Here is a 57,671-nt window from a genome sequence, read left to right on the forward strand (position 1 = left end):
ATCGCCGTTCTTCGCGGCGCCGTTGTGTTCATGGGCGACCTCATGCGCGCTATCGATTGCCCGCTTGCCATCGATTTTATGGCCGTGTCGAGCTATGGCGACGGCGCTAAGTCGTCGGGCATCGTTCGCATCGTCAAAGACCTCGATATCGATATCAAGGGTCGTGACGTGCTGATCGTCGAGGATATTCTCGACTCCGGTATCACCCTTAAGTATCTGATCAAGAATCTGTCGAGCCGCCAGCCCGCCTCCATCGAGGTCGCTACCTTCCTTTGGAAGGATATCGAGGGCAAGCAGGCTGCTATCAATCCCAAGTATGTGTGCACGCACTGCCCGGACGATTTTGTGGTGGGTTACGGCCTGGACTATGCTCAGCGCTACCGCAACCTTCCCTACGTAGGCGTGCTCAAACCGGAGGTCTACTCGTAATATGAGCCTTTCTTATCCCGATACCGAGGCAGCTCCTTCGCTGCTTCAAGACCAAGCACCTCAAGAGCCCAAGCGCCCGCAAGATGACGAACGCCAGGCTCTGCGCGATGAATATAAGCGCTTGATGGGTCAGGATGGCAACGGCGGCCCCGGCGGACGCAGGCCGTCCGGCCGTGCAAGCTGGCTGTACTTTCTGATCGTTTGCGCTTTGCTTGCCTATCTCTTTATGAATTTGGGCGGCGTTTTTGATGCCGGTAAGAAGTCCACCGAGCTTGCCACCAGCAACTTTGTAACCGCAGTCAAGCAAGATCGCGTCAAGACGGCAACGTATACCGTGGCCGATGGTTCGGTTGAGGGACAGTACTGGAAAAAGAAGTCCGAGATTGGCAAAGAATCCAAACTCGTGACGTTTACCACGCATTATGTTGGTTCCGATTCGCTGGCCGAGCTCATGGCCAAGCATCCGAAAACCACGTATATCGTGAACACCAACAATCCCGACTTTTGGTCGGATATGTTGATCAACGCCCTGCCGAGCGTGATGCTCATCATTATCGTCATTTACTTTATGCGGCAGATGATGGGTGTCAACAACAAGAACATGCAGTTTGGCAAGACCAACGCAAAGACCAACGAGTCCACGCGTCCCAAGGTTAAGTTCTCCGATGTCGCCGGCATCGACGAGGCGGTTGAGGAGCTCGAGGAGATTCGCGACTTCCTGGTTGAGCCCGAGCGCTATCGCAAGCTTGGCGCAAAGATTCCGCGTGGCGTTTTGCTGGTTGGCCCTCCGGGCACCGGTAAGACGTTGCTCGCCAAGGCTGTTGCTGGCGAGGCCGGCGTGCCGTTCTTTAGCATTTCCGGCTCCGACTTTGTTGAGATGTTTGTCGGCGTGGGCGCATCGCGCGTGCGCGACCTCTTTAAAGAGGCCAAGGTGCAGGCTCCTTCCATCATTTTTATCGACGAGATCGATGCCGTGGGACGTCAGCGCGGCGCTGGTCTGGGCGGCGGCCATGACGAGCGTGAGCAGACGCTCAATCAGCTGCTGGTCGAGATGGATGGCTTTGAAGAGAGCGAGAGCGTGATTCTTCTTGCCGCGACCAACCGCCCCGACATCTTGGACCCCGCCCTGCTGCGTCCCGGTCGTTTTGATCGTCAGATCACGGTTGACCGTCCGGATGTCAAGGGTCGCGAGCATATTTTGGGCGTTCATTCCAAGAACAAGCCTCTGGCTTCCGATGTGCGCCTTGATAAGCTTGCGCAGCTGACCGTTGGCTTTACCGGTGCAGACCTGGCAAACCTCCTTAACGAATCTGCCTTGCTTACTGCTCGTCGTCGCAAGAAGCAGATTGGCATGGACGAAATCGAAGAGTCCATGGAGCGTGTCATTGCCGGTCCGCAGCGCAAGGGCCGTGTGATGACCGATGTTGAGCGCACCACGATCGCCTATCACGAGAGCGGACACGCGCTTGTCGGGCACATTCTGGAGCACTCTGACCCCGTGCACAAGATTTCAATCATCGCGCGAGGCCAGGCGCTTGGTTATACCATGCAGCTGCCCACCGAGGATCACTTCCTTAAGACCAAAAACGAGATGCTCGACGAGCTTGCCGTATTCCTGGGCGGTCGCGTTGCTGAGGAGCTCATGTGCGACGACATCACCTCGGGCGCATCGAACGACCTCGAGCGCGCAACGAAGATGGCCCGCGAGATGGTTACGCGTTTGGGTATGAGCAAGGAGCTGGGCACTCAGGTGTTTGGCGAGGCTCAGCATCAGGTGTTCTTGGGCCGTGACTATGCCGACCACCAGGATTATTCCGAGGAGACGGCTCGCCGCATTGACACCGAGGTCCAGCGCATCATGCGTGAGGCCCATGAGCGTGCAGAGCGCATCCTGGGTGAGCGCCGCGAGCAGCTTGATCTTATGGCCAAGGTGCTTCTTGAGCGTGAGACGGTCGAAGGCGATGCTGTCGATGCTCTGCTCGACAACAAGTGGGACGAGTACCTTGCCGGCAAAGAGCAGGAGGGGTCTTCTGCAGAGGCGACGTCTTCCTCGACGACGCACCGCCGCGCTCCTCGCATGAGCGAGGAGGAGCTTGCCGCGGACGCTGCTGCATATGCTCAGGCAGCTGTGGAGGCAGAGGCGGCTACCAACGATTCGCAAAACGATGGCGCGTCCGATGAAGAAGCGACGCCAAAAGATTCGGCGGATTGCTAATAGCCCTATCCAGCGTTTGATATGTGCCCACCGGCAGATTGGCGGTGGGCATTTTTATATCTTGATAAATAAGAGTGCTTTACCTTGTTAAAGCGCGTACAATTGCCGCATATAAAACGGCGATGCTTTGCGCATTGCTTGAAAGGGGATCATATGATTAACGAAACCATGTATGCGCGTGGAGCCGAGAGCTCAATTATCCGCGAGATTTTTTCCTATGGACTGGAACGCAAGGCGCAGATCGGTGCCGAGAACGTGTTTGATTTCTCGCTGGGTAATCCGAGCGTTCCTGCGCCCGCCGCAGTCAACGATTCGATTAAAAGGTCCCTTGAGCTGCCAAGTGAGCAGGTCCATGGCTATACGCCCGCTCCTGGCTTGCCTGCCTGTCGCGCTGCGGTGGCAGAATCCTTGAATCGTCGCTTTAGCACGTCGTACGAGGGCAAGGACGTGTTCATGACGGTTGGTGCTGCAGCTTCGCTCACGTGCACACTTACCGCTATCACCAATCCCGGCGATGAGGTTGTTGTCATCGCTCCGTATTTTCCTGAGTATCGCGTATGGATCGAGAAGGCCGGTTGTACCTGTGTCGAAGCGCTTGCAAACGAGGAAACCTTCCAGATAAACGTCGACAACGTCCAGCGCGCCATTACCAATAAGACTGCCGCCATCATTATCGATTCTCCCAACAATCCCACCGGTGCGGTTTACACGCAAGATGCGCTCGAACGCTTGGCGGATATCCTGCGCGAGGAGAACAAGAAGCGCGATCCCCAAAACCCGATCTATCTCATCTCGGACGAACCGTATCGCGAGATTGTCTATGGTGCCGAGGTGCCCTGGGTGCCTGCGCTCTATGAGCACACGATCGTTTGCTATTCGTACTCCAAGTCGCTTTCGCTTCCTGGCGAGCGCGTGGGTTGGGTGCTTGTCCCCAATACTATGCCCCGGGCGGAGCGCGTGATGCCTGCCGTCGCGGGCGCGGCACGCACCCTTGGTTTTGTGTGTGCTCCCGCGCTTTTTCAGCGTGTCGTGATGGATTGCATCGACGAGCCGAGCGATGTGGACGCCTATGCGCGCAATCGCGAGGCTCTTGCCGGTGCTCTAGGCGAGTACGGTTACACCTATGTTGAGCCGGATGGCGCCTTTTACCTGTGGGTCAAGGCTCTCGAGCCGGATGCCGAAGCGTTTTGCGAGCGTGCGAAAAAGTATGAACTGCTGGCCGTTCCCTCCAATAGCTTTGGCGTACCCGGCTGGTTCCGTTTGGGCTATTGCGTGAGCTACGAGACGATTCAAAACTCCCTGCCTGCTTGGCGCGCTCTTGCCGAGGAATACCTTGCGGTGAAGTGATCTCGGCGGCTCTAAACTGCCTGATAAGAGCGACGGAAGAGCGGGACGCGTCGCCTTACAATGGATGCGAAGTCGAGCGAACGGGAGCATTGCATGACATATTCCATCAAGGGAGATATCCATACCCACACGCTGTTTTCACGCCATGCGTATTCAACGATTACCGAGAACGTTGCGGCAGCGCGCGAGCGTGGCCTTGAGGTGCTGGGGTCTGCCGATCACTTTGCGAGCATGATTTCGCCCACGGTTCATATTCGCGACTACCAGTTCTTTATCAATCAGAGCGTCTGGCCGCGCATGTGGGATGGCGTGATGGTGCTGCGCGGTGCCGAGGCCGACATCCTTACGCTTGATGGTGGACTTTTTGGCCAAGACATCGTATGTCCGGAAAACATCGTGGGACGGGTGCTCAAGGGCGAGCAGACTCTCTTTGAGTGCACGACAAAAAACCTCGACTATTTGGTGGCGAGCATTCATTACGACGAGTTTGCGAAGAACGCAACGCTTGCGCAGGCTACTCAGATGTATCTGAACGTTTTGGATAACCCCAAGGTGTTCGTGCTGGGACATACCGGCAGGTCTGGGGTTCCCTATGATATCGATGAAGTAGTTCTTGCTGCTAAGGAAAAGCATAAGCTTATCGAGATCAACGAGCATAGCTTTGCCGGAGGTCCTCACGGTTCGTGCGTCGACACGTGCCGCAAAATCGCCGAGCGTTGCGCGGAGCTGGGGTGCGGTATCACCGTTTCCACCGATGCCCATATTTCGCTCGATATCGGTGTGTTCCCTCGCACGATCTCGCTTCTTGAGGAAATCCATTTCCCTGAGGAGCTCATCATGAATCGTGATCGTAAGACCCTCGTAGGCGAAATGGCAGCGGCTGGCGTCTGTGATTTGACGAGTTATCTTGAGGAGTAGCTTTCGTGCGCCAACGCGTTTAAACACATTTTGCAAATGAAATTGCCCCGGCAGTCCAAGGTCTGCCGGGGCAATTTTTAGCGCGTTAAGACCGCTACTGTCTCAACGGTATCTTCGTCAACCCGAGAATTATTCTCGGAGACATATTCTGTCGTTTCCAAGCGGTTGAACTCCTTGATGCCTAGTGCATCATAAGCCTCTTCGGGCAACGTAGGATAAAAGGATACGGGGCACCTGAAGCGCACGCGTGTCACAATCGTGTCACCCTTCTTCGGGTTTGCATCAGGATTTATCTCAACACTATCCACTACCTGCCGCAGAATCTCCTTCTTACGCACAGGGCCATACTCGTCGAAATGTTCACGAAACTCGTCAAGCATCTCGTATATGCGAGCAGTCGTCACTTGCTTCTCCTTGGCACTCTCCAGCTTCGACTCTGCGTTGCCGAACGCTGCCTCGATGTCTGCGCACTCATCATAGAGCTTATCGAGTCGTGCCTGCATATCCTCGTACTTCCGCTCATAGCTACGGTCGGAGACGTCCAAAGAATCGAGCTTGCGGGACAGCATGCGCCTTGCAGCCTTGTTGTTGTCCAGTGCCTTGCCTATGCGTTCCACGTCCGCTTCCAGCTTTTCAATATCCACAGCGGCATCAAGCTCGTCGCGCACACGCTCTTCGAATATGTCGGAGTAGGCGGCACGTGCTATGACCTCGATTACTTCTCTGTCGATGTACTCTTGCTTGAACTGGCGGGTAAACGTGCAGCTTGGCCCGAACTGTTTCTTGCTGTACTTGCAGGCGTACGCGTAGGTGGACTTGCCTACGGTCCCGTCCTTCTTTCGCTTTCCGTGTGAGACGTTGGCAATCATCTTGCGCCCGCATACCGGGCAGATGAGCATTCCCGTGAGAAGATGCACGTGCTCGCCAGTCTTTGCTTCTGGGAACGGATGGGACTCCTCGGCCATGCGCTCCTGCGCTGCGTTCCATATGGCCTCGTCAATGATGGCCTCGTGCTCTCCATCGTACACGTCATAATCGGACTGCTTAATCATGCGGTATTCGTTGCGCTTGCCCTTGACGGGTGTCGTCCTGCGACGTCCGTAAGCGATTTTTCCAACATATACGGGGTTGCACAGTACGTTCTTTAGAAACGTCGGGACAAAGTGCTCGTACTTGCCGTTTCCACGGACATTCTTACGGTATCCCTGCGCATTAAGCCAAGATGCGAGCGCCATAACGCCCTTGCCCTTCTTGGTGTACTCGTGGAATATTATGCGAACGATTTCCGCCTCGTCTTCGTCGATTTCCAGATGCCCCTTGCCCTTTTCGTCTTTGACGAGCTTATAGCCATAGGGGGCTTGTCCGCCATTCCACTTTCCCTCGCGGGCCTTCTGCTCGCGCCCAGCCATCGTCTGAACAAGGATGTTTTCACGCTCCATTTCTGCGAACGCCGACATGAACGCAATCATCATCTTGCCCATCTGGGCTTCGCTGTTGATGCCATCCTTGACGCAGACGAGGTTTGTTCCGTAATCCTGCATAAGCTGAAGCGACGAAAGTGCGTCTGCTGCGTTACGCCCGAAACGGCTCAGCTTGAACACAAGAACATAGTTCACGCGAACACCGGATTTTATCTCTTCCATCATCTCTTGGAAGTGGGGACGCCCGGTGATGTTCTTACCTGAATATCCATCGTCAATATATTCGTGCAAGATGCGCAGGTTATTTCGCTTTGCATAGTCGCGCAGGTCGTACAGCTGCGCCTCGATTGATTCCCCATTCTCCACCTGCATCTTCGTGGAGACGCGAACATACAGGAAGCAGGTTTTTGCCTTGTCGGCCACCCCCTCGCGTAATTCTTTATTTGTACTCATGAAAATCCACCTCGGTTATTACTGTGTATTTGCCTGAGATTTAATAAGTGCTTTCAGCTCATCGTTTTGACGGTCGAGCGTGTCGATGCACTCTTGCAAGTATTTATTCTCCTGTTCGAGGTCGTACACCTTGCGAATAAGGAAAACCAGAAATGGAGCCGGCTTGCGGTCTCCAATCTCCCAATGTTGCAGCGAGCGTAGAGGGATTCCAAAATGCTCGCAGAACTCGGAGCGCTTCATACCGTACAGCTCGCGCATGTGTTTAAGCTCCTCGGCTGGAGTCATGCTGTCTGTGTTCTCATCCATTGAAATCACCCCCATTTATGTAGACATTATGCGCCCAAACGTGTATTTTATCAATAACCTGGTGGTGTATATAGGCAATAATAGCGACCTATGGGCGCACGAAAAAAGCCCGGCACCTATTCGTACCGGGCTTTCACAAGTCGAGGCCGTGAATCAATTCAATCACCCACGTGCTTGTCCAGTGAAACCTTGAGAGCTTCGAGCGTATCAATAATCACATAGAGCTGTTCCGTCGTGCATGAATCAAGCAGATTCTGTATGTGTTCCGACGCAACCGTCTTGGAAAATCGTGGGGTGTCGTAAAGCAGAGCATCCGTCTGCACCGAAAGAGCCTCCGCAATGCTTACGAGAACCGGAAGGCTCAGCTTGGTGTTCCCGGTCTCGATGTGGCTCATGTGCGTTACGGAGATACCCACCTCCTCCGCAAGAGCCTCCTGAGACAGCCCACATGCCTTGCGATAATGGCGTATGCGCTGTCCTATCTCGTAGTATCTCATCCGTTCACCGCCCATACAATTCATCTTTTATTGAATTGTATGGAGATTGTGTGTATAGTAGAATATACTGTATGGGCTAAATTCTGCTCATATACTTCATGTTTTCCCATCCCGCGCGTATCATAGTGCCCGTCTGTAGAGCGCATCCTGACCGATGCGTCGAGAGGGAAGACGACTATTTGCGACATGGAGGTATCAATATGAAAAGAAGGGCGTTTTTCACCGCTGCGGCGGCATGCCTGCTCGCCGTCTCAATTTCGGGCTGCGGCAGCACAAATGGAAATGACAACGCAGGAGATTCCGCACGGTCTGAACCAGAAACGAATGAAGCCACACCGGCATCAACCGCTTTTGGACAAAAAAGCGTTTGGATGCAGTACGGCGACGACCAAATCAGCAAAGACACGAGTGTCGAGCGCATACTTGTCTTCGACGGTAAGGGGAATGTTACCGTATACGACACGCGCGGCATTTGGATGAATGGCGGAACGTCCTATGAAGCCGTCAGATTCGGCGACCTCGACGGTTTGTCAGACGATGAAATCATCGACCTTGCAAAGGAAAAAGACCGCGAGCGGTTTGACGCCACAAAGCAGTCAGCCATCGACGAAACGAATGAAGACATAGAAAGCTCCGCCGGTATGCCCGACTATATCAAAAACGAAGAAGAGGGGCAGAAGGTCAATGAGGCGGCTGAGTACCAAGAGCCGAAGGCAGTGCCGTTTACGCTTAAACTTGAAACGGACGGCACGGGAAATAGCGCCGCATCAGAAACGCTCAGCTTCGAGCACCAGTCTCTGAACAGCTCGCATTTCTACTCAGGCTCACATATCGGCAGTCATCCCGACAGATACGCGGACGAGGCGCTTTACGAGACCGAGCAAGTGGACATCAAGCTTTTTTCTCCAACATACTCTACCACCTCGATAGTTTACGACACGACATTCGGCGGTTACTCCGGCCTCGCCACCGTCGTGAACGTGGGGCACGCGGGCTTCACGTGGGACACCCCCGATACCGAAGGGATAGAGGTGGACTAGGCAATCGATACGCACGGATATAGCCCGATTGCAGCTCGGGCTATATCCGTGAAATAGAAAGGAGCAAACATGGAGGAACAGGCAAGTTTGTTGCCAGGCGTTGCCACGGCGCACGATTTGATGCATAGGGTGGTTGCCCTTCAGCAGCGCATCAACCAGCTCACCACTCAGTTTGCCGCCAAGACGGAAAAGAAGACCAAAAGGCACCCCGTCCTCTACGCAATCGGTGGGTTCCTCATCGCGTTCACGCTTATCACGAGCACGCCACTTAAGGTAATAACGTTTCTCCCTGCCCTTCCGTTCTTCTCGATGGGAGGCACGGAGCTTCAATTGGCGGTCTGGAATATCGTGAACCTCATCGTCTCAGCTATCATCGGTGCGATTCTATACAAGGTCATAGCGAAGACGGCGGACAAAAGCCGCTCCCAGAGAAATGCCGCGATTGACCAAAGCAACCAACAAGTTGAAGCCAACAACCAGGCCCTGGCCCAGAGCATCGAGCAAACCAAGCAGGAGATTTTCGCCGTACAGCAGCAATGGGCTTCGCAGGTCGCCCCGTGGTACCCCATGGATTACGACAGCATCGAAGCCGTGGATTTCTTCCTTGCTGCCGTGCGCAACCATCGTGCCACCACCGTGCAGGAGATGGTCAACCTCTACGAGACCGAGATGCACCAGCGCCGCATGGAAGCGGGCCAGCAGCAGATTCTCAACCAGCAGCGCATCGGCAACATGCTGCAAATAGGCAACCTGTTCATGCAGGGGCAGATTCTCAATCAGGCTCAGCAGATTAACGCGAACACCGCCAGTGCGAGCGGCAACCTCGACTGGATGGCTCGCGCGATGGGAAAGCGCTAAGCAATGGCGCGGTTGACATAACGAGGCAACTCGAAACCACCATGAAAGAAAAGGGGATGGATAATGAACGGATTATCCCAGTGGGCGCGCTCGCATAAGCCCCAAGTCGCAGCGATAGCCGCTGCGATTGTTGTTGCGATCGTTGTTGCGATAGCCGTGGCAAGTGGGGCGTTCGCAACGTCCGAGCAACAACCAGAGCAGCAGGAGTCAAGAACTGTCGATGTGACCCTCAACGTCACGGCCGACCACGGTTGGGACGAGAACTCCACGCCCGCCATAGCCCATATCGAGGGCGAGGACGTGGACTTCTACCACGCGGTGACCCCCGATGCCGAAGGCAACAAGGGCACTTCCACGGTCGAACTCGCCGAGGGCGACTACACCGTGAGCTTCGTCAGCCCCGTCAACTCCGACGGCTCCGCCTTCGACATCTACGACACGGGCGCTCCCGTCGACATCACCGTCGACGCCGACGCGAAGACCGCACCTGCCGTCAACTGCCCTATGGCGCAGATTCCCGCCGACAAGGTCACCGACGAGATGCTCGCGGACATCGTCGACAAGACCAAGGACGCCATCAAGAAGGGTGACGAGACCCTGAAGGGCGACGCCGGCACGGGCATCCTCGACAAGCTCGACGGCAACGTCGCCAAGAACCCGAACGCGAGCGACAAGACCAAGCAGGAGGCCACTGACGCCGACAAGGACGTCGATGTCAACGACAAGCCCGCACAGACGACCCCGTCTGCCAAGAACGACGGCGATAAGGCCGACAACGGCAACGCCGGTTCCCAGTCTTCCGGCAACGGCTCTTCGAACTCTGGCTCTGCCAACGCCGGCAACTCCGGTTCTGCTTCCAGCCAGCCTTCCAAGCCCGCCCATACGCACAATTGGGTGAACCATACGGCCACCCGCAACGTCTGGGTGAGCAACTGGGTCGACGTGCCCGACTACGGCACTCAGCAGGTCGCTGTCGGCACCAAGTACATCTTCGCTTACGACGGCTACACCACTACTGATAGCAATGACGCCAAATGGCACAGCGTGGCGCTCATCAAGCAGGGTGTGCCTGACAACTACCGTACCGAGACTATCTACGAGACTCAGCAGGTTCAGACTGGTTCCCACAAGGAGGACCACGGTTCCTACACGACCGAATCTTACGTGGACTACGTGTATTGCAGTTCGTGTGGTGCTCGTCAGTAACGGGTGGCATGACCATCAATAACGACGAGACCATCACGGCACGTACTGTGTTCGGACATAGTCCTCACAGACCCGCGCGCTCTCTCCGGTCGCGTGCAGGTGTCCGTTTCCCGAACAAGGGGAGCATCCGTTATACGGATGCTCCCCTTCATTTTTTTTACGCGAAGGGCAATAACGCGCCGCGGCGCTGCCGCGGACCATCAAGGGAATCACAAACGAGGCTTGCTATCATAAACACGACTCAACGAACGCAAGCCGACGGTTCCCAAACGACCTGAGAGGAGATTTAAGACCCCGAAATAAACGTGTTGGCATCCTTGTGCCAACAACCAAATCAAATCGCTTCTAGGCATAAATAAAAGCCTCTGCCCCATGTAACCGACTCCCGTCGGCGAGAGCCGAAAACGCAAAACCGTATAACGAAAGGGGAGAACCTGACATATGCGCTACTTCACATCCGACCTGCACCTGGCCCACCCGTTCGTCGCCGCGACGCGCGGTTTCTGGAAAACGGGACAGCGTCCCAACCGAGACGTCATCGAGGAGCCTGACGGCCTAAATCAACTACGACGCGAGCTGTCGGAATACCGATTCAACGAGATGGTCGACACGGAGGCCCATGACAAGCTCGTTATCAGACGCATCAACGCGGTATGCGGCAAGAACGACGAAACAACCACGGCACGTGCTGTGTTCGGGCATAGCCCTCACAGACCCGCACGCTCCCTCCGGTCGCGTGCAGATGTCCGTTTCCCGAGCAAGGGGAGCATCCGCATAACGGGTGCTCCCCTTGTTTTTTGCCCAGATGCTCCGGGATACCGCGAAGTAGGACCAGCAACAGCGCACCGACCTTTGAAGGGCTTTTCGAGGTCTTTCGGTGGGCCGTGCTGAGCCCATTTCACGCCCCTGCCCGAACAGAGCCCCTGCGGAGGTCTTTCGGAGGTCTTTCGCTGGGCTTTGGGTGGGCATGCGTGAAAGACGCCTGCGGCGTCGGGTGCCTCTGAAACGAAGATAAGGAGGTACACGATGGACAAGGAGCGTCTTGAACCCAACAGCCCCCAGGAGGAGGCCATGTGGAGGGCGCAGGTGCTCAGGCGCACCGCCCGCATCTGCTCGGCGAAGGCCAAGGAGCTTGAGCGCATGGCGAAGGTGGACGGCAACGCCCCCATGCGCGACAGCGGCACCCTGAAGGACGTGCTCAAGCGCATCGACAACGTGATGGATTGGCGGTTCGTGAACGCTCTGGGCGAGGTCGTGCTCGACGGGGACATCCTCGCGGAGAGCATCGACTGCGAGGCCCTGCGCACCATGCGCTACTGCGTGGCGGAATACCTCAAGCGAATCGAGGAGCGGGAAGCGGAGGAGGGCGATGAGTGACTACGGCATCAAGACCTACGCCGACCTCGCCGAGACGTGCGGCGGGATGGTGCTCGCGAACGAGATGGCCAGCCGCCCGCTCGAACCCGTGAGCGGGGACTGGGCACCGTGGAACGAGATTTTCCAGTGGTACATCGTGCAGGACCCGTCGTTTATCATGGAGCACACCGACGAGCCGGTGTTCCACGACGAGGAGCTTGACCTGTACGTGTGGGGAATCACGCACTTCGGGACCAGCTGGGACTACGTGCCGGCACCTGAAATCCATTGAAAAAGGGAGCAGCTTGACGCTGCTCCCTTATCTTTTCGGTTACTCGCCGAACTGCTTGCCCTTGTCCGCCGACCTCGGCGTGCTTGGGCTGACACTTCGCGCCCTGGCATAGCGCGCCCGCATGGTCTCGGCATGCGCCTTGGACTCGCGCTCGTCCTCGTTGGACAGCGCCTTCTCCGCCGCCTTGAGGCGCTTCTCGGCATCCCACATGCTCTTGCGGGACTCGTAGACGCGCCTCTCCGCCTCCTCGCGCTGCCTGCGGCGCTCCTCCGCGAGCACCTGCTGAATCATCATGTGCAGCATCATGGCGGTCATGTCGGCCATCATGCGGGACACGGGGTCACGGGCGTTGCACCCCGCCTTGGCGAACACGTGCATGCCGGCCAGAAGCCCCGGGCACGGGCTTTGCAGGGTGTCGAGCGCCTCCTTGGAGGCATGGAACTCGCGCCTTGCGGCGTCCACGTCCTCGCGCAGCTTCGCCAGCTGCTCGTCCGGGTGGTTGCGCGCCTCCACGAGCGCCTCGTATCGCTCGTCCATGAAGGGCTTGTCCTCCTCGCGTGAGCGGTGGATGTGCGCCTTCTGAAGGTCGGACGCCATCTCCGACACGTACGCCCGGTCGAGGTCGTACACGTCGGGAGCAAAATCCTTAGAGGGCTGTTCTGCCGGTTCGGCTGCCTCGGGCACGTCGGGAAGGACCTCCGGTGCCGGGGCGTCCTGCTCTTGCACCTCAAGCCCGCGCTGCTTCGCCTCGAAGTACGCCTCGATGCCCTCGCGGGTCAGGTCGTCGGCAAGGTTGGAGGCACGGCGCTTGCGGGTGCGGCGCTTCGGTCCCCACTCATCCACAGCCTTGTAGGACCATCCTGTCGTGACCTCGCCGGTCTTCCCGTCGGTCTTCGTGGTCTCCTTCAGCGTCACGCCGTTCAACTCAAGATTGCGCCTGAACTCGTCCAGCGTGCCGGAGCTGTCGCGGGCATCCGCCACCTTGTCGCCGAGCCTTCTGTCGAAGGAATCCGGCTGGAACGTCTCGCGCTTCTGCTCCCAGAGGGACATCTCCTTGTCCGCCCCGAGCACCGAGAAACCATTCTCACGGCTCTGCTCATCATTGACCGCCTTCACACGCGGAGCGTAGAGGCTCGTGTCACCCTTGTTGATGACCTGACCGGTACGGGCGTCGTGGTTCGCAATGGTCGCGTGCGCGTGCACGCAGCCTCCCTCGCCGTCCACGTGCATGGTGACCCAGCACATGGAGTCGGGGGCAAGCTCGTGGCACAGCGTGTACGCGTACTCCATGCCGCGCTGGATGTCGTCGGCCCTGCTCGGGTCAAGCTCGTCGGTCGCCCATGAGATGCGCAGCTCGTAGCCCTCGTTGACCGCGTTCGGGTGGCGATGCTTCTGCCCCTCGCAGTAGACAATGAAGTCCCCTCTTGAGGCGGCGTCACCCATCTGCGCGGCGATGCGGTCCGTGCCGTTTTCCAGATGAGCGCGTCTGCGCTTTCCCTCGCCGAACTCGGTGTACGACATGCGCCCGCGCACGTTCGGAAGCGACTGTACATGCGTCGTCGACATCAGACATCACCTCCCGTCTCCACGTACGCCTGCAAGTCCGCACGCAGTCCCTCGAATTGCGCCCGGAGCCTGTCCACCGAATCGCGGAGGTCGCGGAACGCTTCCGCCTCGTCGGCCGTCCTCATTTCCTCACGCGCCGCGTCGAGCATTCCCATGCCGCTCAAGCGCCGGTTGCGCGCGCGGGCAATCTGATTCATGTTGACGCCGATGCGGTTCAGCTCGACACGGACACGGTCCAGGGCCGGGACGTCCAGAACCGCCTCGCGGCTGGGCGGCGCGTACCGACTCGCGTACAGCTCGCCGCGAAGGAAATTGGAACGCGAGCGCGTCCCGCGCCGCTCGTCCAGTAGGGAAAGCTCCGCGTCGTTCATACGCACCTGAACCACCTTGTCACGGCGGTCTTTCACGTACTTCTGGCGCGTCGCCTTCCCGCTTCTTTTTTCATACGTTTCCGCCATGCGGAACACCTCCTTTGCTGCTATCCGAAACGCCCGCCTGCGGCGGACAATCCGAAATGCCGTTTTCGGCTAATCTCACAACGTCTTTGCGCAAAGGGGAAAAGAGCAAGCATTGACTTCGTACGTACAAATTGCGATTCTCGCAATTTGCCCTACTCCGTCAGCTTGCGAGGGGGCGGCTGCGCCGTCCCCTTCGAACCCCCGCCTTTTGTCCACCGAGCCTCGCCCGTCCGTGTCGGACACGGGAACGACTTCCCCTGTCCGACATGGAACCCGAATCCCTCGGTGGAACCCGGCACGGCTACCCTCGGTAGGCCGCACCGGAAAAACCGCCGTGCGCTTCCGACGACTCTCCAGCTTCTACGGTCGGAACATGAACGGAATCCGCAGCGCCAGCGGCGCGCGCATCCGGCGTTCCGTGTCCGGTGCTCGGCTTCAGTCCCTTGACGAAGTCAAGGACCTCTTCCGCCGAACCCATGTCCTTCACTTCAGGGAAAACCGCCACGAGCGCGTCGGCGTAAGCCTTCGTCCTCGCGGCCTGCGCCTCGCGGCGCAGCTTCTTCGCCTGAGCCTCTAACGCACGTGCCTTCTCGGCCGCGTCATCAAACCTCTTCGTTGCCATAATCTATTCCTCCTTGTTCGTTGAATCGTCTATGTCATAACCGCCGTCGAAGAAGGCGGTCGAGATACGCACGTATCCGCGGTAGCTGTCCTTGAGTTCCGGCATGCATCGGCGGTCGTTATCGGACCCGCGATAGGATTTGTTCATCCATTCCGTCACGTCATATTCGAGAATCAGCGGCTCGGAGAAATCCATACGCCCGTCCACACGGATGCGTTCCTGCAACTGCCAACCCTGTTCCTCGGCAAGGCCCTCGATTGATTCATAGAAAGCGTTTCGGCCGAGCATGCGACCGGAGGGCTGATTGCGCTGGAACCAATGGCGGTACAGGTCGTACAGGAACTTGCAGGGGAGCAGATGCCAAGACGCCGCGGGGAAAATCTCGTCGGCGAACTGGCGCAGGGGGTCGTTCGCCACGCGGAAATCATCCAGAAGCGCCGAGCAGGCATCCGGCTCATCCAACTCGTAATAGTCGGTCTCAGCGAGCACGCGGTAGAGCACGTACTCAAGAACGTCCTGACGGTTCAGGTAGTCGTCCTTGATGTACTTTCGCTCGCACCCCTGGAATCGCTTGTCGAACGGAATCACCAGCAGGCGGCGGTACATGGATTCGGACTTATCGCGGAGCTTCGGCAGCTCGTTGACGCACTGAATCATGAACCCGCGAAACAGCACGTTGCGGGGAGCCTTGAACTTGCGATTCAGCTGGAAGGGGTCGCCCGTGATGACGCTCTTGAGCGCCGCCGCGTCGTCCACGAACGTCCCCGTGTCGTTCTCGTCGGTGATGACGGCGGACACGCGGGTCAGAGGCTCCAACATGAACGGCTCGGAGAAGTTCTTCAGGGGAATGGATGCCCAAGCCCCCGAGCCGCATAGGTTGCGCAGCAGGACGCACAGCGTGCCCTTGCCGTTGTTGCCCAGCGTCGAATAGAACCATGCGCTCTTGTTCCAGCTCACGTTCGGGCGGATGGTCGCTCCGATGATTTGCCATAGGAGCTTGACGATTTCCGGGTCGTCGGAAAGCTCGTTCATCCAAGAGACGACGTCCCAGTCCGTGCCGTCATCGCCGTTGTGGATGACGGGATTCGGCGCATGGTCGACAAAATCAATATGGGATTTCGCCAGAAAGACCAGCTCGGGGTCAAAACTCATCAGAATCTTGTTGCCGTAGTCATAGATGCCATTGTTCACGGCAACGAGGTCTTTGTCCGTGCACGCCCTCTTCTTCTCGCAGATGTCGCGAAGGGTGGCGACCGTCTCGGTGACGCCCTTCGTGGTGATTGCCATGTTGTAGCTGCGAATCAGGCGCGTCAGGACCTCTTCGGTCGTGTCATAGCACCCCTTGTTCGGACCGCTCTCCTGATAGACGCCTATATCGAAATTGCCGTCATCGTCAGCCCTGTTGCAGGGTATCCCGATAGCGTGATGCAGCTCGCGCAGGACAATGGCAATCTGCAAGAAATGGAGACCCGACAGGCGCTTGTAACGCTCAGCGCCCTGCTTCTCGTCAGGATAGGCATCCTTATGCTTCGCTCCGGGTGCCGCGTTCGGGTCGCGTTTACCTAAGTTGTACGCGTCGATGCAGCGGTTCGTCAGCGTCAGAAGCTCGAACTTGAGCGTATCGCGCGAAGGCGGTTTCTCGGGGTCGATGTCCTGAAGGTAGGACAGGGCGGCGTACGCGAGAAGATTGTCGTACGCGATAGTCTGCTCGGAGCAGAACGACACGATGTCCGCTGCACAATCTTCGGGCAGGCACAGCCAGCCCTGTTCCTCTTGAATATCAGGCGCATCTGTGCTATAATATTTATATATAGATTCGGCCGTCCCGGAAGCTGTGCAGGCATCGGGGCGGTTTTCTTTTGCCTCCATGTTCTCACCTCCTTAATTCGTCAGCTCGACGCGCTTCACGTTCGCGTTCTTCCACGCCTCGACGTCGTCAATCTTGTAGCGAACCGCGTTTCCGACCTTGTAGTAGCTCGGACCCTTGCCCTGAGAGCGCCAGACACAGAGCGTCCCCGCGCTCAAACCGAGGAACGCCGCCACCTCGCGCGTCGTCTTGTACAGGGGATTTACCTCTTTTACCTGCTTCTTTCCTTTAGCCATAACCAGCCACCTCCATGTTCAAAGTCCTTTTCGCGAAACAAAAAAAACTCCCGTGGAAACCGAAGAAGGACAGAGGCGCAAAGCCTTGTCTATCTCGGTTTCCACGGGAGCTTCGTGTTCGTTGTTTCGCCCGTGACGCACGGCCTATTCGACCGAGCGCTCGGCTCCTATTCCCGATAGCAACCCCGCATCAAAGACGGGACGGGTGCTGAGCCATTTATCTATATGTATTTCATTATACGCCATTAGGGCAATTAAAGCAATATCAATTTTCCCGTCGCCGCAGGTCAGAGCCTATTTCCGCTCATTTATGGGCAGAAATAGGCTCAAAAATCTTCTGCCCGCGCCCCGAACGCATCGGCGGGGGAAGAGGACGTACGCCAAGGATTGCGGGGTCTGTTCCAGTTTGTTCCAGTTTGTTCCACAAAAGTTGGAACAAGATTTTTCCGCGTTTACCTGCGGTTTTGCGCGATTCGCTGAATCTTGTTCCAACTCCGTTTTTCGAATTGGAACAGGATTTTTACGTGTTTACCTGCGTCTTTGCTCATTTGTTCCAATTGTTCCAGTTTTCAACAAGTCTTATATATATGAATACATATATAGACCCCTTCCTATATTCTTTTCTCTCGCGCTTTAGGTTTGAAAATAATTGGAACAAATGGAACATTCACTAGAAATGCCTGGTAAATACGGGAAAAACTTGTTCCAACTCCGATTTTGCGAATTGGAACAACTGGAACAAATGGGCAGTTTTCAGGAAAAAACCCTCATAAATGAGCATTAAATCGAATTTCAAAACTGGAACAAACCTTCTATACGTTAATAGGCTTTAATGAACGAGGCCCATGCCGCATCCCTTCTGTACGTTCACCCGCATCCAACTGCCGCCCGCAGGGCGGCCACCCTTGCATCGAGCGGATGCGAGATGCACATGGGCGCTCGAACATCCCTCAGACCGCTTCAGAGGCGTTTTAAGGTACGAAAAAAGCCCGTTGGGGTACACGGAGTACCCCAACGGGCTTATAACATCTTAGAACGCAAAATACAGTGTTCTACTTCTCCGTCTCGTCTTCTCCTATAAGTCCGAAATGACGGAACGCATCCAGAATCGCCTCGCGCTTTTCAGGTGGGCACTTCGGTCTCTTCTCGGCTGACATTTCCGCCTCTTCGTAGGAGAACTGCTTATCCAAGCCAAGCTCGTCCTTGAGGTTTGCGATGTACAGCGACGAGACCTTCAAGCCATGATTCTTCAGAACGTATTCTTGAATCTGCTTATACGTCGGCTTCTTTACCTTGCCGCCCATACCAAGCTCGGACGGAGAGATGTTCACATAGGCATAGCTCTTGACCGATTTTTCTCGGGTTAAGACTGCTACCGTCTCTACGTGGCTGGTGTGGGGGAACATATCGACTGGCGTCATGCGAATCATGCGGTAACCGCCCTGGGCGAAAAGCCGCAGGTCGCGCTCCTGCGTATAAGGGTTGCAGCTGATGTAGACGATACGGCGCGGCGCCATGGCGCAAGCGGCCTCGATAAAGGCGGGAGTAGAGCCTGCGCGTGGCGGATCGAGCGCCAGGACATCGACATGCTCGCCGCGACGTGCCGCGTGCTGCAGGTATTCCGTGGCATCGGCCTCAATAAAGCGAGAGCGGTCGCATAGGTCGTTGACCTCTGCATTGCGCACGGCGTCACGCACGCCAAAATGGTTGCGCTCGATGCCAAGGAGCGTGATGTCGACACCGGCTGCTTTGGCTTCTGCGGCAGCGCACATGCCGATAGTGCCGCTTCCGCAATAGGCGTCGAGCAAGACGTCGCCGGGCTTGAGGTCCATGCCGTCGATGGCAAGCTGGTACAGCACTTCCGTTTGTTCCGGATTCGTTTGATAAAACGCGGTGGGCGAAATCTCGAATGTACAGGAGAGCAGACGGTCGCGCATGCGGGCACGGCCGGCGAGGATGTGCGATTCTCCACCCAAGATGGCATTGGTCATTTTGGGATTGATGTTTTGAGCCACGATGGTGATGCGCTCGTCGATATTTTGGAGCGCAGTGATGAACTGCCGATAATGCGGCATACGGCGCTCACGGGTGACGATGGTGAGCATCACCTCGTCGGTGTGATATCCCATACGGACGATGGCATAGCGCAAAAGGCCGCGGCACTGGTCTTCCTCATAAGCGGGAATATGGCAAGCTTCTGCGGCGCGTGCAACGCTATTGAGGATGGCACGAGCGCCGGGGGCTTCGACGCAGCAATCGGGAACGCCAACGATGCGATGGGTGCCGCGGGCAAAGAAGCCCGAAGCAATATGATTTTTACCAGTGGGCGCAAAGGGAGATGCCGCCTTGTGGCGAAAACCGCGTGGCGAAGCAATCTTTCCGGTGTCCCCTGCATTGGCTCCCATGCCGCGCACGGGTTCGACCGAACAATCTAGATCGAGTTCGGCGATAAGGGGACCAAAGAGCTCCTCCATAGCGTGCTGCTTGCGGGTGAGCTGCTTGCGGTAGGGGAGATTGAGCCATTCACAGCCTCCACAGGCTCGCATGACGGGGCAGGGGCCCTCACAAGAAATTTTGGAAGTCGCGTGGTCGTGCGTATCGGTGTGCGGCAGGCGTCGGTTCATGCGGGTCTTTCGTTAGGCGTTGCGGACACGCCTATTGTAAGGGTGTAGCTGGGATAAATACGTCTCATGCCCAGGTCTTACTCGTAAACCTATATTTGCTGAAATTGCTCGAACCCTAGGTGCTCAAAGCAAGATAAGAGACACATATTGGAGTTGTGTCGTTGATATGAATGAATGTTGACCTATTAACAACTCAAATTACTTAACTAAAATACTTGAACTACTTACCAACGCCAACGCGCCGTATGGCGCCGAAGGGACAAAACCATGCTGTTTGATGATGTGCGCGACGTGATCGTAGAGACCGTGGGTTGCGAGACCACTGCCGTTACCCCCGAGGCTCGTCTTAATGAGGACCTTGGTGCCGATTCCCTTGCCGCCATGGAGCTCATCATGGCGCTTGAGGAGAAGCTCGACATCGAGATCGACGACGCGGAACTCGACCAGTTCAAGACCGTGAACGACCTTGTTTCCTACCTGGAGACTAAGGTCCAGTAACACTGGCACTCACAGGGAGATGATGCGCGTGGGAATGAAGAACCAAGACGTCTATGACCTGATGGACCGCTTTGAAAAAAGCGACATCGCTCGCATGAAGTTCGAGAGCGGCGATACCTCGCTTGAGCTTGAAAAGACGATTGCGGTATCCGGTGCGCCCGTGGCGGCGGCCGCCCCCGTGGCCGAGTCAGCGGTTTGCGGCGTGGAAGCTGCTTCTGCCCAAGAGCCCGAAGAGGGTCTTTTTATCAAGGCCCCGATGGTTGGGACCTTCTACGTTGCCTCTTCGCCAGATGCGCAGCCATATGTGAACCCTGGCGATACTGTGCGCGCCGGGGATACGGTGTGCATGCTCGAAGCCATGAAGATGATGAGCGAGGTGTCGGCGCCTTGCGATTGCATTATCGAAGAGCTGCTCGTTGCGGATGGCGAGCTTGTCTCGTTCGATCAGCCTTTGATTCGCTATCGAGAGAGCTAGGCTAGGCGTCCTATGTTCAAACGATTGTTAATTGCCAACCGCGGCGAGATCGCCCTGCGCGTGGCGCGTGCCTGCCGCGAGCTCGATATCGATCCGGTGATGGTGTATTCCGAAGCCGATCGAGATGCGTTGCACGTGCAACTTGCCGCGCACGCCTACTGCATCGGTCCCGCGCCTGCCCAGCAGAGCTATCTCAACGGTGATGCGATTTTGACGGTCGCGAAGGCTGCGGGCTGCGATGCGATTCATCCGGGTTATGGCTTTTTATCCGAGAACGCAGCGTTTGCTCAGGAGTGCGCGGACGAGGGAATCGCCTACGTGGGACCCGCTGCACATGTGATTGCGACCATGGGAAACAAGGCTGCGGCGCGCGAGATGATGAAGCGCGCGGGAGTGCCGGTGGTTCCCGGATCGGATGGCTCCGTTGCCAACGCACATGAGGGCGCTCTTGTTGCGAAGGAGATTGGCTATCCGGTGCTCATCAAGGCGGCTGCGGGGGGCGGCGGACGCGGCATGCGTCGCGTATATGACCCCGATCGCTTTGAGGAGTTGTTTGAGGAGGCTCGTGCCGAATCCCGCGCATGCTTTAACGATGACGAGATGTATCTCGAAAAGCTCATCGTCAATCCGCACCATATCGAGTTTCAGATACTTGCAGACTCCCAGGGGACTATCGTTCATTTGGGGGATCGCGATTGTTCGATCCAGCGTCGCGGTCAGAAGATGATCGAGGAGACACCGTCGCACGTGCTCTCGGATGAGCTACGTGAGCGTATGGGTGCGGCTGCGGTTGCCGCCGCACGTGCCGCCGGCTATCAAAACGCTGGAACGGTGGAGTTTGTGCTCGATCATACGGGCGAATTCTATTTCATCGAGATGAATACGCGCATCCAAGTAGAGCATCCCATTACCGAGATGGTGAGCGACGTCGACCTTGTGCGTGAGCAGATTCGCGTGGCTGCGGGTCTTCCGCTCGGCTTTACCCAGGAGGACGTTCATATCAAAGGACATGCCATCGAGTGCCGCGTGAACGCCGAGGATCCTATGTGCAACTTTGCGCCGTCGCCCGCTCGCATCGATTTTCTGCATGTGCCGGGCGGCATGGGTGTTCGCGTCGACACAGGCATTTACCAGGGATATACCGTTCCTGCGCAGTATGACTCGCTCATTGCCAAGCTCGATGTGTGGGCGCCCACGCGCCTAGAGGCGCTGCGCCGCTGTCGTCGCGCGCTTGAAGAGCTTATCGTCGAAGGCCCGGCAACCAATATCGACCTTTTGCATCAGGTGATGTATCACCCCCAGTTCATTCATGGCACCTACACCACGTCGTTCATGGATGAGCATCTTCAAGAGATTCTCGATTGGAATGGTGAGCAAAAGAAGGTGAACGCATGATAGCTCCTTTTGGGAAGCGCCGCGCGCGTTTGCTCCAGCTGCGCGACCTTCGTCGCGCGGGTGAGGGGTCGGCGACACTGCCGCAACAAACGTGTCCTGCATGCGAGCATGAGCTAACGCGGGATGAGCTGGTTCATAACCTGTATGTCTGCCCCCATTGCGGACATCATCTGCATATCGGCGCCCGGGAGCGTCTGACATCGGTGCTTGATGCCGGCAGCTTTAGGGAGCTTGAGGCGAAGATGTCTACGAGCGACCCTCTGGAGTTTCCAGACTATGCCGCAAAGGTTCGTGCCCTGCGAAAAAAGACAGGCTTGGCCGATGCATTGGTGTGTGGCTGGGGCGCTATCGACGGCGTGCGTGTTGCCGTTGCTGTGCTGGACACCTCGTTTTTGATGGGAAGCATGGGCGCCGTTGTGGGCGAAAAGCTCACGCGTCTTGTCGAACGCGCGGCGAAGAAGAGGTGTCCGCTCATCGTGTTCTCCGCCAGCGGCGGTGCGCGCATGCAGGAGGGCATTATTTCGCTGATGCAAATGGCAAAGACGTCTGCCGCAATCGAGCGGTTCTCGGCCGCCGGCGGGCTGTTTATCTCGGTGATGACGCATCCCACCACAGGCGGTGTGACGGCGAGTTTCGCATCGCTCGGTGACATCATGCTTGCCGAGCCGGGCGCGCTTATTGGTTTTGCGGGTCCGCGCGTTATCGAGCAGACCATCGGCGAGTCGCTGCCTAAGGGTTTTCAGCGAGCGGAATTCCAGCTCAACCATGGATTCATCGATGCGGTGGTGCCGCGCGGCAGAATGCGCGCGCAACTTTCGCGCCTGCTTATGCTGCACGGTTTTGGAGGTGTTGCGCGTGGCTTTCAAAAATAACGCGGACCTTACCGCTGCGGAGCGTGTGGCGCTTGCACGTGTATCGCAGCGCCCGGGCGTGGAAGAGTATGTGGATGCGCTTTTTGAAAACGTGTTCGAGCAGCGTGGCGACCGTGCGTTTTCCGACGATCCCGCCATCATGTGCGCTATCGCTACGTTTCACGGGCGTCCGGTAACGGTAGTGGGACATCGCAAGGGCTCGACGATCGAGCAACGCATGGCGTTCAACTTTGGCATGCCATCGCCGGAGGGATATCGAAAGGCGCAGCGCGCGATGCGCGCAGCCGAGAAGTTCGCTCGTCCCATTATCACGTTCGTCGACACGCCGGGCGCGTACCCGGGATTGGAAGCGGAAGAGCATGGCCAGGGCGAGGCGATCGCCCGGAGCATCGAACTCATGAGCGCCTTGAAAGTTCCGGTGGTCTGTGTGATTTGCGGCGAGGGAGGATCGGGCGGGGCGTTGGCGCTCGCCGTGGGCAATCGAGTGCTTATGCTCGAGAACTCGGTGTATTCGGTGCTTTCGCCAGAAGGTTTCGCCTCGATTCTGTGGAAGGACGCATCTCGTTCGGAAGAGGCTTGCGAGGTCATGAAGCTCACGGCACAGGACCTGCTTGATTTGCAGGTTATCGATGCGGTTATCCCCGAGCCGGCTGGCGGAGCCCATGAGGATCCGCAGACGGTATTCCAAACGGTTGATGCGTACCTAGCTCGCGCTCTTGATGAGCTGGCGGGCATGACGGGCGCGGCTCTTGCACGTGAGCGCTATGCAAAGTTCAGGGCGATGGGAACGCGTGCGCAAAGGAGGTGCAGATAATGAGTGGCGTCAAGCTTGTTGGCACGGGCTCAGCCCTGCCGTCGCGCACGGTGACCAACGATGACCTGGCAAAGATCGTGGACACTTCTGACGAGTGGATCCGAACAAGGACAGGTATCGGAGAGCGCCATTATTGCACCCCTGAGGAGAATCATGGGCAGCTTGCGCTTCGCGCTTCCCAGTGTGCCCTGGATGATGCGGGCATTACCGCCCAGGATGTGGGCATTTGCCTTGTCGCCACATTCACCTCGTCAAATGCAACGCCTTCGACCGCATGCTTGCTGCAGCGCGACCTGGGGCTTGCAGAAGACACGCTGTGCTTGGATTTAAATGCGGCCTGTGCGGGCTTTGTCTATGCCCTGCATGTCGCCGAGCAGCTTTTGCTCGATAGCCCCCGGCCATATGCCTTGGTCGTCGGCGCTGATGCAGTGAGCCGTGTGATTGATTTTACGGATCGGTCGACCTGCGTGTTGTTTGGCGATGGCGCGGGTGCGGCGGTCCTCGGAGCGCAGGCCGATGCCTCGCCGCTATATGCCGCATGGGGGTCGCGCGGAGACGACATGTCGCTTTGCGCTCCGAACGAGGTAGATGGCACTGCGGTGATTCCGCGCCTGCGAATGGATGGACGTGCTGTGTTTCGCTTTGCGACCGAGATTTTGCCTGCCTGCACGCAGAAAGTGCTTGAACGTGCGGGGTTGGACATCGCACAAGTCGATCGCTTCGTCTTTCACCAGGCAAATCAGCGCATTGTCGACCTGGCGGTAAAAAAGCTCGGTGCAGACCCTGGGCGCTGCGGTGGCAATATCGCGCGTACCGGCAACACCTCGGCGGCAAGCGTGGCGATTCTTCTTGATGAGCTTTGTCGCACGGGTGCGCTCGCATCTGGCGAGAGGGCGCTGTGCGTTGGATTTGGCGCGGGCCTTACCTGGGCCGGCGCGTTGTTGGAGCGTGCGTAGGGGGAACTTGGTCCCGCGCGCGGTAGGGAAAGGACAGACATGAAGCTCAACGAGCTCTTGGGAACCGAGTTTCCCCTTATACAGGGAGGTATGGCCAATATCGCTACGGGTGCGTTTGCTGCAGCATGCTCTAATGCCGGCGCATTGGGCATTGTGGCATCGGGCGGTATGGACGCTCCGGCGCTACGCGAGCAGATCCGCGCGGCGCGTGCCGCAACCGATAAACCCTTTGGCGTGAATCTCATGCTCATGAATCCGCACATCGATGAGCTGGCGCAGGTCGTTGTCGAAGAACACGTGAGCGTTCTTACCACCGGTGCAGGTAATCCCGGCAAGTATATGGACCAGTGGAAGGCTGCCGGAATCAAGGTATTCCCCGTGGTGGCAGCGCCCGTGTTGGCTCGCCGTCTTGCTCGCTACGATATCGACGGCGTGATTGCCGAGGGAACCGAGAGTGGCGGTCATGTGGGCGAAACTACGACCATGGCGCTTGTTCCTCAGGTGGTCGATGCCGTTGACGTGCCCGTTATCGCTGCGGGTGGCATTGCCGACGGACGTCAACTGGCGGCTGCGTTTGCCCTGGGCGCTGTGGGAGCGCAGGTGGGAACGTGCTTGCTGGCGAGCGAGGAGTGCCCCATCCACGAGAACTATAAGCAGGCCGTGATCAAGGCGGGCTCCAACGATACGGTGGTGACCGGCCGCTCGAAGGGCGCGCCTGTGCGCGTGCTCAAAAATAAGATGGCGCGCGAGTATCTCAAGCTCGAACAGGGCAATCCCTCGCGAGATGAGCTGGAGGCATTGACGCTTGGCTCTCTGCGTCGCGCGGTTGTCGATGGCGATCTTGACGGGGGCAGCTTCATGTCCGGCCAAGTTGCCGCCATGGTGAAGGAGATTCGCCCGGTGCGCACGATTTTCGAGGACCTCATGGTAGGCGCCAAGCAAGCTATCGAGGGGGTGCGCTTGTGAGCAAGACGGCTTTCCTCTTTGCGGGTCAGGGGTCTCAGCACGCTGGTATGGGACGCGACCTCTACGAGGCCTACCACGTTTTCCGCGAGGTCATCGACGGCGTGAATCTTGATTTCAATCTGCCCTCCCTTATGTTTGAAGGTCCGGACGAGCAGCTATCTCAGACGCGCTATACCCAGCCGTGCATGGTCGCATTTGCGGCGGGCATGACGGCGATTCTCGATGAGATGGGAATCAAACCCGATTACGTTGCGGGCTTGAGTCTGGGCGAATATTCCGCTCTGGCTGCTGCCGGCGTGTTTGAATCGCAGCAAGCGATACGGCTTGCGGCGTTTCGTGGGAGTGCCATGGCGCACGCGGCCGAGGGCCGCGCCTGTGCGATGGTCTCGATTTTGGGTTTGGCTCGCGAAGCCGTTGAATCGGCGGTTGAGCTTGCCGCGGCTGCGGGCCAGGGAACGGTTGAGGTTTCCAACTACAACTGTCCTGGGCAGACCGTTATCGCCGGAGACGCCCCTGCGGTGGAGCTTGCCGCGGCTGCTGCGCGTGACGCCGGCGCCCGTAGGTGCATTCCGCTGCATGTGAGCGGGCCGTTCCATACCTCGTTGCTGCACTCTGCGGGCGACGCCCTGCATGAGCGCTTTAAAGAAGAGCCCTTTGGCGAGATGCGCGTCCCGGTGCTGTTTAACTGCTTGGGCCACGAGATGGGTGCGGGCGATAGCATCCCTGCGATCCTTGAGCGACAGGTTCAGTCTGCCGTGCGCATGGAAGACACCATCACGCGCCTGGTGGAATTGGGCGTGGACCGTGTAATCGAGGTCGGTCCCGGCAAGGTTCTCGCTGGTTTGGTTCGCCGTTGCACCAAAGCTATTCACTGCGTATCGATAGAAACACGCGAGGACGTGGAATCGCTTAAGGAGGAGCTGTAATGATGGAGGGCCTTTCTTTGGCGGACATGCGCGCCGTCGTGACGGGCGGTTCACGCGGCATCGGTCGCGCTGTTTGTTTGGAGCTTGCGCGCCTGGGAGCACGGGTTGTGTTCACCTATGCCGGAAACGCCGAGGCTGCTCAAAAGACGCTCGAGATGATTGAGGAACAGGGCGGGGTGGCGTGTGCAATATGTGCCGACGTGCGCAGCGCAGAAGACGCGGCGCGCGTGATCGATGAGGCACGTACCGCTTTTGGCAGCGTGGATATCCTTGTCAACAACGCCGGCATCACATGCGACAAGCTTGCTGCGCGTATGAAGCCCGAGGATTTCGATGCCGTGGTGGATACGAACCTTAAGGGAGCCTTCCTCTACACCAAGGCGGCGCTACGCCCCATGATGCGCGCTCGCTCGGGCGCGATCGTCAACATGGCTTCGGTGGTGGGGCTGCGCGGTAACGCGGGCCAGGCCAACTACGCGGCAAGCAAAGCGGGTCTCATCGGCATGACCAAGTCCATTGCTCGCGAGGTTGCCGCTTTGGGCATTCGTGTGAACGCCGTGGCCCCCGGTTTCATTGCGACGGATATGACCGACGCGATGCCCGAGGCCGCTCGTACAGCAACGCTTGCTTCGATTCCGGCCGGCCGATTGGGCAAGGCATCTGAGGTCGCTCGCGTTGTGGCCTTTTTGGCGAGCGACGCCGCTTCATACGTAACGGGACAAGTTCTTGCCGTCGACGGCGGCATGGCGATGTAGGGGGGTCATCATGGCAAAACGCAGGGTTGTCATAACGGGGATGGGCGCTGTTACCCCACTGGGGCACAGCGTTTCAAAGAGCTGGGAGGCCGTCCGCGCCGGCGAGTGCGGCATCGCCCCCATCTCTCTGTTCGATGCTTCGGACATGAAGGTTTCGCTGGCTGCCGAGGTCAAGGAGTGGGACCCGGCAGCTACCCTTGGGGCGCGCGAGTCCAAACATCTGGCACGCTTCACGCAGTTTGCCCTGGCGGCGGCTCGCGAGGCGATGGACGATTCCGGGCTGGCGCTCGATGCCGATAAGGCCGATCGCGCGGGGGTCATTATCGGAAGCGGTATCGGCGGCGTTGCCGAGACGGAGTCGCAGCAAATGCGCTGCAGCGCCCGTGGATATGATCGCTGCTCCCCCTACTACATCCCCTCGGGAATTTCCAACATGGCGGCGGGTCAGGTTGCCATTGCCTTTGGCTTCAAAGGCATGTGCACGTGTCCGGTTACCGCTTGCGCAAGCGGTACGAACGCCGTAGGCGATGCCTTTCGTCAGATTCGCGATGGCTATGCCGATGTCATGCTTGCGGGCGGAACCGAGGCGGCGATAACGCCTCTTTCTATTGGTGGCTTTACAACCATGCGTGCGCTTCATACAGGGGACGATCCGTCATGCGCATCCATCCCCTTCGATGCGCGCCGCAGCGGTTTTGTGATGGGCGAGGGCGCAGGCGTGTGTTTGCTCGAGGAGCTGGAGCACGCGCAGGCGCGCGGTGCGCATATCTATGCCGAGCTCGTGGGCTATGGCGTTACCTGCGATGCGTTCCACATCACGGCCCCCTCAGAAAATGGCGAGGGCGCTGCGCGCGCTATGCAGCTTACACTCGAGGATGCCGGGGTCGACCCCTCTCGGGTTGGCTACATCAATGCCCACGGCACCTCGACCAAGCTCAACGACGAGCGTGAGACGCAGGCTATTAAAACTGTGTTCGGCGAGCACGCGCAAGAGCTTGCGGTGAGCTCGACAAAGTCGATGACAGGTCACATGCTGGGCGCCGCAGGCGCCGTCGAGGCCATTTTTACGGCGCTCGCCCTGCGCGATTCCTATCTTCCGGCGACTATCGGCTGCGAAGAGCCCGATTCCGCCTGTGACCTCGACTACGTAACGGGCGAGGGACGCTCGGCATCGCTTTCCTATGCCATGTCCAATTCGCTTGGCTTTGGCGGCCATAACGCCTGTATTCTCATGAAAGCCTGGGAGGGTTAGACTATGCAGCTCGATTCCAATCAGATCTCGCAGATTTTGCCCCATCGTTATCCGTTTGCGCTCGTCGATCGCATTACCGATGGCGAGGAAGGCTCGTGGGCGCGCGGCATCAAGTGCGTGAGCGTGCAGGAGCCGGTATTCCAAGGGCATTTTCCCACGTACCACGTGCTGCCGGGCGTGATGATTATTGAGGCTCTGGCTCAGGTTGCCGCTGTGGCGATGCTCGCCGAGCCAGAGCACCGTGGCAAGATCGGGTTTTTGGGCGCGGTGAAAAACGCACGCTTCAAGCGCCAAGTACGTCCTGGCGATGTGATGGAGATGGAGAGCCGCATCGTGCGCACCCGCGGCAACTTTGCGTTTGTCGAGGGACGTGCTTCGGTTGACGGCCAGCTTGCCGCAACGGTTGAACTCACGTTGGCGTTCGGTTCTAATGAAACGAGCGACAGGTAGGGTGACGTTCGGGGGTTTTGGCGTGCTCGAGAAAAAGTTCATTCGGGTGTATACCAAATTCAAACTGCATTTTTATCGGGAGACCTTTGCGCGCTTCCAAAACCGCGAGGCGAGCCTCACCACGGTGGAGAGCTTTGCGATGGAGGCGATCTATGCGCTGGGAAACCCCACCGTGCGACAGTTCGCCGAGTTCATGGGCATCTCTTCGTCAAATGCGGCGTATAAGACGGCGAGCCTCGTGCGCAAGGGATACCTGATCAAGGAGCGCTCGAAGACCGACGCACGTGAGTACCACTTGGTTCCCACCCAAAAGTACCTGGACTACTACAATGTGAGTGCCGACTACGTGCATATCGTCATGGAACGCATCAAGAAGCGTTTTTCTGCAGAGGACGTGACAAAGATCGAAGAGATTCTGAGCGTGATGAGCGAGGAGCTTATGTCCGAGGTTCCGCTGTAGCAGTTTGGTTTCATTGAGTATCCCGTTGAGCGGCGCGCGCGTTTGTTGTTCTGCTCGCCGCTTTTCCCTCTAGGGGAGAAAAACCCGCGTATGCCGAAATGGGCGCATGATTATGTATGGGCACGGGTAGGCTTGAGCCAACGGTTAATTAACCTCGGCGCGCATCCCGCCGGGATGCCTCGCCGGGTTTTGGCTCAGGGAGGTTACCATGGGTGCGCCTAAAACCGGTAATGTGAGGAATGTGGTTCTCGTAGGCCAAGGCGGGGTGGGCAAGACCTCACTCGCGGAGGCCATGCTCCACCTATCTGGGAAAACAGCCCGTCTGGGCGGCCACGACGGCACCAAGCCAACGCTTGATTACGATGCCGAAGAGGTTAAACGCGAGTTTTCCATCTCCACGTCTATCGCTCCTATTGACTGGAAGGGTTCGCGCATCAACGTATTGGATGCGCCTTGCTATCCCGATTTTATTGGCGATGCCTACGCCGCGATGAGCGTGTGCGAATCCGCACTGTTTGTTGTCGATGCTGCAGCGGGTCCGCAGCCCACAACCGTTAAGTTGTGGTATGCCGCCGAGGACCTGCGCTTGGCACGTGCCGTTTTCGTCAATCGAATCGATAAGGAAAATGCCGATTTCGAGACCTGCTTGGGTCTGTTGCGCGAGCGCTTTGGTACGCGCTTGGGTGCCGTAACCCTTCCCTGGGGCCAGGGCGACGACTTTGGCGGCGTGATCGACCTGGTGCGCATGAAGGCACGCCATTGCAACGGAACCGAGCAGACGGAGTGCGAGATTCCCGAGGAGTATCGTGCTCAGGCCGAGGCCGCGCACGAGACGTTGTGCGAGCTCGTTGCCGAGGCCGACGACGACCTGATGGAAAAGTATCTCGAGGGCGAGACCCTTACGCAGGAAGAGGTCGAGGGCCTGCTTTCGCGCGCCATCGCAAAGCGTCTTTTCGTTCCTGTTTTTGTGGGCAGCTGCATCAAGGAACAGGGCGTCAATTCCCTGATGGACGACATCGCCACGTACTTCCCCGCGCCTACCGATTACGGCGAGATGCCGCTTATCGATGGCGACTCCCTTAAGATTTCCTCTGAGGACGACCGTCCCGTTGTCTTTGTCTTCAAGACCTTGAATGATCCCTCCCAGGGTCGCATCTCGTTTATCAAGGTGCTCACGGGCACCATCGAGCCGGGCATGGAGCTTGTCAACGCACGCACGCGCAAGGGCGAGCGCATGGCACACCTCTATGTGATGTGCGGCCGCGAGATGACCGAGGTGGGCCATGCCTATGCCGGCGATATCGTGGTGGTTCCCAAGCTCGCGGCAGAGACGGGCGACACGCTTTCGGTGTCCGGCAAGATCGAAGCCGCGGCGTTCAAGTTCCCCAACTCTCAGTACCGTATCGCCATCGAGGCCGAGAACCGCGGCGACGAGGAGAAACTCTTCACCTTTATCGACCGTGCCTGTGAGGCGGATCCCACCATGCGCATCGAGCGTGACGAGGAGACGGGCCAAACTATCATTTCCGCCGTGGGCGAGGCCCAGGTATCCGTGCTTCTCAACCGTTTGGAGGAGCGCACCAAGGTTGAGGCCCGTACGGTGCCCATTCGCATCCCGTATCGCGAGACCATTCGCCGTGTCGCAAGCGCTCAAGGTCGTCATAAGAAGCAGACCGGCGGAGCCGGCCAGTTTGGCGATTGCTATCTGCGCGTGGAGCCCTTGCTTGATGGTACCGATTACGAGTTTGTCGACGAGGTCGTAGGCGGCCACATTCCGCGCGCGCTGATTCCTGCGGTCGATAAGGGCGTTCAGGAGACCATGAAGGATGGCGTGATTGCTGGTTATCCGCTGACCGGTATACGTGTTGCCTGCTACGACGGCTCGTATCATCCCGTCGATTCCAACGAGATGGCGTTCCGTACCGCCGCTCGCATTGCTCTTAAGAAGGCTTGCGAGGATGCCGACCCGGTGGTGCTCGAGCCGATGGAGAACATTACCGTCACGATTCCGGAGAGCTACGCCGGCGCCGTGATGGGCGATGTGTCCGGTTCGCGCGGCCGCGTGACCGGCATGGATACAAACGATCGCGGAGAGACCGTAGTTACGGCAACCGTCCCGTATGCGGAGCTTGTCGACTACGCTACGCGTCTGCGCTCTCTTACGCGTGGAACCGGCGATTTTACCATGGAGCCTGCGGGCTATGAACAGGTGCCTTACGATGTCCAGAAGCATCTGGTTGAGTTCTACGAGGAGTCTCGCGCTCAGGGTAGATAGCAAATGCCTTGCTGACAATCAAAACGATTTGCCCGCTTTGGAACGACCCCGTTATTGCAACGGGGTCGTTTTTTCTCTTTTAGCTGTCGGTTCTAGAAGATGTTCGAGCCGAAGATGTTCGTGGCGTGGGGATTATTAAATAGAGAGAGGGGTCGTTAATTATATGCTACCCAAATGTACCCAATACGGTGGTATCATTTGAACCCACAAAGTGACGCGTGGTATTAATCCGCATCAGAGGAGACCTGATCGATTTACATGACAGATTTTATGCATGGAGCTAAGTACGATACAAAAACTCGTCACCGTGCCGCAAAGATATTGGCGACCGGCGTGGGGCACCGTGCACTTGCGACTCAGCTAGGAATTCCCGAGGCGACGGCTCGTCAATGGTCTCGTGCCTATGCAGTAGGGGGTCAATCTGCCGTGATGAATGCTGGTGCAAAACACCGCATTTATCCGTTTGAGCTCAAGCTTTCCGTGGTCAAAGACCGTTTGGAAAAGGGCCTATCTGTGCGGGATGTCATGGTTAAACACGGTGTGCCCAGCGAATCTTCGGTCAAGACGTGGTGCCGTCAATTTCGTGAGGGTGGCGAAGCCGCCCTGGTTGATAAGCCTCGCGGACGCAAACCTAAACAATAGGCTCTTTTAGACCAATAGCGACATGGAGTTTGAATCGTTGGGACTTGCCCGTGCAATCGGGCTGCCCTGACTTTCGCCCCGTTTTCGCGCTGGGTCCGGGAGCCGTCTTTTCATGAGCATAACAAGTTGCGCTGCGTTCTCTTCGGGCCTGCCCGTATCGTGGGAATGCGTCGAATGTTTGCTAGCAACTGTCGTTGGCGGCTCATTCCGGCCTCTGATGGGGCCGATTGTTTGGGGTGGGGATAAATAGGTTACATTAGGCGAAGACGCTTGTGCGCACGGTGGCATTATCTGTGAATGCACGGGCGTGCTTGAGCCAGAGCAGGGGGTCTAACAAAATCATGACCCAAAAGAACCTGGCCAAGAATCTGCCGTATGACGAGACTTTGTGCCATGTTATGCGCGGGGCGGCAATTGCGCTTCGATGCGCACCGGGCCCAGCGCTCTATCCGCGAAGCATCCCGTCGAGAAAGGAGCACCGGTGAACCTCCCCATTCTCAAGCATATGCAGAAGGTGCCGGGCGGTCTGATGATCGTACCAATGCTCATCACGGCTATTATCAACAGCATCTGGCCGGAAGCTCTTCAGATCGGCGGTTCCACCACGGGCGCGTTTTCCACCGGTACCATGACCATCATCGGCATCGTGCTCGTAATCTCAGGTTCCCAGCTCAGGCTCAATCAACTTGCAGCCTGTCTTAAACGCGGCGGCGTGCTCTGTCTCGTAAAGATTCTTCTCGGTTTTGCCGCATTCTTTATCGTGCAGGCCACCTGTGGCATCGACGGCGTGGCTGGAATGTCGCTCCTCGCTCTTGTAATTGCGTTTTCCAGTTGCAATCCTGGCGTGTATCTGGCGCTCATCAACGACTACGGCGACACTACGGACAAGACGGTTCTTGGCCTCATGAGTCTCGTCTCGGTTCCGGCGTTGCCGCTGCTGATCCTTAGTACCGGTCAGGGTGGGAGTGGGGCCATCATGGGTGTTATCGCCACGCTCGTGCCATTCCTCGTAGGAATGCTGCTTGGTAATTTGGACGATTCCTTTACCAAGTTACTCGTGCCGGGCACTCCCATCTGCCTTCTTTTCCTGGGCTGCTGCTTTGGATCGAACATCAACCTGATAAACGCCGTCATGGCGGGCCCCACCGCGCTTTTGCTTGCGGCCGTCTACCTTGTGGTGAGCGTCCCCGTTCTCCTTGTTGCCGACCGGCTGGTCCTTCGCCGCCCCGGATACGCAGGTGTGGCCATGTCGAGCATCGCGGGGATTGCCGTCTCCTGCCCCACGATCATTGCCGCCGCGCTGCCACAGTACGCCCCTTACGTCGAGGTGGCTACCTCCCAGCTTGCGCTTGCTGTAGTGTTGACGGGCTTTCTCGTGCCTTACCTTACGAAGTTCGTCGCCGATCGGTTTGGCAGCGCAAAATGATTTGCAGCATAGCCGTTTCACTGACTAGGCAGGACGGCGGGATAGCTTAAAGCGCGGGCGGACCCCTAAGGCGGCATTTTTTGCTCGGGGTCCATCTGCGTGAGAAGATGGAATCTCGCTTCAACGTGAAACAACGAGAAGCGCTTTGTGCTTACAGAGAGGGCTCTGCTTCGACGGGCTGGTATCCATTCTCCATGGGCCCAGGTTGCCCGTATTGGCATACGGGCGATGCCGCCGGGGTTTGAAGAATTCAAGCCCAATGGTCTCGTTCGGGCCATCGGGCTTTTCGTTTACGGCCTCTTTTGGAGGGGGGGAAAGTGTACCGATAAAGCGAGATGCATACCGGTACAATCTCCGTTCACGGCTGAAAATACACCGTCATGAGCTTTAGTTCGCTATGGAGACAGGGCTCTATTTCGAATCAATTTCGAAGAAAACTAGCAATCTACCTGCAGAAGTAATGCTGGAGAAACAGTTTGGTAAGCATTTAGAATTAAACCGGAACAATTTGACAATAAGTACCACTGAGAATAGATTCTCACTTGTAATCAGCCTGGGCAAACAGGTTCGGGCACGGCGATTGTCGAAGGAGAATCAGCGTGGACAAAGAGACCAAAATCGTGCTTCTCACGCATGGCGGATGGGGTTCGAATCTTGTTTCGAGCATCGAGATGATTGCGGGCAAGGTCGAGTGCGTGCATGAAATCGCCCTCAAGCCGGCCTATACGCTTCCGGAGTACATGTCGATGGTTCGCGAGTATACCGACGGCATTTCCGCAGATTCAATTATCATGGTCGACCTGTTTGGCGGCACGCCCTCGAACGTGGCGGCGGCGATTGGCAATCAGACCGGCATGCACGTGTTTGCCGGGCTCAATGCTCCGATGCTGCTTGAGGCGTGTCTGGAGCTGCAAAACACGGGCACCTTGGATTACGATGCGATCCTTAACGCAGGTAGCGCTGCCTGTATGGATGTAGTTGCAACGGTAAAGAAAAACATGTAAGGAAGGGGGAAAGAACATGGGTAATCTCGTTCTTACGCGCATCGATTCGCGCCTTATTCACGGTCAGGTCATGACTAAATGGGTTAATCAGGTGCAGGCGAACAAGATCATCGTTGTGAGCGACGAGCTCGCGAACGATGAGTTCATGAGGAGCATCTACCTCATGTCGGCACCGGCGGGCATCGAGGTCGTCTGTCTCACCGAGGCACAGGCTGTCGAAGAGTACCAAAAGGACGTCTTTGGCAATGGCAACGTTTTGCTACTGTTGCCGAGTCTTGCTGCGCTGAAGAATATTTACGACGCTGGCGTCAAGGTAACGTCTGCGCAGGTGGGTGGCCTTGGCGGCGGTCCCGAGCGCAAGGTTGTGTTCCAAAACATCACGCTTGATGATGCTGATGCCGAGATTTTGGAGCACCTGGCTGGCGATGGCGTGGACATTATTTTCCAGACCATCCCCGAGGACGCACCGCAGAAGGTCGACTCGATTCTTAAGAAATATCGCGCTTAGCAACGTTATGAATCACTGTTTTAGGAGGTCAGCATGAGTACTCTCGGTATTGCCATTTGCATGGGCATCTATTACTGGATTGCCCGCCTGCGTTTTGGCTACACCATTTCCAGTGCCCTGCTCCAGCCCGCGACGATCGGCGTGTTCGTCGGTTTGATTACCGGCCAGATGGTCACCGCTATGGAGATCGGTGCTGCTCTGCAGCTTGTCTACTTGGGCGTTACGTCTACCCCCGGTGGCAACGTTCCCAACGATCCCGCTCTTGCCGGCTGCATCGCCATCCCCTTGGGCGTCATGTCCGGCATGTCCCCCGAGCTCGCCGTTGCCCTGGCCGTGCCCTTCGGTATCATCGGCGTGTTCGTTGACCAGCTGCGTCGTACCACCAATGCCTTCTGGGTTCACCTGGCAGACAAGTATGCCGAGGACGCCAACACCGCTGGCATCTATCGCTGCGCTTACCTGTATCCGGCGCTCATGGGCTTCGTGATCCGCTTCCCGTTCGTCTTCGCTATCGACTTTTTGGGTGCCGATTGGGCACAGGGCCTCATCAACGCCCTTCCCGCTGTCCTTACCCATTCCTTCGAGGTCATGGGTGGCATCCTTCCCGCCCTCGGCTTTGCCCTGACCATCATGGTTATCGGCAAGAAGGAGCTCATCCCCTTCTTCTTCCTGGGTTACTTTGCCGTTGCTTACCTGGGCATCCCTGTCATGGGTATGGCTATCTTCGGCCTGATCATCGCCCTCGTGCTCCGCATGATCATGTTCCCCGAGGCTGCTAACGCAAAGGTGACCGCTGCCTCCGAGGAAGACGTGAAGGAAAAGAGCGGCCTTCTCAACAAGCAGGATGTTACCAAGTCGTTCTGGCTGTACTACTTTGGCTGCGAGGAGTCCAACTCCTACGAGCGTCTGCAGAGCCTTGTGTACTGCGCTTCCATGATTCCCTGCCTGAAGAAGCTCTATCCCAAGAAGGAGGACCTGTCCGAGGCTCTCAAGCGTCACCTGGCCTTCTTCAACACCGAGGGTACGCTCGGCGGCGTGATCCAGGGCATCTCCATCGCTATGGAGGAAGAGGCTGCAACCGAGGGCACCGTTCCCGGCTCCGCCATCACCTCCATCAAGACCGGTCTTATGGGTCCCATTGCAGGCATGGGCGACGGTATCGTTTGGGCTGTTGTTATGCCCATCATCTACGGCGTCTTCATTCCGTACGCTTCCCAGGGCAGCGCTCTTGGCGGCATCATGCCCCTGATTCTGTGGCCCGGCATCACGATCATCATCCAGTACTTCATGACGCATCGTGGCTACAAGCTTGGCCGCCAGTCCATCACCGGCATCCTCCAGTCCGGCATGATGCAGTCCATCATCTTTGCTGCTAACGTGCTCGGTCTGATCATGATGGGCGCTCTTTCCAGCTCCTACATCACGATCGCCACTCCGTTCCAGATCACCATGGGCGCTGGCAACACCCTCGTGTTCCAGGAGATCTTGGACGCCGTTGTCCCCGGTATCCTGCCGCTCGTGGCTGTATTCGGCATCTACTTCTACATGCAGAAGAAGGGCCCGCGCTACAACGTTATCCTGCTGTCGATTATCGTCATCAGTGTTGTGTGCGCTCTCCTTGGCATCCTCTAATAGCCAATCTGGCGCCAACGCCGTTGGCAGCGCGAGACTCCTCTTGGCGCTGCCAACGGCTTCACTGTATCCATGGAATCATTGATATACGAGAGGATTGACCTTGAGCATCTATCAAAACATCGGGTTGAAGCGTGTAGTCAACGCCTCTGGGCGTGTGACCAAGCTGGGCGTTTCGACCATCAGCGACAAGGTTGCCGTAGCTGCGGTTGAGGGCGCGAGCTCCTATGTCGTGATCGACGACCTTATCGATCGCGCGGGCGAGTTGATCGCGGAGCATACCGGAGCCGAGGGCGCCTGCGTGACGTCTTGCGCTTCGGCGGCGCTGGCTCTGTCCATTGCCGGCTTGGTGACGCGCGGTCAGTGGACCGCAGTCTACAAGCTTCCCGATCCCTGCGGGGCGGCAAACGAGGTGGTTCTTCAGAAGGGCCATTCGATCGACTTCGGCGCGCCCATCCAGACCATGATTCGTCTTGGCGGCGGTTGCCCTGTCGAGTGTGGCCAGGCAAACGAGGTGCATCCCGAGGATATCGAGGAGGCCATCACCGATAAAACTGTATGCCTGCTCTACGTGAAGAGCCACCATTGCGTGCAAAAGGGCATGGTTGATATCGAGACGATGCGCGACATCGCTCACGCCCATAACCTCCCCTTTGTGATGGACTGCGCCGCCGAGGAGGATTTCCGCAAGTACATCGCTCTGGGTGCCGATATCGTTTGCTACTCGGGCGCAAAGGCGCTTGAGGCTACGACCTCGGGATTTATGTGCGGCAAGCGCGAGTATGCCGAATGGGCAAAGCGCCAATATCACGGTGTGGGACGCGCCATGAAAGTGGGCAAGGAGCAGATTATGGGTCTTCTTGCCGCGCTCGATCAGTACGAGGCGCGCGATCATGCCGCCGAGGTCGAGGTCAATGTGGCAAAGATCGATTGGCTTGTCAGCGAGATCAACAAGATTCGCGGTTTGCATGCCGAGAAGATTCAGGACGAGGCGGGACGTGCGATTTTCCGCTGCCGTATCACCTTTGATTCCGAGGCCCCTGTGGGACTCACCATGGAGCAGGTCAACGAGAAACTTGTTTCGGGCGATCCGATTGTGTGGGCTCGTACGGAGTTTTTGAACCTTGGGAAGATCGATTTCGACCCGCGTCCGATGCTCGAGGGCGATAAGGAGCTTATCGTCGAAGTTCTCAAACAGATTATGGAGGGCTAAATTATGCCGATTAACTATTATAACGACCGTGTTTGTCTGAACGTTCTGGGCGGATCGCTGCAGAACGCTGCCGACATCTACAAGGCCGCCGAGGGCCATGTCGAGGTTGGCGTTCTAACCGCCGATTACGACACCGTCGAGGCTGCTATCGAGGACATGAGCAAGTACATGGACGTCCTCGAGGGCAACCTCTCCGTCGGCCTGGGCGGCGGCAATCCCAATCAGTGGCGCGCCGTGGCCGAGGTTGCAAAGGAGATCAAGGCCAATCACTTCAACCAGGCCTTCTGCGCCGTCTCCGCCACCCGCGCGAACGTGGGCAACGACGAGTGCCACATCAACGCCATGGTCGGCCCCTCCGGGACCCCCGGCCTGATCAAGATCTCGACGGGCCCGCTTTCCCGCGAGTGCGCCGAGCCTGCATTGGTGCCCGCCGACACCCTGATCGCCATCGTGAAGGAGATGGGCGGCAACTCGCTCAAGTTCTTCCCCATGGGCGGCCTCAAGGTCAAAGAGGAGCTCAAGGCGGTCTCCGAGGCGTGCGCGCGCCAGGACTTCATCCTGGAGCCGACAGGCGGCATCGACCTGGAGAACTTTGAGGAGATCATGCGCATCATCCTGGACGCCGGCGTGCCTAAGGTGATCCCGCATGTCTATAGCTCGATTATCGATAAGGCTACGGGCGACACGCGCATCGAGGATGTTGAGCGTCTCCTCGCTATGGTCAAGGCTATGGTCTAGGCGCTAGTAGTGCAGTAATACGGTGTAGATGTTCCCAACGCGAAGCCTTATCGCGTAATTCGGTCGTGCCTATGGGAATATAAAACTAGAACGGTTTGAATCGGATCCCGATACGCTTGGGATCCGATTCGATTTAGATGACATGTCTAGCATGGTGGTTTGAGGCTTAGTGGCAAAATACAAGGACATCGTTAAAGATATCGAGGGCTGTATTCGAAGAGGCGACCTGCAGCCTTACGATCAGCTGCCTACGGTTGTGGAGATGACTAAGGCATATCACGTGAGCCGCACGACAATCGAGCAGGTTATGGATGAGCTCGAGAAGCGCGGCCTCGTTTCGCGCAAGCGCGGATCGGGCGTATACGTGAAGAAGGTCGCGACGCAGTCCTTCGACAAACCGCTCAACACCATTTCTCTTACCGACGATATCGATGCCAATCTTGCCAAACACCCGAGCTGCACGGTTCATGAGTTCACTGTGGTCAAACCCGATGAGCACGTGCGCCATGAGCTCGGTTTGCATGAGTTTAGCTTTACGTTCTATATTGAGCGCTCGCACCTGCATGAGGGACAGGCGATTGATGTGCAGTATCTCTATTATCCGGTCGAGATCTTTAGAGATATTCGCCTGACATCTGCTGAGACATCTATTCGCCAATGGATTGATGAGAATTACGATGTTACGCCCGACAGCTTCCATAAGACGTTGCGAGCGGTGACGGCGTCGGAGCGCGAGTGCGAGATCCTGGGTATTCCCGAGGGTTCGCCCTTGCTTGAGGTCGAGCAGATCGGCTATCTGGATGATGGCCGTCCTTTTGAGAGCTTGGTGGCCCGATTCCCTGGAGACCGTTCTGAGTATCAGACCATCGACTCCGATTCATTGCCCGTTTAATTCGCTCGTTTTCAACGTGCTCAGTACAACGAAGGACTCCCTGTTCATGTGAACGGGGAGGCCTTCGAGCATTGCGACGTTTCGATGCAGGTTATCGTGCGTCGGTGCCACCTGCCGCAAGTTTCTTCTCGATCTTGCCCACAAAGTGGATCAGCGGGATGGTGACGACCAAGTAATACAGCGCGGCGCAGATGTAGGGTGTGATGTTGCCTGTGGTTGCCGTGAGGTTCTTGGAGAACATCATCAGCTCCATGACGCCTACGCTCGAAAGAAGTGAAGTATCTTTGTAGAGCATAACGAACTCGCTGGTCATGGTGGGAATCACGCGGCGGATGGACTGCGGAATGATAATAAGTCCCATGGTTTGGAACCAGTTCATGCCCAGCGCGGTGGCGGCCTCGTGCTGGCCCTTGCCGATGGATTCAATGCCCGCGCGGAAGATTTCGGCAAGATAGGCCGAGCAATTGATAGCGAGCACGGCTACGCCGAGCGGCAGGTTGGGCAAGTTGAGACCAATCATCGGCAGGCCAAAGAAAGCGATGTAAATCTGTAAGAAGAGCGGCGTTCCGCGCAGGAAGTTAATGTAGCAGATGGCAATGCCGCGCAGGTAGCGGCGACGGCTCATCTTCATAAAGGCAAAGAGCAAACCGACGGGGATGGCAAGCGGGAAGCCGATGGCGGTGACGAGCAGCGCGATGCCCCAGCCTTGGAAAAGCGAAGCAATCGACGTCACCACATACTGCGGCTTGAAGAACATGCCCAGGAAGGGATTGGCATTCCATGCGTCGACCCAGGCTTGGTCATCGAGCCAGCGGACGATATTTTGCACAACCGTGCTCTCGGTTACAGCGATGGTGGGGCTGGTGGGAAGATCTCGCTTGCCTCCATCGGCAAGCTCATAGGTGCCGTCAACGGCATAGGCGCCAGCAGAGCTGGGGAACACGACGCCCTCGACTTCGATGCGCACGTTGCTGCCGGCGGCTAGGGGCGCGGCGAAAGAAATGGCCAGGTTCGATTTCTCAACTTTGGCCGTCGCCTTGACATCGGTGCGGTCAAGACCGTTGAGCACGGTTACCGTAGCGCTGGAGTCTTCGAACGAGCCTCCTTCGGGCAAGGCGAGCGTGACCTTGCTGACGCTCTCCTCGGTGCCGGTTGTAGCCTCCCAGGTCAGACGCGTGACAATGCCGCCAAGCACATTGGTGCCGCCATCTTCGTTGGAGCGCGCGGTTGCTTTTGTAACCTGCAGCGTGGACGAGGAACCCTCGCTCGCGCTGGCATCGCCGTCGACGCCGGTAGCGGAAGCCCCATCGCTGCTGCTTGGCTTGGTGCCAAAGTATTTCTCGTAGAGCTCGTCGTAGCGGCCGTCGGCGCGAATTTGCTTAAGGGCAGCGTTGATGGCGGCGGTGAGCTCGGGGTTGTCCTTGGAAACCGCGATGCCAAACCGCTCGCCGGTGGGAACTTCCTCGATGATTTCCATATCTGTGAACGAACTGTTGACCATCCACTGCTCGACGGGAAGGTCGCACACAACCGCCTGGCACTGGCCGCTCATCACGGCGGTGAACGCGGCGGTCCAGTCATCGAAGTTGACGGTGGTTGCGCGGGGCAGATTTTCTTGCGCCCATTCCTCGGAGGTGGTGCCCGACTGGACAGCGATTTTTACGCCAGCGGCATTGAGCGAATCGGTATCGGCGTAGCCCGAGTTCTTAGCGACGGCGACGCCCTGGTTGGAATCCATGTAGGGGTCGGTGAAGTCGACCTCTTTCTTGCGCGCGTCGTTGATGGTGATGTTGCATGCCGAGACGTCGGTCTTCACGGCTTGCTTGGCCATCGGGATGATGTTGTCGAACTTCTGGGCGGGCAGGTAGTTGAGCTCAAGGCCCATCTCCTGGGCGATCATATCCATGAGCTCCACAGTAAAGCCCTGGTCGTTGCCCGAGTCGTCCACGTACTCGAACGGCGGGGTGGCGAGGTCGCTCGCGACGGTGAGCTTGCCGTCCTCGACAAGTTTGTAGCCGCCTCCTTGCGCAGATCCACTTGATGACGCGGCACCGCAGCCGGTAAGAGCGAGTGCTACGGCGATAAGCGATGCCAGGCACAAAGCAAGAGACGTGCGACGGGCGGACTGGGCAAAACGGTAATGTGCGCGCATATGGTTCTTTCTGGCGATTGAGTGAATGAGCTGCGTTTATGCAGAAAGTAAGCATAGCACTTGGATGTCTTGACCCCGATTCCTCCATGCACCCGTAAGTAACAATTTATAATGCAGGTGCGTTTGATTTATGCGGGGCGCTTTTGCCCGCCGTGATAAGGAGAGCCGATCTATGCAAGAAACCACACAGACCGCGCATGCCCTGGGTGCGCTTGTCGAAGCGCTCAGAGTTGCCAATGTCTTTGTTCGCGCCGACGATTATGATGCCGATGCGCGTATCGAATTCGCTACCGACAACTCCCGGCTGAGCCGCGCGGCTACGCTTTTTGTTTGCAAGGGCGCAAGCTTTAAGCGCGAGTATCTACTGCAGGCGATTGAGACGGGGGCCGTTGCCTACGTTTCCGAAATCGATTACGGGGTCGATATTCCCTGCATTATCGTCAGCGATATCCGCCGTACGCTGGGCTGCCTGGCAGACATGGCCTACGACCATCCCAGCGGAAAGGTTGGGGTGTGTGCCTTCACAGGTACCAAGGGCAAGACCACGAGCGCTTACTATCTCAAGGGAGTGCTTGACGCACATGCGCGCCTTGCGGGTTGCCATACATCGGCTCTGTTTTCGAGCGTCGAGTTTGACGATGGCGTCGAATCGGGCATTTCCAAGCTCACGACGCCCGAATCCTTTGAGCTCGAGCGCCGGCTTTCGAATGCAGTTGTAAGTGGCTGCGAGCACGTGATCATGGAGGCCTCGAGCCAGGCACTCAAATACGAGCGCACCTATGGCGTCGATTTTGCTGTGGGGGCGTTTACCAATATTGGCGAGGACCATATTTCGCCCATCGAGCATCCAACATTTGAGGACTACTTTGCCTCCAAGCTCAAAATCTTCAAGCAGAGCCGCGCGGCTGTGGTCAATTTGGATATGGATCACGTGGACAAGGTGCTCGAGGCGGCTCACGTTTGCGAGCGCGTGGTGACGTACTCGCTTTCCAATAGCGATGCCAACGTCTATGCCACGAACCTTGTCCATGGCCCTCGCGGTATCGTTGCTTCGGTGGTGACCCCGCGCTTCTCGCGCGACGTGTTGGTGCCTACACCTGTTAAGTTCAATATCTCCAATGTGCTTGGCGCTATCGCCTGCGCCGAGGCTCTGGGTATTGAGGAAGAGGCTATCGTTCACGGTTTCGAGCAGGTTCGCGTGCCCGGGCGCATGGAGATGTATCCCACCGAGTCTGGAACCATCGTGGGCGTAGTCGACTTTGCGCATAACGGCATGAGCCTCGAGACCATGCTGCGCGATTTGCGCGAGAACTACCCCGATCGCGAGCTTGCCGTGGCGTTTGGCGCTACGGGCGGCAAGGGCGTGGATCGCCGCGAGACCATGGGTATAGCTGCGGGCAAATATGCCGATCGCATCGTGATTACCGAGGACGATCCTGGTCCCGAGGACGCACGGGATATCTGCCAGACCATCGCTCATTTTGTGGAAGAGCAGGGCAACCATAATTGGCAGATCGTGGTCGATCGCGAGGAGGCTGTTCGTACGCTGGTGCGTGAGACCACGCGCCCGGCAGTGGTAATCGTGACGGGCAAGGGTTGCGAGACGCGCATGCTGCGCAAGAATGGCCCGGAACCCTGCCGCGCCGATGGCCCCATGCTGCAGGAGGCGCTCGAAGCATTTGAGGCGGGCGGTTCGCTGTAGTGCTTCCGGCATCGGAAGATTGCTTGGCCACATGGGCATTATGCACGCATCGCCTGCATAAGTACACCAACGCGTAATGAGGGGTAACTATGACAACCGATTCTGCCAAAGTCTATTTCACCAATCTGCGCACCTATGGTCGCGAGAGCCAGCTCGATAAACTCAAGCGCCTGATGTATCGCGCGGGAATCGACCAGATTGATTTTGAGAACAAGTTTGTTGCCATCAAGATTCACTTTGGCGAGCTGGGAAACCTCAGCTTCTTGCGTCCCAACTACGCGCGTGCCGTTGCCGACGTCGTCAAGGAGTTGGGCGGCAAGCCCTTCCTCACCGACTGCAATACGCTGTATGTGGGCAGTCGCAAAAACGCCCTTGAGCATATCGACACCGCATATCAAAACGGCTTCACGCCGTATGCAACCGGCTGCCAGGTAATCATTGCAGATGGTATCAAGGGTACCGACGAGACGCTTGTGCCGGTCAAGAACGGCGAATACGTAAAAGAGGCCAAGATCGGCCATGCGCTTATGGATGCCGATATCGTGATCAGCCTTACGCATTTTAAGGGTCATGAGCAGGCTGGCTTCGGTGGGGCCATGAAGAACATCGGCATGGGAGGAGGCTCCCGCGCGGGCAAGATGGAGCAGCACGCTGCCGGCAAGCCCAGCGTCAATGTTGAGCGCTGCATCGGCTGCCATGCGTGTGAAAAGATCTGCGCGCACGGTGCCTTTAGTTTTGACGAAGTGCGCGAGTATACCACGGCAAGCGGAAAGACCCGCGAGGTTCACGTGGCAACCATCGACCATGATCGCTGTGTGGGCTGCGGCCGCTGCATCGGCGTATGCAATCAGGATGCGATTTGTCCCGATTACGATGCGGCCGCCGATGTGCTCAACTGCAAGATTGCCGAGTATACGCAGGCCATCGTGCAGGACCGCCCGAGCTTCCATATCTCGCTTGCAATGGATATCAGCCCCAACTGCGACTGCCATGCCGAAAACGATACGCCGATCATCAACGACATCGGCATGTTTGCGAGCTTCGACCCCGTGGCTATAGACCAGGCTTGTGCCGACGCGGCAATGGCTCAGACCCCGCTCCCTAACACCGTGCTTACCGAGAGCGCGGAGAAGATGGGACATAAACACGAGCACCTGCACGGTGATCAAACGCATGATCCCTTCTGCATTACGCATCCCGATACCGATTGGCGTATCTGCATCGCTCACGCCGAAAAGATCGGTCTCGGTACCAGCAAATATGAGCTCATCGAGGTCAAATAGTAAAACTGGCCCGGCATTGGATGGGGGATAGGCGCAAATGCGTTTATCCCCCATCTTGCGCTATGTGGCAAAACAGCAGGATATGCGTGTAGAACTCGCGTGTTTACCTGCTGTTTGCTATAGTATTGAGAACTATTTTCTTGGAGGACGCATCTATTATGTCTGATACAAGCGGCAGTCCTAAGCCGCGGCCCGATACCGCGGCGGTTCCGCACTACACCCTGGGCGAGGAGATCATGAACTCCGTTACCCACGGTGTTGGATGCCTGCTGGGCATTGCCGGCTTGGTGCTTTTGATTGTTAAGGCCGCTTTGGGCGGTGCGCACCCGGCCTCGTTGGTTGCCGCCATCGTTTACGGCGTCTCCATCATCCTTGAGTATCTTGCATCGACGCTGTACCACGCTATTCAGCCGCGAGCTGCTAAGCGCGTGTTCCGCATTATCGATCACAGTTGCATCTACCTGCTCATCGCGGGTAGCTATACGCCGTTTTGCCTCATTACGCTCGAGAACGATGGCGGTATCGTGCTCTTTGTTATCGTGTGGGTCTTGGCATTTGCGGGCATCGCGTTTGAGGCCATCATGCGCGAGCGCCAGCCTCGCTGGCTCACGGGCGTGATCTACCTGGTCATGGGATGGCTCGTGGCGTTTCGTCTGCCGCAGCTGGTTGGCTTGCTCGAGCCGCTCGCGCTGGCTCTGCTCGCCATTGGCGGCGTTTGCTACACCATCGGCGTGCCGTTTTACATTGCCAAGAAGATTCGTTATATGCACAGCGTATTCCACCTGTGGGTCCTTGCCGGCAGCATTTTCCAGTTTATGGCGGTGATCCTCTTCGTGATCTGATAGCGCCTGCGGCTCACTGCCGTTTGCTGTTTACCGTTCCCACCCCCTTGGAGGTTTGAAACCGTTCCTATGGACATAGCCATCAGCATTATCACCACGCTGCTTCTTACAATCGTGAACGGCTTCTTCTCGATGTCCGAGATGGCGCTGACCACGGCAAAACGTACGGTGCTCGAGCACGAGGCGGAGGAGGGCGACCGTCGTGCTGCCAAGGCCGCAGAGCTCGCCGCCGATTCCGATGAATTCTTGGCGACCATTCAGGTTGCTATCACGCTCGTGGGTTTTGCGTCTTCGGCCGTTGCCTCGACGAGTCTTTCCGACCCTTTGGCACGCTGGCTCAGCGGGTTTGGCATCGCTCCGCTCACCGCTATCGCGCGTGGTCTTGCGCCGGTGCTCATCACCATCGTTGTATCTTTTATCTCGGTTGTTGTTGGCGAGCTTGTGCCCAAGCGCATTGGCCTTGCCAACGCAGAAGGCGTGTCCAAGCAGGTTGTGGGACCGCTCTCTGTTTTCCAAAAGATCGCCCGTCCTGCCGTGTGGCTCACCGGAGCGTGCGCCGACGGCCTCGCACGCCTGCTGCGCATCAAGAGCGCCGACGATCGACAAAACGTCTCCGAAGAGGAAATCAAATACATGATCAACGAGCAGGATACGCTGCTCGATGAGGAAAAGCGCATCATCCACGAGGTTTTTGACCTGGGCGACTCGGTTGCTCGCGAGGTTATGGTCCCGCGTGTCGATATCACCATGTGCGAGGATACCGACAAGGTGGAAGAGGTCATGGCGGTTATGCGCCGTACGGGATTCTCCCGCCTTCCGATTTTCCACGAGGATCAGGACAACGTGGTGGGTATCGCCCATATTAAAGACCTTCTTGAGCCCATGACGTCGGGCGATGAGGACGACCGCGTTATAAAATACATGCGCGATGCGACATTTGTTCCCGATACCAAGGACATCTTGCCGCTGCTTTCCGAGATGCAAAACGCGCACGAGCAGATTGTCGTGGTGGTGGACGAATACGGCGGTACCGCCGGCATCATCACTATCGAGGATATCGTCGAGGAGATTGTGGGCGAGATCGAGGACGAGTTCGATCCGGACAATAAGTACCTCACGCGCCTTTCGCGTCGCGAGTGGTTGGTGGATGGCCGTTTTCCGTGCGATGACGCGGTTGACCTGGGCTGGCCTATCGAGGAGAGCGACGACTACGAGACGGTTGCCGGATGGATTTTGGATCTGTGCGATTCTGTTCCGGATATCGGCGAGGTCTTTGAAGTTAGCGGGTACAAGTTTAAAGTTCAATCAATGCGCGGTCAGCGCATTTCGCTGGTTCGCGTGACGGCACCTGCGCCTGACGAGCCTGCTCCTCAAAATGAGGAAGCACAAGTTACCGAGCACGAGTAGGAAGAGCGGCATATGTCTGAGCTGTTCAATATAGAGAAGATCATGGTGGGCGCCGAGAAGCTTACGGCGCGCATTGCCGTGAACGAGGGCTTGCCAACCATGACTTCGGAAGATATCGAGGCGACTGCGCGCGTTTACTATCTTGCTCCCGAGATTGCCCATCACCTGTGCCTAGGTGATGCAGGCCGTGAGTTTCAGGATTGCATGCATGAGACCGAGGTTGCCCACCTGCTGGAGCACCTGAGTGTCGAGATCATGCGCGAGACCGGTCTTGCCGGTGACATCTCCTGTGGCCGTACGCGTCGCGTTTCGGGTGAGGACCGCACGTTTGAGGTTGAGCTTTCCTGTCCCGACGACACTTTGACGATCGGCGCTCTTTCGTCTGCCACATTCATGATGGACTGGGCGTTTTTGCATGGCAATGCTCCTGCCCCCGATTTTCCGGGCACCGTTGCGGCGCTTCGCAATTTGGTTCTTACTGTGCGTGGCGAGCAGCCGGATGCATCTGAGGCGAAGGACGAAAGCGAGGTCCCTGCGGTTATCGACACCGAGGGAGTTTCGCCGGACGCTTTCTCTGCACATGTGGACGCCGTGTTTGGCGGGGCTGCTGCCGAGGGATCTCACACCTCGCATGAGGGCGTGGACCCAACGCCTCTCGGTTAGGCATCGCTAATAGCCGATCGGTCACATTGTCGCGCCCATGCGACAGGTGGGTATAATGGAACAACATTCGATGGAGTCTCTCCTTGGGAGGAAACGACATGGGTAAAGCATTTAACTTCGCAGCAGGCGCTTTCTTCGGTGCTGCCGCAGGCACGATTGCCGGCATCATGCTCGCTCCGCGCTCTGGCGCCGAGACGCGCGCGATGGCAGCCGATATTGCCAACGACGCGTGGGATAATGCCCGCGACGCCTACGAGCAGGGCGTTGACCAGGCTCGTACCGCTGCAACCGACTTCGGCCCCATGGTCGATGCCAAAACCGATGAGCTCCGCGCCAAGGTCGACCTTGCTCGTGAGCGCATGGACCAGCTGCGCGAGCAGCTCAACGATGCTATTGCCGGCGGTACGGTGACCCCTGCTGCCGACGTGGTCGTCGAGACGGTTGAGGATGAACCCGCCGTCGATACCGAGGCAGCTCCCGAGGCATAAATGCTGGTAGCTGATATCCAGGGAAAGCGCATCTATCGCATTCCCGCACCTGACAAGCGGCTGGATAAAAACGGTGCACCCAAAGAGCCCAAAAAGCTCGGAAGGGTGCACTTTCCCGTGTTTACGCCTAATGGGACACGCGTTGTTGGCTTTATGATCAAGCTGCCCGATATCGTGGGCATGGTCAAACAGCCCGACAAGTTTGTTCCCCTCGATGCCCTCGAGATGTATGAAGGCGTGCCGTGCGTGGTCGACGCAAAAGAGAATTTCGATGCGCCGGCTGCAAAGCGACTGGGGATTGATCTCGATCGCTGTCTTATTTGGACAGGCATGGATGTGCGCACCAAATCGGGCAAGTCGGTTGGATATTGTGCAGAGGCTGCCTTTGATTCAAAGACCGGTGAGGTGGATCATTTCCAGCTTACGGGCGGTATGGCCTCGAGTGCGCTTCTGGGTGATATCCAGATGCCGGCGTCTTACCTCAAGGGGTATCGTGACGGCGCGATGATCGTGGCCGACGAGGTTCTCGACCTTAGCTTCTCCGGCGGCGCTGCTGCGCATGCCGCCGAGGCGAGCGTGGCTGTGTCCACCAAGGTCAAGGCGGGGGCCAAGGTTCTGGACGACAAGGGCTCGGTTGCCCTCGATCGTGGCTCGAAGGCATTGGGCAAACAGTTGGGCCGCACCAAGGGCATGTTCAAATCGTTCGCTGCCGAATACAAGAAGGCGGCGGGCACACCGGCAAAAAAGAAGCGCGCAAAGTAACGTCGATCGCGGATCGCGAAAGAAGGGGAGGGGATACGCATTGCCTCAATACACCACGTCCTACTCCACGCATAAAAAACGACCCACCTATCGGCATGCGCCTGTAGGTCAGCAGCTTCCGTCCTCGGCGCGTCGCCGCGCCAAGAAGCCAGGGGCTACGTATCTGCACCATACACAGGGTTTTGGCCGCAGCAATCGACGCCGCAACATGCGTCCCAACAAGCGCAACCCATACGCTTTTATTGCAGTGGGCTGTGCGTTTCTGCTGTTTGTTGCCGCTGTTATCGGTTATACCAACCGCACGGTCGATGTAGAGCTCAATGGCTCGACGGTTCAGGTTCGCATCAATTCGACGATCGAGCAGCTCATCGATAGCCAGAACATCGAGGTTCGCGCTGGCAATTTGCTGGCGGTGGACGATTCCGTGCTCACCAAGCGCGGCGGCGAGAAGATTTCGGTCAAGCTGGGCAAGAAGCAGATCGAGAACAGCAAGCTTTCTTCGATTAAGCTTACTGGCGGCGAGAAGCTTACCATCGCAAACGGTCGCGACACGTACGAGGAGCACGATATCAAGGCGGCCACCATCCAACCGGCCATTTCCTTTGAGGGGTCGGGAGCCATCCAGTACGTGAAAACTTGGGGCGAGGCTGGCCGTAGTGAGGTTTGGACCGGTAAGACTTCTGGCAAGACGCAAGACCGTGGCGTGGTGAAAAAGCCGGTAAATGCCGTGGTGGCTTGCGCATCGGTTAAACCAAAGTCCGGAAAGTACGTTGCCCTTACCTTTAACAGTGCGCCGAGCAAATATACCGATCAGATTCTCGAGATTCTTAAAGAGAAAGGCATTACCGCAACCTTTTTCTTGAGTTCGGATAACGCTTCTACCTATGCAGGCCAGGCGCGTGCTATCGCGGATGCTGGTTGCGAAGTGGGCCTGTATGCCTCGTTGGGCGACAAGACGGGCGATTCGCTTCGCAATGCCTTGGCAAAGGGGCTCGACGCAGTGAGTTCAGCGACGGGCGACAAGACGGCTCTCGTTCGTTCGGCCGATGGTCGCATGAGCGAAGAGCAGTGGGCGACGGCTATGGATTTGATGGGCGCTGCCGTGTCTTGGAGCTTCGACTCAGGCGATTGGCTACGTCCGGGTGTCGAGAGCGTTGTCGAGACCGTCACCGCTTCGGTCTCGAATGGCAACATCGTGTCCATGACGGATAATGACGAGACGTCGGCTCAGACTGTCGAGGCACTGCCCCAGATTATCGATAGGCTATTGGCTGATGGTTATACGTTTGTGACGCTTGACGACCTGATTGCAACCGATAAGGATCTGAGGGGTGCAATCGACCTGTCGCAGGCATCGATGCCCAAGGGCGCCGCCCTTCCCGCGCTGCCTGCGCAGTCCGATGACGATGCGGATGCGACGACCGAATAGACCATCCGCATCGTGTGGTGCCTTTCCGTACTGTTAGATGACGAATTTGTAACTGTCGTGCCAGCCTATGCGCTGCTACACTCATGCCAAAAAAGCATGATGGGGTGTTTGACATGGTAAGGGCGAGGCAACATGACCAAGGATATTCGGGGACAAAAGCATACCGATAAGAGCGGGGCGCCTCAGGCGAAGCCACAGATGCATCATGGACCCGCGGCTCCGTCTTGGCCACATGCGTCGAGCCATGAGCCCCGGCGCTATAAAGCGGCGGGCACCGCTCGCGTATATGGAGCTCCCGGCAAACCTACGCAACCGCATCGGAAAGATGCGGGCGTCTCTAGGCCGGCAAAGCTTCATGTGCCCTTGCCCGTTGGTGGCTCGAAAGCGAGCGGCGTTGTCTCTCTCAAGAAATCGAAGTTTACGGTTTCCTCGGGCGGTCACACCGGCCACAGCCATATCCCCCTTATCGTGCTTTGTGCCCTTGTGGTCTTGATCGGTGCCGGGGTGGGCTGGATGTGCTTTCTTCGCCCAGTGCACATTACAGTAAATGACCAGGCAAAACAGGTCCGCATCGGAACTTCGCTCGACAAGTACCTTGCCGACAACAACTACTTTGATGCACAGCCGGGCAAACTGCTTTCGGTGGGCGGAAACGTGATTGACGAACGCGGGGGAGATCGTTGCGCAGTAAGTGTGAACGGCCAGGAGGTTAAACTCTCCGATGCCCCTTCGTTCAAGCTTGAGGATGGAAATACCGTCACGGTGGGCAATGGCGCGGATGCGACAGAAGAGCACTCCGAGGAGACGGTGACGATGGCTCCCGGCATCCAGATGGAGAAGGGCGGGGCTATTCAGTTTGTCTCCCAATGGGGAAAAGCCGGAAAAAAGAAGGTGTGGCACGGTAAGACTTCCGGAGAGACGGTGGATAAGGAAGTGGTGCAGGAAGCAACCGATATGAAGATCGCTTCGCTCACGCCCAAGCCTTCCGATGGCGGTAAATACATCGCCTTGACTTTTGACGATGGCCCTTCGCCCTATACTCAGCAAATTCTCGACATCCTGGCGCAAAAGGGCGTGCATGCCACCTTCTACAACCTTGGTAATCAGGCGGGCAAAAGCCCTTCTCTCACAAAAGCCGTGCTTGACGGGGGTCATGAGCTGGCAAGCCATACAAATAAACATCAAAATCTTCCTACGCTGGGCAAAGATGATCTTCGTTCCGAGATCACGAGCGCATTTGATGCTCTCGAGAAGGCTTCGGGCAAGCGCCTGCAGATGATTCGTGCACCTTACGGAGCATTCACGGATACGGAATGGGCGCGCTCGGCAGATCTGATTAGCTGCAACGTGCTGTGGAACATCGATACGCTGGACTGGAAGCGCCCAGGCGCCGCTGCCATTACCGATATGGTGCTTTCCCATGCGTTTAACGGGTCTATCGTGCTCATGCACGACGGCGGAGGTGACCGTTCCCAGGATATCGAGGCGCTGCCCCATATCATCGATAAACTCAAGGCGCAAGGCTATACGTTCCTTACGGTCTCGGAGCTCATGGCAAAAGACAGCCGTTTCCCTAAGGACGTGGTGAAGGGGACGGTTTCGATGCCCAAAGATGCTGTCTTGCCCGAAAAATAACAAGCTAGGTTTTGTTATGCGCGCGTTATCGTTTGGTATAGCGCACGTCTGCATGAAAGAATATTGCTTCCCGGTGCATTTTGGATGCTATAGTTAGAGCGCTCATGGCCTTTTGCTGGTGCGAAATGTCCTTCTTGGAGAAGGTCGTTTTGTGCTCGGTGGCATGCCATGAATTTGATCGTAGGGTTAGAAGAAAGGCAACAGGTGAAATCTAAACCCCGACCACACAGTAGCTAACCCCTGCGAGTGCTCTTTGGTAGCTGGGCTGCACAGAAGACGCGCGCATGGGGTGACTTGCGCCGCACTTTAGCGTATGGCCGACAGCTGCATATATGCATCATCCGTTCCCTGGGCGTTTTGCGCCGTAAGGACCGAACAAGCATAGGAGCACTATGAACTATCTCTCCGAAATGCTCAAATTGCCCGTTATCGACTCGACGGGTGAAAAAATGGGTGTCGTCAACGACCTGGGCATCGCCACGGGCGAGGTCTTCCCGCGTGTTACGTCGTTGGCCTTCCAGGGCCCGTCCAAGACGCCCTTCATGATCTCTTGGCGTAAATACGTCGACCATTTTGACGATGACGGCGTGTATCTTAAATATCCCTCGACCGATATTCGCTTCTCCTATCTGCAGCCCGACGAGGTGCTGTTAGCGCGCGATATCATGAACAAGCAGATCGTGGACACGCAGGGCATGAAGGTCGTGCGCGTAAACGATATCAAGCTTTCCGCTTCGGGCGAAAACCAGCTGCGTTTGCTGGGCGCCGAGGTGGGAGCTCGCGGACTTTTGCGAGCATTGCATCCCGCCATCGAGCGCGCGGTTTCTGCTGTGGCAAAGGCCTTGGGCAAGCCGCTGCCCGAGGATATCATTGCTTGGTCGTATATGGATCTGCTGGAGCGCAGTACGCAGCAGATCAAGCTCTCCGTTTCGCATAAGACTCTTGGCGAGCTGCACCCGGCAGATATCGCCGACATCATCGAGCAGCTCGACCCGCGCCTGCGCAGCCAGGTTTTTGCACAGCTCGATACGTCTCAGGCTGCCGAGGCCATTACAGAGCTTGATGACGACGAGCTGGTTGCCGAGATGCTCGAGGGCCTCTCCGATCGCGATGCGTCCTCGATGCTCGCCATGATGGACCCGGACGACGCTGCCGCCTTGATCGACGAGCTGGATTACGAGAAGGCCGAGAAACTTCTGCGCCTGATGGGCGTCAAGGAGGAGAAAGCCATTCGAACCCTTTTGGGTTACGAGGACGATACCGCCGGCCGTATCATGACTTCCGAGTTCGTGGCGCTTCCCGGAACGGCCAACGTGACCGATGCCGTCAATGCCCTCAAGCGCCTCGACGAGGACTTCGAGAGCGTTTACTACCTGTACACCACCGATGCCGACGGCGCTCTTTCTGGTGTGCTTTCCATGCGCGCCTTGGTGATTGCCGAGCCGGATGAGCTTTTGCGCGACCTCGCCTACCGCGACGTGGTCTATGTCGAGCCCGACCGCGACCAGGAGGAAGTGGCCGAGGAGATGTCCAAGTACAATCTCGCCGCCATTCCTGTTTGCGATGAGAATCGCCATATCTTGGGTATCGTCACCGTTGACGATGCAATGGACGTCATGACCGAGGAGCACCAGGAAGACCTGCAGATTGCCGGTGTTTCTGCCGGTGGTGAAAACACGACCGGCGAGACTTCGCATGCCATTGCGTGGTTTGTGCAGCGCCAGTACTGGATTGTGGTCTGGGCCGTGTGCTCCGTCATCATGGCCTCGGTGCTCAATACCCTTTGCGATAACTCGATGCTGTTTATTTTCCCCATGTGCGCGATGCCGGTGGTGCTTCTCGCTGCGACGCGTATGGTTGCGTTTGTGAAGAACTTCTTCCTCGAAAACGACGACGGCGATGACGAGAAACGCCCCTACCTGTGGTTCTGGCTGCAAAACACGGTGACCGGCTTAATCCTGGCTCTGGTCGTGTACCTGTGTGGCCAGCTTGTTGCCACCGCGGCGTTCACCGATATCACGGTCTGGAAGGCGCAGTTGTTCATTTCGTGCTTTAACGTTGCGGCACTCGTGACACTGCTCTCGTCCATGAGCTCTGTTATCTACCTCAAGGCGCTGTATTGGTGCGATGAGCACGATAAAGCCGTTTCGGGCACGGCGATGCAGCTTACCTCGGTGCTTATCTCGGCAGTTCTTTTCTCTGCGCTTGCCGTACTGGCGATAGTTAGCATCATGGGGGCGTAATGCGCGAGGAGACCAAGAAAAAACTAACGCTGGCGGCCATCCTGGGCGCCATGGGCCCAGGCCTGCTCGCAGCGCTTTCTGGCAATGATGCTGGCGGTATCGCCACCTATTCCAGCGCGGGCGCATCGTATGGCTACCAGATGCTTTGGATGCTTCCTGTGATGACGATTCTGTTGATCGTAACGCAGGAGACGGCCGCGCGTTGCGGATGCGTGACCGGCAAAGGTCTGGCATCCCTTATTCGCGAACGCTTCGGTGTGCGCAAGAGTGTGCTCGCAATGGCTGCCCTGCTGATTGCAAACACCGCTGTTACCATTTCTGAGTTCGCGGGCATCGCGAGTGGCCTTGCTCTATTTGGTATTCCTGCGAGTATCTCGGTGCCGCTGGTCGCCCTTCTTATCTGGCTGCTTACCATGTCGGGCAGTTTTCAGCGCATCGAGAAGATTTTGCTGCTGGTGAGCTGCGTATTCATTGCCTATGTGGTGGCCGCCTTCATGGCTGGCCCCAACTGGGGCGAGGTTGCCTATGCGACGGTCGTGCCTTCTGTTTCAAGCGATCCCTCGTATGTCTCGCTCGTGGTGGCAACGATCGGTACCACCATCGCCCCGTGGATGATCTTTCTGGCGCAGAGCAATGTTGTTGACAAGCACGCTACTGAGGAAGATTTGACTCTTCAGCGCATCGATGCTGTGAGCGGTTCTGTCACGGCAGACATCATTGCTTGGTTCATCATCATCACGACGGGAACCGTGCTGTTCCCGGCGGGCATCAAGATCGCCGACGCGGCGGACGCGGCGCTCGCCCTCGAGCCTATTGCCGGCGAGTTTTCGACGGTACTGTTTGCTTCGGGCCTCGTCGCTGCGAGCTTCCTTGCAGCATGCGTGCTGCCGGGCGTCACCTCAAGCGCCATTTGCGAGGCATTTGGCTGGGAGCGCGGTGCCGACCGCACCTGGGAGGAGGCGCCGGTCTATCGAGGCCTTATTACCGGTATCGTCGCGGTATCTGCGGTGCTCGTTCTGCTGCCGGGCGTCGACCTGTTCCAGATTATGATGATCTCGCAGGTGATCAACGGCGTACTGCTTCCTGTCGTGCTGGTATTTTTGGTATTTATCGCACAGGATAAGCACATCATGGGGCGTTATCGCAACGGTCGTGCATGGAACGCTCTTACCTGGGCGGCTATTGGCATTATTACGGTGCTCACGGTGGTTATGTTTGTGCTCCAGGCGCTTGGATATTGACGCGCGAGCTTTCGAATTCATAAGTTTGACGCAACGCGGCAGGGGATACCCTGTCGCGTTTTGCTATTTTCGTATGCTTACGGAGACTTTCGCAACGTTTATCGATAATAAGGTTGTTATCTGCACTTCTCTCTTATACTAGACAAGATGCAAAAAATACCCAGTTGAGAAACGTTACATCGATCGGAGGCATGCGTATGTGGGAGACTGCGCCAAGAGAAAATCGAAAGATATCGATTGACGAACGTCGTGCAATGATCGTTGAAGAGGTCAATAGGCGCTCTTCGATTCAGGTTTCGGATATCTGCGAGCAATTTGGCGTTTCGGAGGTTACCGCGCGCAATGACCTGGCAACGCTGGAGAGTGGTGGTGCGCTTCGCCGCACGCACGGTGGTGCTGTTTCCATCAAGCGCACCATTACGGTCACCTATCCCGATCAGCGTCTAAATAAGAATGTCGAGGCCAAGCGCGGTGTCGCCGAGCAGGCGGCGTTGTTTGTTAAGGATGGCGATTCGATCCTGGTCGATACCGGCACTACCACGTTTGAGTTTGTGTGCTGTCTGACCGAGTTCCACAATATCACGATCGTGACGCACGATTTGTCGATCGCCACCTTTGCCGGCGCGAATCTTCCTAATGCAGAAGTGCTGCTTTTGGGCGGCGTGCTTCGTCGTGATCGTCAGTATGCGACGGGATTTATCACCAACGACATTCTGGATAAGGTTTATGCCGATAAGGCTTTCCTTGCTACCGATTCCTTCCATCCCGATTATGGCTTCACAGCCGATAACTCGGGCAATGCCGAGGTTAAAACGCTGATGCTCGAGCATTCGCGCGAGCATTATATGCTTATGGACGCCAGCAAGGTCCGTCGCCCCGATTTTATTCGTTATGCGGGCGTAAACGACTTTGACGCGATTCTTACCGATTACGATCCGGGCACGGCTCTTGCCAGCAGCATTCGCGACATGGATGCAAAGACCAGGCTCATCACCACCGACGACGACTAGTTCTTAGCCGTCTTTGTGGGACAACGGGTAGATAAAACGCCCGCCTCTCTTGTTGAGGGGCGGGCGTCGTGCATGTTACATGTGAAACAATGGCTAGAACTGAACTTTCGGAGCCTGACGGGACTCGTTGCTGGCCTCAAAGCCCGTGCGGGGCTTGAACTGGAAGATGCCGGCAAAGATGACGCCGGGGAACGTTTGGATGGCGTTGTTGTAGTTGAGAACGCAGTCGTTGTAGCTCTGGCGCGCATAGCTCACCTTGTTCTCGGTGTCCTCGAGCGTAGCCTGTAGATGTGCGAAGTTGGTGTTTGCCTTGAGGTCGGGATAGGACTCGGCCACGGCGAAGAGCTGACGCAGGGCTCCGGAAAGAGCGTTGTTGGCTTCCATCTTTTTGTCGGGAGAGTCTGCGGAGACGGTGGCATTGCGGGCGGAGATAACGGCCTCGAGAGTCTCTTTCTCGTGTTTGGCGTAGCCCTTGACCGTCTCGACCAGATTTGCAATCAGATCGCAGCGGCGCTGGAGCTGCGTGTCGATGTTTTGCCAAGCGTTATCGATGCGATTGCGCAGCGTAACGAGGTTATTGTAGACGCCAACTATCGCGCAAACGATAGCGATGACGATGATGATGCCAATGACGACCGGAATCATGAGTGCTCCGTTTCTGTAATGCGGCGCGGCGAGAACCATGCGATATTGCCGCGCATGATACCCACAGTATACCCACCGTGCAAGTTGAAGCATGCGGCGTTGGCGCGTGGGTTTTCTTCTAAAAAGAGCGTGCGCTTGCAAAATCAACGACATGCGCAATTTATCTTACGTGCATAATGGGGCCGTAAGCGTTTTTGAAAGGCTTGACCTTATGGATCTTCGTGTGCAAAAAACCTATCGGGCACTGTTCGCCGCTTTCACCGAATTGCTCGAAGAGCATCGGTTCGAAGACGTTACCGTTGCGATGCT

The 57,671-nt window shown here is 57.2% G+C and carries 54 protein-coding genes (2 of these 54 cut by a window edge); 43 read left to right on the top strand and 11 right to left on the bottom strand.

Annotation, left to right across the window (positions count from 1 at the left end; all coding sequences use genetic code 11):
- The 4 genes from hpt to HF320_RS00265 form a co-directional block, all read left to right on the top strand.
- Window positions 1–429, top strand: the 3' portion of a protein-coding gene (gene hpt / locus HF320_RS00250; RefSeq protein WP_022387203.1) for a hypoxanthine phosphoribosyltransferase. 120 nt of this gene lie to the left of the window's left edge; only the last 429 of its 549 coding nucleotides appear in the window; its start codon lies off the left edge, out of view; the stop codon is at window positions 427–429.
- A 124-nt stretch (window positions 430–553) separates the two neighbouring features.
- Window positions 554–2,644, top strand: coding sequence for an ATP-dependent zinc metalloprotease FtsH (gene ftsH / locus HF320_RS00255; protein WP_169276972.1), 2,091 nt, complete (start codon window positions 554–556; stop codon window positions 2,642–2,644).
- A gap of 153 nt (window positions 2,645–2,797) precedes the next feature.
- Entirely contained in the window at window positions 2,798–3,991 is a 1,194-nt protein-coding gene (locus HF320_RS00260) for a pyridoxal phosphate-dependent aminotransferase (RefSeq protein ID WP_169276571.1), read from the top strand.
- Window positions 3,992–4,084: 93 nt separating this feature from the next.
- On the top strand, window positions 4,085–4,909 hold the full coding sequence (locus HF320_RS00265; protein WP_169276572.1) for a phosphatase: 825 nt from the start codon (window positions 4,085–4,087) through the stop codon (window positions 4,907–4,909).
- Between the two features lie 77 nt (window positions 4,910–4,986).
- Here HF320_RS00265 and HF320_RS00270 read toward each other — a convergent pair whose 3' ends face one another.
- The 3 genes from HF320_RS00270 to HF320_RS00280 form a co-directional block, all read right to left on the bottom strand.
- Window positions 4,987–6,783 carry a recombinase family protein gene (locus tag HF320_RS00270; protein WP_169276573.1) on the bottom strand — a complete coding sequence of 599 codons (1,797 nt, stop codon included), beginning with the start codon at window positions 6,781–6,783 and terminating at the stop codon, window positions 4,987–4,989.
- Between the two features lie 18 nt (window positions 6,784–6,801).
- A complete protein-coding gene (locus tag HF320_RS00275; RefSeq protein WP_169276574.1) occupies window positions 6,802–7,089 on the bottom strand; it encodes a helix-turn-helix domain-containing protein in 288 nt (95 codons plus the stop codon).
- 158 nt (window positions 7,090–7,247) lie between these two features.
- A complete protein-coding gene (locus HF320_RS00280) occupies window positions 7,248–7,586 on the bottom strand; it encodes a helix-turn-helix domain-containing protein (RefSeq protein WP_169276575.1) in 339 nt (112 codons plus the stop codon).
- A gap of 200 nt (window positions 7,587–7,786) precedes the next feature.
- Here HF320_RS00280 and HF320_RS00285 point away from each other — a divergent pair, with 200 nt between their 5' ends.
- The 5 genes from HF320_RS00285 (at window position 7,787) to HF320_RS00305 (ending at window position 12,338) form a co-directional block, all read left to right on the top strand.
- A complete protein-coding gene (locus tag HF320_RS00285) occupies window positions 7,787–8,626 on the top strand; it encodes a hypothetical protein (RefSeq protein WP_169276576.1) in 840 nt (279 codons plus the stop codon).
- A gap of 69 nt (window positions 8,627–8,695) precedes the next feature.
- Window positions 8,696–9,484, top strand: a complete 789-nt coding sequence (locus tag HF320_RS00290; protein ID WP_169276577.1) for a hypothetical protein — start codon at window positions 8,696–8,698, stop codon at window positions 9,482–9,484.
- Between the two features lie 63 nt (window positions 9,485–9,547).
- Complete coding sequence (locus HF320_RS00295) at window positions 9,548–10,690, top strand: hypothetical protein (protein ID WP_169276578.1); 1,143 nt, start codon at window positions 9,548–9,550, stop codon at window positions 10,688–10,690.
- A 1,026-nt stretch (window positions 10,691–11,716) separates the two neighbouring features.
- The gene (locus tag HF320_RS00300; RefSeq protein WP_169276579.1) at window positions 11,717–12,067 is read left to right on the top strand and encodes a cAMP-binding protein; all 351 of its coding nucleotides are present in this window, start codon (window positions 11,717–11,719) and stop codon (window positions 12,065–12,067) included.
- A complete protein-coding gene (locus HF320_RS00305; protein WP_169276580.1) occupies window positions 12,060–12,338 on the top strand; it encodes a hypothetical protein in 279 nt (92 codons plus the stop codon). Before HF320_RS00300 ends, HF320_RS00305 begins: the two co-directional genes overlap by 8 nt.
- A 39-nt stretch (window positions 12,339–12,377) precedes the next feature.
- Here HF320_RS00305 and HF320_RS00310 read toward each other — a convergent pair whose 3' ends face one another.
- From HF320_RS00310 to rlmD, 6 genes are all read right to left on the bottom strand, one after another.
- Window positions 12,378–13,859 carry a relaxase/mobilization nuclease domain-containing protein gene (locus HF320_RS00310; RefSeq protein ID WP_211158894.1) on the bottom strand — a complete coding sequence of 494 codons (1,482 nt, stop codon included), beginning with the start codon at window positions 13,857–13,859 and terminating at the stop codon, window positions 12,378–12,380.
- Window positions 13,860–13,903: 44 nt separating this feature from the next.
- On the bottom strand, window positions 13,904–14,362 hold the full coding sequence (gene mobC / locus HF320_RS00315) for a plasmid mobilization relaxosome protein MobC (protein WP_169276582.1): 459 nt from the start codon (window positions 14,360–14,362) through the stop codon (window positions 13,904–13,906).
- A 301-nt stretch (window positions 14,363–14,663) separates the two neighbouring features.
- A complete protein-coding gene (locus HF320_RS08990) occupies window positions 14,664–14,984 on the bottom strand; it encodes a hypothetical protein (RefSeq protein ID WP_211158895.1) in 321 nt (106 codons plus the stop codon).
- 3 nt (window positions 14,985–14,987) lie between these two features.
- Window positions 14,988–16,853: a DNA primase family protein gene (locus tag HF320_RS00325; RefSeq protein ID WP_169276583.1), complete on the bottom strand. Its 1,866-nt coding sequence runs from the start codon at window positions 16,851–16,853 to the stop codon at window positions 14,988–14,990.
- A gap of 12 nt (window positions 16,854–16,865) precedes the next feature.
- Window positions 16,866–17,087, bottom strand: coding sequence for a helix-turn-helix transcriptional regulator (locus HF320_RS00330; RefSeq protein ID WP_169276584.1), 222 nt, complete (start codon window positions 17,085–17,087; stop codon window positions 16,866–16,868).
- Between the two features lie 1,052 nt (window positions 17,088–18,139).
- A complete protein-coding gene (rlmD, locus tag HF320_RS00335) occupies window positions 18,140–19,711 on the bottom strand; it encodes a 23S rRNA (uracil(1939)-C(5))-methyltransferase RlmD (RefSeq protein ID WP_169276585.1) in 1,572 nt (523 codons plus the stop codon).
- 267 nt (window positions 19,712–19,978) lie between these two features.
- Between rlmD and acpP the strand changes: the two genes are divergently transcribed.
- From acpP to HF320_RS00445, 21 genes are all read left to right on the top strand, one after another.
- Complete coding sequence (gene acpP / locus HF320_RS00340) at window positions 19,979–20,209, top strand: acyl carrier protein (protein WP_211158896.1); 231 nt, start codon at window positions 19,979–19,981, stop codon at window positions 20,207–20,209.
- Window positions 20,210–20,243: 34 nt separating this feature from the next.
- Complete coding sequence (accB, locus tag HF320_RS00345) at window positions 20,244–20,684, top strand: acetyl-CoA carboxylase biotin carboxyl carrier protein (RefSeq protein ID WP_169276974.1); 441 nt, start codon at window positions 20,244–20,246, stop codon at window positions 20,682–20,684.
- 12 nt (window positions 20,685–20,696) lie between these two features.
- Window positions 20,697–22,079 (top strand): acetyl-CoA carboxylase biotin carboxylase subunit, encoded by a 1,383-nt coding sequence (accC, locus tag HF320_RS00350; RefSeq protein ID WP_169276586.1) that lies wholly within the window; start codon window positions 20,697–20,699, stop codon window positions 22,077–22,079.
- A complete protein-coding gene (gene accD, locus HF320_RS00355) occupies window positions 22,076–22,951 on the top strand; it encodes an acetyl-CoA carboxylase, carboxyltransferase subunit beta (protein WP_169276587.1) in 876 nt (291 codons plus the stop codon). The genes accC and accD overlap by 4 nt, the downstream gene beginning before the upstream one ends.
- Complete coding sequence (locus HF320_RS00360) at window positions 22,935–23,765, top strand: acetyl-CoA carboxylase carboxyltransferase subunit alpha (RefSeq protein ID WP_349290671.1); 831 nt, start codon at window positions 22,935–22,937, stop codon at window positions 23,763–23,765. The genes accD and HF320_RS00360 overlap by 17 nt, the downstream gene beginning before the upstream one ends.
- Window positions 23,765–24,721 (top strand): beta-ketoacyl-ACP synthase III, encoded by a 957-nt coding sequence (locus HF320_RS00365; RefSeq protein ID WP_169276589.1) that lies wholly within the window; start codon window positions 23,765–23,767, stop codon window positions 24,719–24,721. The genes HF320_RS00360 and HF320_RS00365 overlap by 1 nt, the downstream gene beginning before the upstream one ends.
- Before the next feature lie 39 nt (window positions 24,722–24,760).
- On the top strand, window positions 24,761–25,687 hold the full coding sequence (locus tag HF320_RS00370) for a nitronate monooxygenase (protein ID WP_169276590.1): 927 nt from the start codon (window positions 24,761–24,763) through the stop codon (window positions 25,685–25,687).
- Complete coding sequence (locus HF320_RS00375; protein WP_349290672.1) at window positions 25,684–26,613, top strand: ACP S-malonyltransferase; 930 nt, start codon at window positions 25,684–25,686, stop codon at window positions 26,611–26,613. The genes HF320_RS00370 and HF320_RS00375 overlap by 4 nt, the downstream gene beginning before the upstream one ends.
- Window positions 26,613–27,368, top strand: a complete 756-nt coding sequence (fabG, locus tag HF320_RS00380; RefSeq protein WP_248276536.1) for a 3-oxoacyl-[acyl-carrier-protein] reductase — start codon at window positions 26,613–26,615, stop codon at window positions 27,366–27,368. The genes HF320_RS00375 and fabG overlap by 1 nt, the downstream gene beginning before the upstream one ends.
- Before the next feature lie 10 nt (window positions 27,369–27,378).
- Window positions 27,379–28,620, top strand: coding sequence for a beta-ketoacyl-ACP synthase II (fabF, locus tag HF320_RS00385; RefSeq protein WP_169276591.1), 1,242 nt, complete (start codon window positions 27,379–27,381; stop codon window positions 28,618–28,620).
- Window positions 28,621–28,623: 3 nt separating this feature from the next.
- On the top strand, window positions 28,624–29,070 hold the full coding sequence (gene fabZ, locus HF320_RS00390; RefSeq protein WP_169276592.1) for a 3-hydroxyacyl-ACP dehydratase FabZ: 447 nt from the start codon (window positions 28,624–28,626) through the stop codon (window positions 29,068–29,070).
- A 22-nt stretch (window positions 29,071–29,092) separates the two neighbouring features.
- Entirely contained in the window at window positions 29,093–29,530 is a 438-nt protein-coding gene (locus tag HF320_RS00395) for a MarR family transcriptional regulator (RefSeq protein ID WP_169276593.1), read from the top strand.
- A 208-nt stretch (window positions 29,531–29,738) separates the two neighbouring features.
- On the top strand, window positions 29,739–31,805 hold the full coding sequence (gene fusA / locus HF320_RS00400; protein ID WP_169276594.1) for an elongation factor G: 2,067 nt from the start codon (window positions 29,739–29,741) through the stop codon (window positions 31,803–31,805).
- 258 nt (window positions 31,806–32,063) lie between these two features.
- On the top strand, window positions 32,064–32,447 hold the full coding sequence (locus tag HF320_RS00405; protein ID WP_022387221.1) for a helix-turn-helix domain-containing protein: 384 nt from the start codon (window positions 32,064–32,066) through the stop codon (window positions 32,445–32,447).
- Window positions 32,448–32,928: 481 nt separating this feature from the next.
- Complete coding sequence (locus HF320_RS00410) at window positions 32,929–33,873, top strand: 2-keto-3-deoxygluconate permease (RefSeq protein WP_169276595.1); 945 nt, start codon at window positions 32,929–32,931, stop codon at window positions 33,871–33,873.
- A 599-nt stretch (window positions 33,874–34,472) separates the two neighbouring features.
- Window positions 34,473–34,877, top strand: a complete 405-nt coding sequence (locus HF320_RS00415) for a PTS sugar transporter subunit IIA domain-containing protein (RefSeq protein WP_169276596.1) — start codon at window positions 34,473–34,475, stop codon at window positions 34,875–34,877.
- 16 nt (window positions 34,878–34,893) lie between these two features.
- A complete protein-coding gene (locus HF320_RS00420) occupies window positions 34,894–35,385 on the top strand; it encodes a PTS sugar transporter subunit IIB (protein WP_169276597.1) in 492 nt (163 codons plus the stop codon).
- A 33-nt stretch (window positions 35,386–35,418) separates the two neighbouring features.
- The gene (locus HF320_RS09035; RefSeq protein ID WP_248276537.1) at window positions 35,419–37,017 is read left to right on the top strand and encodes a PTS system mannose/fructose/sorbose family transporter subunit IID; all 1,599 of its coding nucleotides are present in this window, start codon (window positions 35,419–35,421) and stop codon (window positions 37,015–37,017) included.
- Between the two features lie 103 nt (window positions 37,018–37,120).
- On the top strand, window positions 37,121–38,230 hold the full coding sequence (locus HF320_RS00435; protein WP_248276538.1) for a DgaE family pyridoxal phosphate-dependent ammonia lyase: 1,110 nt from the start codon (window positions 37,121–37,123) through the stop codon (window positions 38,228–38,230).
- A 3-nt stretch (window positions 38,231–38,233) separates the two neighbouring features.
- Window positions 38,234–38,968 (top strand): 2-dehydro-3-deoxy-phosphogluconate aldolase, encoded by a 735-nt coding sequence (dagF, locus tag HF320_RS00440; RefSeq protein WP_169276599.1) that lies wholly within the window; start codon window positions 38,234–38,236, stop codon window positions 38,966–38,968.
- Between the two features lie 169 nt (window positions 38,969–39,137).
- A complete protein-coding gene (locus HF320_RS00445; protein ID WP_169276600.1) occupies window positions 39,138–39,860 on the top strand; it encodes a UTRA domain-containing protein in 723 nt (240 codons plus the stop codon).
- A 91-nt stretch (window positions 39,861–39,951) separates the two neighbouring features.
- Here the strand turns inward: HF320_RS00445 and HF320_RS00450 are convergent, their stop codons facing one another.
- Complete coding sequence (locus tag HF320_RS00450) at window positions 39,952–42,012, bottom strand: ABC transporter substrate-binding protein/permease (RefSeq protein WP_169276601.1); 2,061 nt, start codon at window positions 42,010–42,012, stop codon at window positions 39,952–39,954.
- A 172-nt stretch (window positions 42,013–42,184) separates the two neighbouring features.
- Here HF320_RS00450 and HF320_RS00455 point away from each other — a divergent pair, with 172 nt between their 5' ends.
- The 12 genes from HF320_RS00455 (at window position 42,185) to HF320_RS00510 (ending at window position 56,717) form a co-directional block, all read left to right on the top strand.
- Window positions 42,185–43,714, top strand: a complete 1,530-nt coding sequence (locus HF320_RS00455) for a Mur ligase family protein (RefSeq protein ID WP_169276602.1) — start codon at window positions 42,185–42,187, stop codon at window positions 43,712–43,714.
- Between the two features lie 89 nt (window positions 43,715–43,803).
- The gene (locus HF320_RS00460) at window positions 43,804–44,997 is read left to right on the top strand and encodes a DUF362 domain-containing protein (RefSeq protein WP_169276603.1); all 1,194 of its coding nucleotides are present in this window, start codon (window positions 43,804–43,806) and stop codon (window positions 44,995–44,997) included.
- Window positions 44,998–45,155: 158 nt separating this feature from the next.
- Window positions 45,156–45,839: a PAQR family membrane homeostasis protein TrhA gene (gene trhA, locus HF320_RS00465; protein ID WP_022387227.1), complete on the top strand. Its 684-nt coding sequence runs from the start codon at window positions 45,156–45,158 to the stop codon at window positions 45,837–45,839.
- Window positions 45,840–45,908: 69 nt separating this feature from the next.
- The gene (locus HF320_RS00470) at window positions 45,909–47,246 is read left to right on the top strand and encodes a hemolysin family protein (RefSeq protein WP_169276604.1); all 1,338 of its coding nucleotides are present in this window, start codon (window positions 45,909–45,911) and stop codon (window positions 47,244–47,246) included.
- 12 nt (window positions 47,247–47,258) lie between these two features.
- On the top strand, window positions 47,259–47,909 hold the full coding sequence (locus tag HF320_RS00475; protein ID WP_248276539.1) for a cyanophycin synthetase family protein: 651 nt from the start codon (window positions 47,259–47,261) through the stop codon (window positions 47,907–47,909).
- A gap of 98 nt (window positions 47,910–48,007) precedes the next feature.
- On the top strand, window positions 48,008–48,397 hold the full coding sequence (locus tag HF320_RS00480) for a YtxH domain-containing protein (protein ID WP_022387230.1): 390 nt from the start codon (window positions 48,008–48,010) through the stop codon (window positions 48,395–48,397).
- Complete coding sequence (locus HF320_RS00485; RefSeq protein ID WP_169276605.1) at window positions 48,398–49,159, top strand: PRC-barrel domain containing protein; 762 nt, start codon at window positions 48,398–48,400, stop codon at window positions 49,157–49,159.
- A 40-nt stretch (window positions 49,160–49,199) separates the two neighbouring features.
- Entirely contained in the window at window positions 49,200–50,588 is a 1,389-nt protein-coding gene (locus HF320_RS00490; protein WP_169276606.1) for a polysaccharide deacetylase family protein, read from the top strand.
- 132 nt (window positions 50,589–50,720) lie between these two features.
- Window positions 50,721–52,223 carry a polysaccharide deacetylase family protein gene (locus tag HF320_RS00495; RefSeq protein WP_169276607.1) on the top strand — a complete coding sequence of 501 codons (1,503 nt, stop codon included), beginning with the start codon at window positions 50,721–50,723 and terminating at the stop codon, window positions 52,221–52,223.
- Between the two features lie 392 nt (window positions 52,224–52,615).
- On the top strand, window positions 52,616–54,466 hold the full coding sequence (locus HF320_RS00500; protein WP_169276608.1) for a magnesium transporter: 1,851 nt from the start codon (window positions 52,616–52,618) through the stop codon (window positions 54,464–54,466).
- The gene (locus HF320_RS00505; protein ID WP_022387235.1) at window positions 54,466–55,707 is read left to right on the top strand and encodes an Nramp family divalent metal transporter; all 1,242 of its coding nucleotides are present in this window, start codon (window positions 54,466–54,468) and stop codon (window positions 55,705–55,707) included. Before HF320_RS00500 ends, HF320_RS00505 begins: the two co-directional genes overlap by 1 nt.
- A 254-nt stretch (window positions 55,708–55,961) precedes the next feature.
- The gene (locus HF320_RS00510; protein ID WP_229064754.1) at window positions 55,962–56,717 is read left to right on the top strand and encodes a DeoR/GlpR family DNA-binding transcription regulator; all 756 of its coding nucleotides are present in this window, start codon (window positions 55,962–55,964) and stop codon (window positions 56,715–56,717) included.
- A 93-nt stretch (window positions 56,718–56,810) separates the two neighbouring features.
- On the opposite strand, the gene HF320_RS00515 is transcribed toward HF320_RS00510, so the two are convergent.
- Window positions 56,811–57,362, bottom strand: a complete 552-nt coding sequence (locus HF320_RS00515; protein WP_022387237.1) for a LemA family protein — start codon at window positions 57,360–57,362, stop codon at window positions 56,811–56,813.
- 211 nt (window positions 57,363–57,573) lie between these two features.
- Here HF320_RS00515 and HF320_RS00520 point away from each other — a divergent pair, with 211 nt between their 5' ends.
- Window positions 57,574–57,671: the 5' end (the start) of a TetR/AcrR family transcriptional regulator gene (locus HF320_RS00520; protein WP_169276609.1), read on the top strand. Its footprint extends 475 nt past the window's final position; only the first 98 of its 573 coding nucleotides appear in the window; the start codon lies at window positions 57,574–57,576; its stop codon lies beyond the right edge, outside the window.

This window comes from Collinsella acetigenes, from assembly GCF_012844445.1.
Taxonomy (GTDB): Bacteria; Actinomycetota; Coriobacteriia; order Coriobacteriales; family Coriobacteriaceae; genus Collinsella; species Collinsella acetigenes.

What these genes read in the sequence shown, in the direction of transcription:
- fabF (WP_169276591.1), top strand. Translation starts at nt 27,379, where the DNA reads ATGGCAAAACGCAGGGTTGTCATAACGGGGATGGGCGCTGTTACCCCA.
- HF320_RS00420 (WP_169276597.1), top strand. Translation starts at nt 34,894, where the DNA reads ATGGGTAATCTCGTTCTTACGCGCATCGATTCGCGCCTTATTCACGGT.
- HF320_RS00305 (WP_169276580.1), top strand. Translation starts at nt 12,060, where the DNA reads ATGAGTGACTACGGCATCAAGACCTACGCCGACCTCGCCGAGACGTGC.
- fusA (WP_169276594.1), top strand. Translation starts at nt 29,739, where the DNA reads ATGGGTGCGCCTAAAACCGGTAATGTGAGGAATGTGGTTCTCGTAGGC.
- HF320_RS00270 (WP_169276573.1), bottom strand. Translation starts at nt 6,783, where the DNA reads ATGAGTACAAATAAAGAATTACGCGAGGGGGTGGCCGACAAGGCAAAA.
- HF320_RS00280 (WP_169276575.1), bottom strand. Translation starts at nt 7,586, where the DNA reads ATGAGATACTACGAGATAGGACAGCGCATACGCCATTATCGCAAGGCA.
- HF320_RS00505 (WP_022387235.1), top strand. Translation starts at nt 54,466, where the DNA reads ATGCGCGAGGAGACCAAGAAAAAACTAACGCTGGCGGCCATCCTGGGC.
- HF320_RS00485 (WP_169276605.1), top strand. Translation starts at nt 48,398, where the DNA reads ATGCTGGTAGCTGATATCCAGGGAAAGCGCATCTATCGCATTCCCGCA.
- HF320_RS00265 (WP_169276572.1), top strand. Translation starts at nt 4,085, where the DNA reads ATGACATATTCCATCAAGGGAGATATCCATACCCACACGCTGTTTTCA.
- accD (WP_169276587.1), top strand. Translation starts at nt 22,076, where the DNA reads ATGATAGCTCCTTTTGGGAAGCGCCGCGCGCGTTTGCTCCAGCTGCGC.
- HF320_RS00275 (WP_169276574.1), bottom strand. Translation starts at nt 7,089, where the DNA reads ATGGATGAGAACACAGACAGCATGACTCCAGCCGAGGAGCTTAAACAC.
- HF320_RS00300 (WP_169276579.1), top strand. Translation starts at nt 11,717, where the DNA reads ATGGACAAGGAGCGTCTTGAACCCAACAGCCCCCAGGAGGAGGCCATG.
- accC (WP_169276586.1), top strand. Translation starts at nt 20,697, where the DNA reads ATGTTCAAACGATTGTTAATTGCCAACCGCGGCGAGATCGCCCTGCGC.
- HF320_RS00470 (WP_169276604.1), top strand. Translation starts at nt 45,909, where the DNA reads ATGGACATAGCCATCAGCATTATCACCACGCTGCTTCTTACAATCGTG.
- ftsH (WP_169276972.1), top strand. Translation starts at nt 554, where the DNA reads ATGGGTCAGGATGGCAACGGCGGCCCCGGCGGACGCAGGCCGTCCGGC.
- accB (WP_169276974.1), top strand. Translation starts at nt 20,244, where the DNA reads ATGAAGAACCAAGACGTCTATGACCTGATGGACCGCTTTGAAAAAAGC.
- HF320_RS00500 (WP_169276608.1), top strand. Translation starts at nt 52,616, where the DNA reads ATGAACTATCTCTCCGAAATGCTCAAATTGCCCGTTATCGACTCGACG.
- trhA (WP_022387227.1), top strand. Translation starts at nt 45,156, where the DNA reads ATGTCTGATACAAGCGGCAGTCCTAAGCCGCGGCCCGATACCGCGGCG.
- dagF (WP_169276599.1), top strand. Translation starts at nt 38,234, where the DNA reads ATGCCGATTAACTATTATAACGACCGTGTTTGTCTGAACGTTCTGGGC.
- mobC (WP_169276582.1), bottom strand. Translation starts at nt 14,362, where the DNA reads ATGGCGGAAACGTATGAAAAAAGAAGCGGGAAGGCGACGCGCCAGAAG.
- HF320_RS00455 (WP_169276602.1), top strand. Translation starts at nt 42,185, where the DNA reads ATGCAAGAAACCACACAGACCGCGCATGCCCTGGGTGCGCTTGTCGAA.
- HF320_RS09035 (WP_248276537.1), top strand. Translation starts at nt 35,419, where the DNA reads ATGAGTACTCTCGGTATTGCCATTTGCATGGGCATCTATTACTGGATT.
- HF320_RS00260 (WP_169276571.1), top strand. Translation starts at nt 2,798, where the DNA reads ATGATTAACGAAACCATGTATGCGCGTGGAGCCGAGAGCTCAATTATC.
- fabZ (WP_169276592.1), top strand. Translation starts at nt 28,624, where the DNA reads ATGCAGCTCGATTCCAATCAGATCTCGCAGATTTTGCCCCATCGTTAT.
- HF320_RS00510 (WP_229064754.1), top strand. Translation starts at nt 55,962, where the DNA reads ATGATCGTTGAAGAGGTCAATAGGCGCTCTTCGATTCAGGTTTCGGAT.
- HF320_RS00310 (WP_211158894.1), bottom strand. Translation starts at nt 13,859, where the DNA reads ATGTCGTACACCGAGTTCGGCGAGGGAAAGCGCAGACGCGCTCATCTG.
- HF320_RS00495 (WP_169276607.1), top strand. Translation starts at nt 50,721, where the DNA reads ATGACCAAGGATATTCGGGGACAAAAGCATACCGATAAGAGCGGGGCG.
- HF320_RS00330 (WP_169276584.1), bottom strand. Translation starts at nt 17,087, where the DNA reads ATGGCTAAAGGAAAGAAGCAGGTAAAAGAGGTAAATCCCCTGTACAAG.
- HF320_RS00480 (WP_022387230.1), top strand. Translation starts at nt 48,008, where the DNA reads ATGGGTAAAGCATTTAACTTCGCAGCAGGCGCTTTCTTCGGTGCTGCC.
- rlmD (WP_169276585.1), bottom strand. Translation starts at nt 19,711, where the DNA reads ATGAACCGACGCCTGCCGCACACCGATACGCACGACCACGCGACTTCC.
- HF320_RS00295 (WP_169276578.1), top strand. Translation starts at nt 9,548, where the DNA reads ATGAACGGATTATCCCAGTGGGCGCGCTCGCATAAGCCCCAAGTCGCA.
- HF320_RS08990 (WP_211158895.1), bottom strand. Translation starts at nt 14,984, where the DNA reads ATGGCAACGAAGAGGTTTGATGACGCGGCCGAGAAGGCACGTGCGTTA.
- HF320_RS00475 (WP_248276539.1), top strand. Translation starts at nt 47,259, where the DNA reads ATGTCTGAGCTGTTCAATATAGAGAAGATCATGGTGGGCGCCGAGAAG.
- acpP (WP_211158896.1), top strand. Translation starts at nt 19,979, where the DNA reads ATGCTGTTTGATGATGTGCGCGACGTGATCGTAGAGACCGTGGGTTGC.
- HF320_RS00405 (WP_022387221.1), top strand. Translation starts at nt 32,064, where the DNA reads ATGACAGATTTTATGCATGGAGCTAAGTACGATACAAAAACTCGTCAC.
- HF320_RS00290 (WP_169276577.1), top strand. Translation starts at nt 8,696, where the DNA reads ATGGAGGAACAGGCAAGTTTGTTGCCAGGCGTTGCCACGGCGCACGAT.
- HF320_RS00450 (WP_169276601.1), bottom strand. Translation starts at nt 42,012, where the DNA reads ATGCGCGCACATTACCGTTTTGCCCAGTCCGCCCGTCGCACGTCTCTT.
- HF320_RS00515 (WP_022387237.1), bottom strand. Translation starts at nt 57,362, where the DNA reads ATGATTCCGGTCGTCATTGGCATCATCATCGTCATCGCTATCGTTTGC.
- fabG (WP_248276536.1), top strand. Translation starts at nt 26,613, where the DNA reads ATGATGGAGGGCCTTTCTTTGGCGGACATGCGCGCCGTCGTGACGGGC.
- HF320_RS00285 (WP_169276576.1), top strand. Translation starts at nt 7,787, where the DNA reads ATGAAAAGAAGGGCGTTTTTCACCGCTGCGGCGGCATGCCTGCTCGCC.
- HF320_RS00365 (WP_169276589.1), top strand. Translation starts at nt 23,765, where the DNA reads ATGAGTGGCGTCAAGCTTGTTGGCACGGGCTCAGCCCTGCCGTCGCGC.
- HF320_RS00460 (WP_169276603.1), top strand. Translation starts at nt 43,804, where the DNA reads ATGACAACCGATTCTGCCAAAGTCTATTTCACCAATCTGCGCACCTAT.
- HF320_RS00370 (WP_169276590.1), top strand. Translation starts at nt 24,761, where the DNA reads ATGAAGCTCAACGAGCTCTTGGGAACCGAGTTTCCCCTTATACAGGGA.
- HF320_RS00325 (WP_169276583.1), bottom strand. Translation starts at nt 16,853, where the DNA reads ATGGAGGCAAAAGAAAACCGCCCCGATGCCTGCACAGCTTCCGGGACG.